This window comes from Seleniivibrio woodruffii (assembly GCF_004339245.1).
Lineage (GTDB): Bacteria > Chrysiogenota > Deferribacteres > Deferribacterales > Geovibrionaceae > Seleniivibrio > Seleniivibrio woodruffii.
This window is the reverse complement of sequence record NZ_SMGG01000004.1, coordinates 633,192-690,474: the sequence shown is the minus strand read 5'-3', so window position 1 is coordinate 690,474 and position 57,283 is coordinate 633,192. Positions and strand designations below refer to the sequence as shown.

The window sequence follows — 57,283 nt, the reverse complement described above, 5'->3', positions numbered from 1 at the left end:
TTCGGCAAACTCATCGGTAATGACCTTTCCATATGTGTCTATGAGTCTGTAAAGATTTTGGAGGGTTGCGTACCACTGTTCAATGTTTTCGGGGTTGGCCAGTCTGGCAAATATGGCGGACAGAAACTCAAGAACAATGTATACGTTGTCTTCAAGCTCCGGAACGTCCTCCTGAAGGGCGAAACCTTCGGCGGCCATCCATTCCCTTATTTTGAAAGTGCTTTCGCCGTAGAGGGTCTTTTTTTCTTCGGTGTAATATGAGATATAGGGAACGACCTTGCTCCCTTTGAAGTCCTGCTTGAAAAGTTTTATGAAATCGCTCTGCATCTCTGTCTGGTCGTAGAGTGAGGGGGCTGTTTCCGTGTAGTCGGTGAAAAAATCGGTGAATATGCTCCAGTTTCCCTCAAGAGTGTCGTAAACCTCGTCGTCGGGATATCTGAAAAGCAGAGAGAGGAACATTGATGCGTTTGCAAGCGCATTGAAGGATTCGGTGTCTATCTCGGCCTCTTTAAGCAGTGCTTTTGCATTGTCAAAACTGCCGGAGGCGATGTTTTCTTTGAAGCTCTTATATTCAAACATACAAATAAACCTTTCCGCAAAATTCTTTATGCAGATAATTCTGTCTGACTAGATTCTATTTCCTTTTTTTATATTTGTAAAGCCGAATATATGTAAATCATGTATAAATGCATACTTTGATATGAAAATATAGAGTTGTTTCTATGTGTGGAAAATCTATATGCTTCTGATGTTTGATTTATCAGAAACAGGCTTAAACAGTGTTATTTAAAATAAAATATGAAGAATAGTCTTCGCATTTATGAAAGAAAATTGTAGAATATTCTGCGGTATTTCATGTTGTGATTTATAAGTTTCTGACATGAAAGAAGTTGTGTTTTGGGCATGCGCATTGCTTAAAACTGAGAAGAAAAATTTCGGAGGAATTCATGCGTAAACTCATTCTGGCACTTTCAGTGCTCATGCTCGCTTTTATTATTGCAGGCTGCGGCAAACAGGGCCGATATGCCGAGCTGAAAGCCCAAAACGGTGTTGTGACCATCCCTGAATCAGAGGTCAGCGATACCAATGCGCACTATTATTATGTGAACGTTGACGGCAAGGACATCAAGTTTTTCCTTGTCAGAGGATCGGACGGTGAGGTCAGGGCGGCTTTTGATGCCTGTGACGTCTGCTATCCCGAAAAGAAAGGATACAATCAGGAAGGCAATGTTATGGTCTGCAACAACTGCGGACAGAAGTTTGCCACCGACAGGATAAACGAGGTTAAAGGCGGCTGCAACCCTTCGCCCCTGAACAGGGTCAGTGACGGCAAGCAGGTTGTTATAAAAATTGACGACATACGCACCGGCAGTATGTACTTCTAGGTGAATGATGAATATTCTTACTTTGCCTTTCAGAAATCTCAGAAGGAAGCTGCTGCGAACGGGAATACTGGTTTCGGTATTCGCTCTGGGCATACTCTCCGTCGTTCTGCTGTATAACGTGTCCACAACCGTAGGGCACTCTCTGGAGCAGAAGATGAACGAGTTCGGAGCGAACATTGTCATCTATCCTAAAACAGAGTCCCTGAAGATAAGCTATGGCGGGTTTTCGCTGGGAAATCTGGCATATCAGGTGAAATATCTGCCCGAAAAGGAGACTGTGGATGCAATCTACAAGATCCCCAACAGGGCTAACATAAGCAGTGTTGCACCGAAACTGCTGGAACTGGTACAGTATAAGGACAAGCACGTTGCCGTTATCGGCGTTCAGTTCACTTTCGAACGCCGCATAAAGAGCTATTGGAGCATCAACGGCAAGGAACCCGCCGAGGCGAACGAAGCCATAATAGGCAGCAAGGCGGCGGAGCATCTTGGGCTTAAGACCGGAGACTCTATACCCGTCGGAACAGGCAAGTTCCTCATCACTGGAATTCTTACCCCCACAGGCACAGAGGACGACAACATTATCTTTGCCGACCTCCATTCGCTCCAGGCGGCTGTTAATAAGCCCAACATGATAAACTACACCGATGTTTCGGCTCTCTGCGCCGGATGTCCCATTGAGGATATCGTTCAGCAGATAGAGCAGAAACTGCCCGACACAGAGATAAACGCCATGCAGAACATCGTTAAACAGCGTATGGCAACAATAGAGACCGTTCAGCACCTTGTGCTGGGGCTTGGCGGGGTTATCCTGCTGACGGCGTGCTTCATGCTTGCCATGTTCATGCTTGCTTCGGTCAACGAGCGCAAGAACGAAATCGGTATACTGCGTGCGCTGGGTTATTCCGGTGCGCAGATATTCCTCATCTTCAGCATCGAATCCCTCATAATTGGGGCGATGGCGGGAGTTCTGGGATATGTGGGCGGATTTTTCGGCAGTGCCGAGCTTCTGAAACTCCTTAAGCTGGGTGAACACATACATATAATATTCAACTGGGTGCACCTGCTCATAACCGTCGGAGCCGTTTCGGTTCTTTCGGCTGCGGCCTCTGCGTTTCCTGCGCTTAAGGCGGCACAGATGCGTCCCACTGATGCTTTCAGCAGAATATAGGTGAAATTATGCTGCATTTAAAAGATATCCGCAAAACCTTTACTGCTGACGGGATCTCCACCGAGGTTCTCAAAGGTGTCAGCGTTGATGTTGCCGAAGGCGAGTTCGTCTGCATAGTGGGCAAGTCAGGCTCCGGAAAGAGCACCCTGATGAACATAATGTCCACACTGCTGGAGCCGGATTCAGGCAGTATCGTGTTTAAAGATCAAGACCTTACCGCCGCATCGTCGGCGCAGATAAACAACACAAGAAAAAATGATTTCTCAGTGATTTTTCAGGCTTATCACCTGTTTCCGTACCTTACGGCGGTGGAGAACGTTCTGCTGCCGTATATGCACGGACTGAAGCCCATCTCCAGAGAAGTGCGTGAGCAGGCGCAGGAAGTGCTTAAGCGTGTGGGGCTTTCCGGCAAAGAGAACAGGCTGCCCGGAAAACTCTCCGGCGGAGAGCAGCAGAGGGTTGCCATTGCCCGTGCGCTGATAAAAAAACCCTCGGTGCTGTTTGCTGACGAACCCACCGGAAGTCTGGACAGCAAAACCGGAATGGATATAATAGAACTGCTGAAAGAGCTGAACAGCGGCGGACTTGCCGTTGTAATGGTGACCCACTCTCCCGAATATGCGAGGGCGGGGCACACTATAATAAGCATGGAGGACGGGCTTGTCAGTGGAATTGAGAAGATTTAAGCCTCAAAAGGACACTCTGATATCGATAGCTGTTATCATCATCTCAACGATGGTGGTGTCCTATTTCCACTACAGTATCCCCTCGCATTTCAGCGTTGTGCATCTGGCACATTATTATGTGTTCTACCTGATAGTTATCTATGCCGCCTTTAAATTCGGTTTTAAAGGCGGCGTTATTGTTGCGGCGCTGATATCGCTGATATACAGCCCCAGTGCCTACTACAATCTGCTTTGTCTCTGCATTGAGCATCATTCGGTTCCTTCAATGGTGGAGGTGTCCATGCTCTATGCGGTGGGCATCGTATCCGGCTATTTCTCAGGTAAACTGAAAGACGAAAAACGGAAGGTTGAGCTGGTTTCCGCAGAAAAGCTCCAGCTTGAAAAACAGATGGCTCACGATGACAGACTGCGTTCTCTTGGACAGCTCAGCGCAGGTATCGCCCACGAGATAAGAAACCCTCTGGCCGCCATCAAGGCCGGAATCGCAATGATAAAGAGCGGAAAGAACGATGCGCAGATAACGGATATTCTGGAATCAGAGATAGAGCGGCTCAACAGCTTTGTGGACAGATTTCTCCAGTATGCCCGTTTCGGGAACAACGATCCCGCTGATATAAACGTGAACGGTCTGCTTACCGAGGTTGCGGAACTTTCTAAACTCTCGGCATCCGGCAGAACAGTCACAATCGACATTGAAAACGAACTGCCGGGGGACAGCACTGTATTCGGCGATAAGAACTCTCTGAAACAGGCGCTTCTGAACCTTGTGCTGAACGGTGTTGACGCTGTGGAAGGCATGTCTGAAGGACGTGTGGTAATATCTGTTAAGAGCGGGGATGGACGCATCGAATTTTCGGTTAAGGATAACGGCAGGGGAGTCGAAGGGGATGTGAACAGGCTTTTCGAACCCTTCTACACAACCAAAGACACAGGAACAGGACTCGGCCTCTCCATTGCGGGCAGGATAGCTCAGGCTCACGGCGGAAATATAACCGTTGTGTCAGGCGAAGAGGGCACGGTGTTTACAATGCATATTCAGGGCGGGCAAAAATGAGCGTTTTGATAATCGAGGATAACGTTTCGCTGGCGACACTCATATCAATGTATCTCTCCGGAGAGGGTATTGAAAACGAGGTTGTGCATAACGGATTCGAGGGGATGGCGAGGCTGAACGAACGTGAATATGACGTTCTGCTGACAGATATCCGCCTGCCCAAGATATCCGGAACTGAGATATTCGAAAAAGCGAAAACCCTTTATCCTGATATGCCTGTGATAATAATGACCGCATTCGGCAACATTCCCGATGCCGTCAAGGCCATGCGTGACGGCGCATACGACTATATCACGAAACCGTTCGAGAACGACGACCTATTAAAAACAATTAAAAAAGCCATAGAGGTCAGCTCTATCCGAAAGGAGAACAGCAGGCTTAAGCAGTATATGAAGGATGTGAACACTCCCAGAATGGCGGGACACAGCCCCGCATATCTGGCGATGATAAAACTGGCGGACACCGTTGCGCCAACAGATGCCCCCGTCCTTATAACGGGGGAGAGCGGAACGGGCAAAGAGCTTACCGCCAGATACATCCACGGCAAAAGCAGAAGAGCCGACAAACAGTTCATAGCGGTGAACTGTGCGGCAATCCCCGAACAGCTCTTCGAGTCCGAACTTTTCGGGCATAAGAAGGGTGCGTTCACCGGAGCCGACAGAGACTTTAAAGGCAGGATTGCCGAGGCCGAGGGCGGTACTCTGTTTCTGGACGAAATAGGGGAGATGCCCATTACTGTTCAGGTGAAACTGCTTCGTTTTCTTCAGGAATCGGAGATTCAGCCTGTGGGAGCCGGGCTTCCAGTAAAGGTCAACACCAGAGTGATAGCCGCCACCAACAAAGACCTGAAATCCATGTCCGAGAAGGGGACTTTTCGTGAGGATCTGTATTACAGGCTTAACGTGTTCCCCGTTGAAGTGCCCCAGCTCTCCAGACGGAGGGAGGACATAGCGGAACTGGTGGAGCTTTTCTCAAAGAAATACGGCTCAAAGGTGACATTTTCCGCCGAGGCACTTTCAAAACTGGAGAATGCTCAGTGGAAGGGCAACATACGGGAGCTTGAGAACACGGTCTACCGTATCTGCATTCTCAAAGGTCAGGGTGTGGTTGCCGGAGAGGATGTGCCAACAGAGGCTTCCGGCGATTTCGCATACAGCATGAACATGGTTCTGCCGGAGGACGGGCTTGACCTTGAAGAGATGGAGAAGACCATCATCGCCCGTGCGCTGATAAAATTCGGCGGCAACAAGAGCCGCACCGCAAAATATCTTAATATCCCCCGCCATGTCCTTCTCTACAGGCTGGAAAAGTACGACATGGAGTAGTGTTTCCCCTTTCTTTTCCTGCGCAAGGTGTTATTCTGTCTGAAAAATATCTGCGAGGGATAAATGGGCTACATAGAAGAATCAATCAACCCTGACGAAAAGATAATCCACATCGGCAGGGTCAGCGTTTTTCCTCTTATTTCATTAATGATGTTCGGTTTCATTCTTATTTTGCTCGCTTCTGCAGGGATCTCCGCATCCGGTATGAGCTTCACTTACAGAAGCATCTATGCTCTTGTTTTTCTTGCCGGACTCTACCCGTTCTTTTACACCTTCATGTATGTCAAAAACACTCAGATAGGCTTTACTGACAAGCGTTTCTTTCTGGTCAGAGGCATATTCAGAAAGAGCGTTATGGAGCTTGATGTTGCCGACGTTGAGCTTATCGTTGCGGGTAAAGGACTGTTCGGGAAATATATTAACTACGGCACTGTGGCTGTTCTTGGTTCAGGCGGCATTCTGGCGGTGGTGAAGGGAGCCGGAAATCCCGACGAACTGGTTTCCAAACTTATGGAGTTTCAGGAATCAGGCTTGAGGTAGCTCCTGTCAATCTATTCGACAGAGTCTCTGAACGAATGAGATTCTTCGTTGCACTCAGAATGACTGTTGAATGAGGTTTAGATTAGAAAATGAGCATAAAAAAAGGGAGCCTTTCGGCTCCCTTTGTGGTTTTTACAGGCTGCTTATGAAAGGAATCGCAAGCAGTGAAACAATATTGATGACTTTGATCATCGGGTTGATGGCAGGGCCTGCAGTGTCTTTGTAGGGGTCGCCCACTGTGTCGCCTGTGATGGCTGCTTTGTGAGCATCGCCGCCTTTGCCGCCGAAGTGTCCGTCTTCGATGTATTTCTTAGCGTTGTCCCATGCGCCGCCGCCGGTGGTCATTGAAACAGCTATGAAAAGACCTGTTACGATAGAACCGACGATCATACCGCCGAGAGCCTTGGGTCCGAAGATGGCAAGGATCAGAAGGGGAGACACGATGGGGATGAGGCCGGGAATGATCATCTCTTTCACAGCCGCTTTTGTAACGATGTCAACGCAAGCCGCATAGTCGGGTTTGCCTGTGCCTTCCATGATACCTTTGATCTCTCTGAACTGGCGTCTTACTTCGTCAACAACAGCACCGCCCGCTTTGCCCACTGCGCTCATGCAGAGTGATGCAAAGTAGTAGGGGATCATGCCGCCGAGGAAAAGACCGACGATCACCATCGGGTCGGCAAGAGTGAACGCACCGATGTCGAAAGGCTGACCGAGCTTCTCAAGGTGAGTCGCAAGTTCCTGAGTGTATGAGGTGAAAAGGATAACAGCCGCAAGTCCCGCAGAACCGATGGCGTAGCCTTTTGTAACCGCTTTTGTTGTGTTGCCCACAGCGTCGAGGGGGTCTGTAACGTCTCTGACGGAGCTTTCCATCTGAGCCATCTCAGCGATACCGCCTGCGTTGTCTGTGATGGGGCCGAAAGCATCCATCGCAACAACGATACCTGTGAGTGAGAGCATTGAAACTGCCGCAACAGCGATACCGTAAACATCGGCGCAAGAGTAGGAAACAATGATACCAAGAGCGATCACGATTGTGATAAGTGCTGTTGAGCTCATTGAGATAGCGAGACCTGCGATGATGTTGGTAGCGTGGCCTGTTGTGGAAGCCTTGGCAAGTTTCTGAACAGGCGAGTAGTTTGTGCCTGTGTAGAACTCTGTGATCCAGAAGATAGCTCCGGTAACAACTATACCGACAACAGCCGCAGTGTATATGCTGAGAGCAGAGCGGTGAACGCCTGCAACTTCAAGGCCGTTGGGGAAGAAGCTGTTTGTGATGAAGAAGAACGCCACAAGAGCTATTACAGCGGAAACGATGAGTCCTTTGTAAAGGGCTCTCATAATGCGCTGCTGTTTGTCCAGCTTAACAAAGAATGTGCTGATGATGGAGGCGATGATTGAAACGCCGCCAAGAGCAAGGGGATATGAAACAGAAGCGGCATCTGCAACTGTGATGGCTCCGATGAGCATCGCAGCGATAAGTGTTACCGCATATGTTTCGAAAAGGTCAGCAGCCATACCTGCGCAGTCGCCCACGTTGTCGCCCACGTTGTCAGCGATAACAGCGGGGTTTCTGGGGTCGTCTTCGGGGATACCTGCTTCAACTTTACCCACAAGGTCGGCACCAACGTCAGCACCTTTGGTGAAGATACCGCCGCCGAGTCTTGCGAAGATAGAGATGAGTGATGCTCCGAGACCGAGACCAACAAGGTGGTTAACGATCTCTCTGAGGCTGCCCTCTGCGTTTGTAAGTTTAAGAACCGCAAAATAGCCCGCAACGCCCAGAAGACCGAGACCAACAACAAGCATGCCTGTCACTGCGCCGCCTCTGAATGCTACGTTCATTGCTTTTGTCATTCCCTCTCTGGCAGCTTCAGCCGTACGCACGTTTGCTCTTACAGAGATGAACATGCCTATGAAGCCTGTGAGACCTGAAAGAATCGCACCAATTGCGAATCCGATGGCTGTGACTGCTCCGAGTGTTACAAGGAGAAGAACAAAGATTACAGCGCCCACGATTGCAATAAGAGTGTACTGTCTTTTCATGTAGGCTGATGCGCCTTCCTGAATTGCAGCTGCGATTTGTGTCATTTTGTCGTTGCCCTGCGGCAGGCTGAGAATCCATTTAGCGGAAACAAGTCCGAAAATGATTGCCGCAACGGCGCAAATGATCGCAAAGATATCTGTCTGAAATGCCGTCACTTAAACCTCCGTGATTAAAAAAATATATACTACGTTGTTTGCAGTTTTGAAAAAATTGTCTCGACAACCGATGCCGCATCGTTTATCGCAGTGTAAATAAGGTTGGGGTGCTTCTCTTCGGCTATAGCACCGTCGGCCACCTTCATGTATGAAGGGGAAACCGCACCGCCAATCATATAAATTCCTTTTCTGGTGGTCTCAAAGTCGGAGTTGAGCAGAACCAGTCTGTCGCCCTCTTTTGCCACCTTGCAGATACCCTCTGTGCAGGATATCGTCTGAATCTGGAGTTTGTCCAGAAGGGTCGCAGACCCCTGAGAACCTATACATGCTATCACATTTTTCATGGGAAAGCTCATCGCATGGTAAAGCTCTATACCGTCGGATTCTTTAAATTCGTTGATACGGATTACCAGCCTGTCTATGCCCTCGTCGTCAACCTCGCCTATTCTGGGGGTTGCGCCGGGCAGAAGACGTATGTTTCCGCCGAGCAGTATCTCTTCGCCCAGTCTCTGGGCGGTCTCTTTGTTAACATCGAAAGTTTCCGAAACATGCGCCCAGTATACAGGCTGGGAGTCGTTGTGCTGTCTTTTGATTTTAAGGATAGATATGACAACGTCGGCGGCTGTGTTCCCTCCGCCTATAACGAGGGTTCTCAGGCCGATATATTTTTTGGGATCGTCCAGCGTTTTGGCAACCATCTTTGCGTCGCCGTAGACCGTAAGCTCTCTGGGGATGCTGTTTCCGAATGACAGGACTACCTTTTTGCCTTTGAATCCGCCTTTTGAGGTTAGAACCTGAAAAAAGCCTCTATGGGTTTCGATGTCCTGAAACTCGGCTTCGGTGATTATTGAAAGATTTTCGTGCTGAACGAAATGCTGAACGTACTGAACATACATTTCCACTGTGACGGGTTTGTCGGGCGGACGCAGTTCGTCCACAAGAAAACCGCCCGCCATCTCCTTGGGTTTGGAGGCGTAAACCTTTTTCCCTTCAGGATATGTGTTAATTATTCCCTGAAAAACAGATTTCCCGCTTTCGACAAGAAGGTAAGACAATCCCTTCTTCTTGCACATATATGCGCAAGCAACTCCGGCAGGCCCTGCACCGACAATAATAACATCGTATAGCATATTCATGGTCGGCGATTTTATATCTGGGGCACTTTTGTGTCAATAGAAATAAAGGGTGGTTGTTTAATTTAAGTATGTACTATTCACAAATCAAATGAGTGACGGTGTGTTTTGCTATACGGGAGAAAACAAAGCCCCGCAGGAGCGGGGCACGGGTTGATATGTTGTCAATCTCTTATGCGTTAACTTTCTCATACAGGGGATAGAGCTGAATCTCCTCCCTGCGGATGCGCATGCGGACTGTGGAGATTATCCTTCCCAGTTCCTTTGCGTATTCAATATTTATTTCTGCTGTGTTCAGCCTGTTCATAAAGTTCAGAATCTCAGTTGTCAGCCCCTGCATCTCCTTTGAGAAGTCGTTGGCTGTGGCCGCCGCCGATGTGTTTCCTGAAAGAGCGGGGTAGAGTTTTGTGTCCTCTTTTCTCAGGTGGTCTGTGAGCAGGAGTTTGCCTTCGAGGAGTTTTTTTCTTCCGGCTTCGGAGCCGAGTCCGAGGTTCTGTGCGTCCTGAAGAATGTTCAGAAGTTTTTCGTGGTCCTTTTTGAGATCATTTATTAAAGCGTTCATGGATACCCTCCGTGTTTTATCTTATGAGGGTAGGATAGGGTTTTGTTTGCTTAATAACTTTGATTCAGGTCAAATAAAAGCGGTTATTTCACTGGTTTATGATATTAATGATACCTGTTTTTACCATGTCAACGCCGAAAGCCCCCATAAAGAACCCGTTTATGCGTATCATGATGGCGAGAACCTTGTCGAAAACTGCTGTGATGTCGTTGTTCAGGTGATATCTGATGCTCGCCAGAACGGCTACTATCACGAATGCCGCAAACGCCACCACAAGGTTTACCCCTATGGCCTCCAGCTTGCCCATTTTGCTGCCCATAAGGATGCAGACCGAAATGGTTCCGACACCGGCCATAAAGGGCATTGCCACCTCAGATGCGATGTCGTCCAGACTGCCCCTTGTGCTTATCAGGGCTTTCTGCCCCTGAACGATGGACATAAGGGATATGCTCAGCAGAACGATTCCGCCGAAGATGCGGAATGAGTTGAAGTCTATCTTGAAGACGGAGCGGAAGATCCACTCACCCGTGATGGTGAAGAACATGTTTATTGCCATAGAAATGAGGGTGGCCATGAAAAGCACCCGCAGAAAGTCCCGCTCAGGGAGTTTCTGCCGCACGGGCGCAAGGTAAACGAAAACTGCAATGGGGTTGATTATTGTCGCCAGAAATATCGCTTCCCTGAAAAAATCGTTCATGCGTGCTTATACCATATGTTCATACTTTCGATCCCGCCGCCTATGTTTGTGTTGTTAAAAAGTGTTCCGGTGAAGGTGTAGCCGCAGCCGGAAAACGTTTTGTTCATGCCGTAGGATACGCTTCTGGCGATTGTGTAGAAACAGCCGATGCCGTCTTTCAGCAGGCTTTTTTCCATCCTGTCGTTCAGTATTCTTGCCAGTCCAAGTCTGCGGTACTGCTCCATGGTGGCGAAGTCGCTCATTTCGGCATAGGTGTTTGAGCTGTCCGCTTCGGCACTGGCGGCGGCTATCAGCCTGCCGCTGGAGAATACTCCGAAATATCTGATATTCTGTGCCATTGTATCCTTCAGATAGTCGATGTTATATATCGGAAACGGATAGGTTTCAAATACTATTTTGTAAAGCTCCGAAAGGGCATAAGCATCGTCCGGAGTCAGCCTGCGTACCTCAAGGTCTGTCGCCGGAATATGCTTCTCAGCTCTTCCCGCCTCCCTCAGCACATCATATATTATCTGACTGTTCTTTACGGCTATTCGTTCGGGCTTAATATATTTTGCCATAAAAGAGACACTGCCGCCCCCTTTCAGCGGAAAGAAAGCTTCACAGCGGTATCTGCTGTCCAGAAACATTTCCGAAAGGGGGTGCTTTACCTTGGCTATTATCTTTGAATAGCCCTTCGTTTCTGCCATTTCCTCAATGCCCGTCAGGTCGTCCAGTGTGAATCCTTTATATATAAAGGTGATGTATGCCCTGTCGCTGAAAACTCCGTGGTGCACCTGTGCGTTGTTGATTTTTTCCGATACGTCAGTCATTTTCCCTCCTTTTTATGCGTTCGTTGTCTGCGGGAACAAGGGCTATCTTGTCGTCATAATCCGCCATCAGCTTCCGGATGCCTACAGGGGGCAGATATTCCCTGCCGTCGGTGTTAAGCTGAAGACTGCAATCCCTGCAGTTCAGGTCGCACTGGACAGGGTGATATCTGTCAGGCTCTTTGTATGAGCAGATCACCCCTTCGTAGTTTCTGAGGATGACCTTGTTAGATGACCATGAGACAACGTAGTTGGGCGAAACGGGAATCTTTCCGCCGCCTCCGGGAGCATCTATCACGTAGGTGGGCACGGCGAACCCGCTGGTGTGTCCCCTGAGTGATTCGATTATTTCGATTCCTTTGCTGACGGGTGTTCTGAAATGTGTAAGACCTTCGGAGAGGTCGCACTGATAGATGTAGTAGGGCCGCACACGGTTTCTCACCAGCTTGTGCATCAGTGTTTTCATTATCTGGGGACAGTCGTTGACCCCGGCCAGAAGAACCGTCTGGTTGCCCATGGGGATACCGGAACGTGTGAGCTTTCTCAGGGCGGTTTCTGCGGATTCGGTTATCTCCCGAGGATGGTTGAAGTGGGTGTTTATCCATAGATTGTCGTATGCGGACAGGATTGAGACGAGTTTATCGGTTATTCTGTAGGGCAGAACCACAGGCATTCGTGTGCCTATGCGAACCACCTCAACGTGGGGTATGGCGGTAACCTCGTCCAGAAGCCATTTCAGTGTGCTGTCGGAAAGCATGAGCGGGTCGCCGCCGGAGAGCAGAACGTCTCTGACCTCGGGATGCTCCCGTATATATTTCAGTCCGGCGTTCAGCGTCTGTTTGGAGGGGATTGTGTCCCTGTCGCCGACCTTACGCTTTCTGGTGCAGTGTCGGCAGTACATTGCGCACATACTGCTTATGTGGAACAGAACCCTGTCGGGGTAGCGGTGGGTTATGGAGTTTACGGGGCTGTCGTGCTCTTCGGATAGCGGGTCGGCCATGTCCCATGCGTCGATGTTAAGCTCTTCTATGGAGCAGAAGGCCTGTTTGAAAACCGGATCATCTTTCAGGTTGGTTCGGTCGATTAGGGATGCATAGTAGGGTGTTATGGCGAGCGGAAATTTTTCGAGAGTTTTTGCCATCAGGTTCTTTTCCGACGGTTCAAATTTTACATCAAGTATGCTCTCGAAATCGTCAATAGTTCGTATTGTGTGGCGAATCTGCCATTTCCAGTCTTTCCAGTCGTTGATATCTGAGTCCGAGTTAAGACTCTCAGCTATATTCTGCTGATGTTTGGTATAAATCATTATCCCTTCCTATTAAACTTTAATTGATATGATATGTAAATTACATATATAAAATATTTATAACATAAATAGTATAAGGTGTCAACAGTAGGGGGGATTTTGCATAAAAACCGATGGCTTATGTTTTCGGTTTGACAACCTGATATGCACATAGGTATGATTTGTTATTAAACTATTTGGGAGGCCAATATGGGAAGCGATAAACCCGGTATCAGCTTAATGACTGTTGAGGCGTATTCTCTGGATTCGGCTTATATTATTCCGAATTCCACTCATGCTTTTGTTGTAGGCAAAAATGACAGAAGCGTTCAGTGGAAAAACTATGGAAGGGGCTGGGAAACCACAGATCCTAAAACTCTTGTAGCAACAGTTAACACCTACAGGGAATGGCTTATGACATATATTCCTCCCGGAACGGAAGGAACCGCAAGCGGGGTTAATTTCGGAGTTAACGGTGTCTGCCACACTTTTGCAAACAGGGAGCTTCTGGTTGCAGACGCATCGGCGGACGTGCGTCAGGCGGTTAAAGATGAATACGCAGTATTTTTCTTCGGTAAATACGGGATAGGGCTCGACCAGCTTAAACAGCTTCTTAATGCAGCTTATAACAACGTGACCGCCAGATATGCAGATAACCTGAACGCATACAATACCGTTATGAGCAGACTTAACAACTACATTGATGATGAACTTCTGGCATGGCGCAAGATTGCCATTGAGGAGGCCGGAATAGATGTTGACGGCATTCTGGCCAAAAGCCCTCAGGCGGGTCTGGCCATTGCAAGGCAAAGACTTCAGAACTATATAAACGCCAGAGAGTCCATATATTCTGATTTTCTCGCAGGACGGCTGGATAAACACGGAGTTCAGCTTAAGATCAAATCCACAATAATTCAGCACACGACTGATTATCTTAACTGGCTAAGCACCATACACTACATAACGGAGGCAGACCGGAATACCTATATCAGCCGGATATCCGCATTTCTCGACAGATACATTCAAAGCGTCCGTGCGATGGCTCTGCATGTCGAAAGCGGAAATATGCTTTAACGGAGGCACAAGATGGATAAATTGTATCTGCCTATAAAAAGGAATCTGCTGAAAACGGCTCCGGTGCTGAGCGAGACAGTCTATCTGAAGGCTTCTTCCGAGCTTGATGATGTGCTTAAGAAGATAAAGGATCTGGAACAGAAATATCTCAGCAACCCCGACAGCGTTTCGCAGGCTGATGCGGCTGCTCTTATCCGGCAGACCTACTCGGTTGCGATAGAGATGTTCGAAGATAAAATACGCTCCGGCTACAGCCTTTTGCCGGAAGAGCAGGCTATACTTGAGCTTTGCAGAAGAGAAGTCGGTCGCCCGCCGGCACTTCAGGGAGTGCTCGGATTGCTCTTCCATTCCATCAGCAGAATACGGGACGTTGTTGATGACCTTAAGGAGTGGTTTGGTATTTCTTCTGCGGATGATATGGCGGGAAGGTATCTGGCTCAGGCCGGAGATACTCTTCTGCCGCAATACAGAAGCCTTATTCAGGGCTGTTTCACGGCTATTCAGGATTTCTTTGCAAGGGTCTTTGAACCCGAACTGCTCAACATTGCGGCGGCGCAGTTGGAGGCTGCCCTCTATTATCAGGTTAAATGTGTGAACATCGATAAACCGACGGCATCCCAGATGCTGACTTTTGCAGATTTTGCCTATTCAGGCATAGATACTTCAAAAAGCGGCGGCTATGTGAATTTGAGTAAAGCGGAATTGCCGACATATCTGCAACCGGTTTATGACGAAGCCAAAGGGCTTATCACAAGCTCAAGGGGGCTGAGAGCATGGCTTGGCAAAAAGGACAACAATATAGTGGTCTCCTTTTCCGGCACAGACAGCCTCGACATGGTATATGCCGATATAGAGCAGCTTTCGGCTCCCAGTCTGCTTTACCTGAAGTCGGCGGGACTGCTTAAAATTATGCTGGACAGCAACCCCGGTAAAAATTTTTATGTTACCGGACATTCACTTGGCGGCGGACTAACTCAGTTTTCACTCACAGCCAACGCATCAGGCAATATCAGCCGTTTATCCGGCTTTGGATATAATCCGGCTGGGCTCTCCGAAATATCCATGATCCACCTGAAAAAGGACAGAATGAACCAGTCGAAGAACAATATAGAAATATTCATGACCGCTTACGATCCGGTCTCCACTTTCGGCGGTAAACTGGGGTGTCTTGTCACCCTGCCGAAATCCACCCATAACGGACACGGAATTAAAGACCTTTACGAATGCATGGCTATTTATCTGAGAACATCTGCGGTTCTGAAAGCATTTGAACAGATTTCTTTGCAGGGGATCGAATACTCAGCGGACGATTTTGTTCCCTATGTTAAAAAAACAGGATTAAAGGATTCAGGTTCAGAAAATTACTGGCCATGTTTCAACCCTGACTACAAATCAGGAATATCAAAATCTTTTGCTGTAACCATTGCGTCAAAATCACTGCTGAACACAATTCAGCAGCCGAATATAACCTCCGATTTCTGTGCGGGGATTTATAACAAATTCAACGGGTGCAGTCACTCTGCCGTAAACAGATTATTTCTTGCCGCTGCCGGACAGGCTCCTGACACGGTGAATTCGTCTGGTGATGCCCACGCCGCAATAATATACGGTAAATTCGGGTTCGGCAAAAAAGAGTTCATAGATATGCTGACTCATGCATATGTAGAAAGTTCATCAGTTTACGATGAATCCAGAAGCACCTATGAAATGGCTCTGGCTGCCGTGCGCAATCCTTTTCCGTACGAGCTTCAGGCCTGGCGGTACATTCTTATAAACGTATTCGGCATAAGTGATCTGGACTCGCTTCTGGCAAAATATCCGCAGGCGCAGAAAGAACTTGAAAGTCTTCTGATAAAATTTGCTTCAGACAAGGAGGATCTGTTTGTTTCTATCCGGCAGAACAGACCACCGACTCAGGACGAAAAGAATCGTCTGGGAGCCGGGCTGGAACAGCTGGCAGTCAGCAGCACCGACCAGCTTTTGGACAGAGCGGTTGCGTATGGGGTGATGTCTGGTGCTCAACGGATTCTGGTGAAACAGTATATTGCAGATTTTTGCGGACTGGTGCGAAAAGGGATCGCAGGTTAGATATATTTAAGCCCCGCTTTCGGGCGGGGCTTGTTGATTATGCGGTCAATCGGAGCTTTGCGAAGAGTCCCTTATTATTTCCTTTGCCTTGTCAATGCCGTCTGTTCCCAGAAACAGCCTGAAATCCGTGAATCCTGAGTTTTTGAACTCCCTGAGAAATTCAACAAAGAACTGAGGTATCTTTTCTGCCTCAAGCTCTCCGGCCTCTTTGCCCAGCTCATCTGCGGAGCCGCCCAGATATATCTTGTAGGCCTCTTTACCCTTGCTCAGTCTTCCGCTGAACCCTATGTCGGATATTACGGTGTGTCCGCATCCGTTGGGGCATCCGGAAATTCCGACGTTTATCCCTTCGACTTCCTTAAGGTCTGCTTCCGCCTTTACGGCATCTATTATGCCTTTGTGAAGAGCTGATGAACGGGTTATGGACAGGCGGCAGAAATCTGCTCCCGCACAGGTTTTAACATCACTTATGAAGCTGTTCAGCTTCGCAAGGTTGCTGATGCTCTCTCCCAGCTCCTTTGCCTCTTTCAAAGCGGAGGCCGGGATGTTTTTCAGCAGAATGTTCTGTGTCTGAGTGAATCTTATCTCTGTTTCAGGATATTTTGAGGCGAAGTCAGCTATCTTTTCGCCTGTTTCCACAGATATGTTCCCGAAAAAGAGGGGAATTTTTACAGTGAACCTGTTTTTCTGCCTCTGACGGGTTACAAACGGGGTGATTTCCGCATCCGCATCCGGTGCGTCACCGACCACTGGAAGTTCTGCGGGAATAATCTTCAGGGAAGAATCGTCTTTCAGTTCTGCAAATTTTTCCTCCGCAAGCCTTTTAAACTCAGCCGCACCCAGTCTCTCTATGAGAAAGCGCAGGCGTGACTGATTTCTGGGCACATCCCGTCCGTATTCATCGAACACCTTGTTGAACACTGTGGCCGCAATCAGAATGTCCTCTGCGGGCAGAAATTCGAATATCTCGTGCCCGATGCGGGAAGATACGCCCAGTCCGCCCCCAGTGTAGACTGAGAATCCGTGAACGCTGTCCTTTATCTTTGCGATGAGACCCAGGTCGGCGATTTTTGCCAGCGCACGGTCGGCAGCGGAGGACGACAGAGCTATCTTGAACTTGCGGGGCAGTGTGGCAAAAAGGGGATTTTCAGGCAGTCTGTTGGAAAGCTCAAGCCCCCATGGGGCGACATCGAAAACATCGTCCGGCGACGTTCCCGAAAGCGGGTCTATGAGTACGTTGCGCACACAGTTTCCCCCTGCGGTCTTCGTCAGCAGGTTCAGTTTTGCCAGTTCCTGCTGAAGAACAGCGAGATCCTCTTCCGCAACCCCGTGGAACTGAACGTTTTGGCGGGTGGTGATATGCAGAAAACCTCCCGCATACTCTTCTGCCAGTGCCAGAAGCGATTTCAGCAGGTCGGGGGTTATCAGTCCGCCTGCAAGTCTTACTCTCTGCATGTATGTTCCTGCCGTTTTCTGTTCATATATTCCAAGCGGCGGGCACAGTTTTTTAAAATCCTCTGAAGTCAGTCCGCCGTCTAAAAATCTTACATGTTCGGCGGCGAATGCCTCAACAGTTTTTTCGTAGCCCTCGGGCAGTCTGTAATATCCCATAAGCTCCTCAGTTAGAAATTTCTTTGCATTCCCAGTGGGGATAGTGCTTTCTGACGTATGCGTTAAGCTCTATCTCCTGCTGGCTGTAGATTCGTTTTGTAAGGGTTTCGGTGGCGATGGATTCAAGGATAATCCCGCCGCCGGCTATGTTGTATTCATCGATTATGACAAATCTGCCGAGTGGTTCGTTGTTCTCGAAAGTGTCGAAAGCAAGGAAGTTTGACGTGCGCAGAACGACAGTGGCCGCTTCATGGCGTTTTATGTCGGTGCGGTTGTCGTTGTTGTCCAGACTTTGGGCATCGATGAGCTTTTCGATCTTTTCAATCACAACCGGAGATTTTGAAGCCGCCAGTTTCAGCTTATACTGTTTTCCTGTCTCAAAAGGCTTGTTGCCAAGCCAGAAAACGTTTGCACGGAACAGGTTTGATGTTTTGAGGTCAGACTGACCCTCTACCACAGCCACCTCACCGGGCTTGACGTATATCTGGGTTTCAAGGGTGAACCCTGCGGCCTCGCCTGCGGAGACGGAATATTTTATCGGTGTGTTGAACGATTCGATACTGCTCACCCGGCTGGACTTGCCTGAGGGGAGGAAAGTCACCTGATCGCCAACGCTCACCGAGCCTGAAACAACAGTGCCCGCAAAGATACGGCGGTCGTCGTTATTGGCCGTAAATTTGTATACGTCCTGCAGTGGCATTGCGAAAGGTTTTTCGTGGAGTGCTTTGTCCTCTTCAAAACCGTCCAGAGCCTCAAGGATTGTTTCGCCAGTGTACCACGGCATTTGTTCGGAGGTGTTTTTCAGGTTGTCGCCCTCTCTGGCGGCAACGGGGATGAAGTGTTTGGGGGTTATTCCAAGCCCCGCCAGATATTCGCTGTAGTCTCTGACTATATTGTCAAAGGTCTCTTTGCTGTAGTTCACCAGATCCATCTTGTTTACGGCGACCACAACCTGACGGATGCCCAGCAGAGAGAGCAGAAGCCCGTGTCTGCGTGAGTTTTCGGCTATTCCTTCCTTGGCATCGATAAGCAGAACCGCCGCCGATGCTCTGGATGCGCCTGTGAGCATGTTTTTCAGGAACTCTATGTGACCGGGAGCATCAATTATTATATATTCCCTCAGGCTGCTCTTAAAAAAGACTCTGGCGGAATCGATTGTGATTCCCTGTTTCTGTTCGTCTTCAAGAGCGTCCAGCAGAAATGCGTATTCGAAGGGGCGTGCGTTCTTTGCGCACATGCTTTTAACCGCTTCCAGCTTGCCTTCGGGCAGGCTGTTGGTGTCCGCCAGAAGGCGGCCGATGAGTGTGCTTTTTCCGTGGTCAACGTGACCTGTTATAACGATGTTCATTCTGTTCATATTACATATACCCGTCTTTTCTCAGTTGTTCCAGCGTACCGCCGCCGTCTTTGTCCTGTTCTCGTCCGGAGCGTTCGGCAATGTTTCTGAATTTGCCGCTTTTAAGCTCGGCTATGATCTCCTGAACGTTTGAAGCCTCCGACTCCACCGGGCTGGTGCAAGGCCAGCATCCCAAAGAGCGGTATCGTTTACCCTGTCCGTTATTGAAGTAGATGGGAATCACGGGGATATTCTCCCGCTCTATGTATTCCCAGATATTCAGCTCTGTCCAGTCCAGAAGAGGGTGGATGCGGACGTGGGTTCCGGGTGCAAACTCGGTTTTATACTGGTTCCAGAGTTCAGGCGGCTGGCTTGCGGTGTCCCATTCGCTCTTTTCGTCCCTTGCGGAGAAAACACGCTCTTTTGAGCGGCTGCCCTCCTCATCGGCACGAACCCCTGCGATCACCCCTGTGAAAGCATCTTTTGATGTGTCGGGCACAAGCTCGCCCGTGTCAAAATCCAGCCTCTGTCTCTCCCATTCGCCGGAGAGGGTATATTTAAGCGCATCGGTTTTAAGTCTCTTACAGCAGCCCAGTCTGTCAACCTTGCCGTCGGGGAAGGTCTCTTTGTTTTCCAGAGCGGCTTTGTTCTGACCAACTATAAGGTTTATGCGGAACTCACGGCAAAGCTCGTTCCGGTATTTTATCATCTCCGGTATCTTATAAGCCGTGTCTATATGTATCAGCGGAAAGGGAACGTGTCCGAAGAACGCCTTTCTGGTGAGCCAGAGCAGGACAGTGCTGTCTTTGCCTATTGACCAGAGCATTGAAAGGCTTTTGAACTCCCTGTATGCCTCCCGCAGGATGTGTACGCTGTTCGCTTCCAGCTTATCCAAATGATTCATTTTTCACCTCAGATTTTCTATTTGTGTTTAACGTGCAGTCCGCATTCCTTCTGCGTGGGGTCTTCCCACCACCATCTGCCCCTGCGGATGTCCTCGCCGGGCTGAACAGGTCTGGTGCAGCAGGCGCATCCGATGCTAGGATATCCCTGCTCATAAAGCGGATTCAGCGGAATTTTTTTGGCTTCGATGTAATCGAACATCTGACTCGTAGTCCATCCCAAAAGAGGGCTTAACTTATAAACCCCGGTTGCCTCATCATATTCTATTGTCTCAAGGTCTGTTCTGGTGGGTGACTGCTGTTTCCGCAGACCCGTCAGCCAAAGGGGAAAGCCTTTCAGATATTTCTGAAGGGGGTTGACCTTGCGTACATGACAGCAATGCTTACGAAGTTCGGCGCTTTCGTAGTAAAGCTGTTCGCCGTGTTCGGCCACCATCCTTTCAACTTCGCCCTCGTCAGGCCTTATGACGTTTATCTTTATTCCGTAGAACTCTTCAATGCTTCTGTTGTATTCTGCGGCCTCTTTGAACAGCTTTCCCGTATCAATTGAAAAAACGTCCGGATTCGGGTCTATCTGCTTCACAAGGTCGAGCAGAAGAACGTCCTCTGCCTGCTGACTGAATGCAACAGTGTATTTTTTGAACCTGCCGAGGAAGAACCGCAGAGCCGCCAGCGAATCCTCAACCCTCCATTCGGCTGAAATATCCTTATATGACATAGTCGATGTCCTCTTCGCCCTTGGTGTAGACCTTCTGGTTTTTGAAGCGCACTTTAACATACTGGTGCAGCTTCAGTTTCAGGTCTCTCCATGTTTCGGCGGTGACCTCGGCATCGATGTATGTCCCGTCCTCTTCCGAGAGCAGCTCAATGTTTGCCACAGAACCTTTCAGCCTCATGAACACCACTTTGGCGAGGATTCCCTCTTTGTTGTCGGCATCCAGAATCTCCACGTCATGGGGGCGGACATAGAGAGATGCGTCCTTTATCTCGGAATCATCGTTTATCTCTGCGGCGTTGCCCAGAACAAGGCTTCCGTTCACCAGACGGGTGTGGAACAGGTTAACGTTTCCGAGGAAGCTGTATACGAAGCTGTTCGCAGGTTTTTCGTAGACCTCTTCGGGGGTTCCGGCCTGTTCAATGCGCCCTTTGTGCATGATTACGATGCGGTCGGCTACCTCAAGAGCCTCCTCCTGATCGTGGGTGACGAATATGCTAGTTATGTGAAGCTCATCGTGCAGCCTTCTCAGCCATTTGCGCAGGTCTTTGCGCACCTTTGCATCCAGTGCACCGAACGGCTCATCCAGAAGCAGAACCTTCGGCTCAACAGCCAGTGCCCTTGCCAGAGCAACCCGCTGTCTCTGTCCGCCTGAAAGCTCCGAAGGGAACCTCTGCGCCAGATTGTCCAGTTGAACAAGGCTCAGAAGCTCCTGAACCTTCTCTCTGATGCGCTCTTTTGACGGGCGTTCCTTTTTGGGCTTGCAGGTAAGTCCGAACGCAATGTTCTCAAATACGGTCATGTGGCGGAAGAGGGCGTAATGCTGAAACACAAAGCCTATGCCCCGTTTGCCCAGAGGCTGTTTTGCCGTGTCCTCGCCGCCGAAGATTATCTGTCCGCCGCTGTAGCTCTCAAGCCCCGCAATTGTGCGAAGCAGAGTGGTTTTGCCGGAACCTGAAGGGCCGAGAAGTGAGATAAGCTCGCCGCTCTCAATATCCAGATTCACGTCTATCAGCGCATGGAGGCTGTTGTAGTGTTTATTCAGCTCCCTTATCTCAATTTTCATGCTTCCCCCCTTGATCTGTTTTCCAGAATGCGTTTTGCTATCAGAGTTATTATGGCTGTGAGAGCCAGAAGTGTTGAAACAGCGAACGCCGCCGTAAATTTATATTCGTTGTAGAGTATTTCAATGTGCAGAGGCATGGTGTTGGTCATCCCTCTGATGTGGCCGGAAACCACCGAAACCGCCCCGAACTCGCCGATGGCTCTGGCGGAGCAGAGCACTATTCCGTAGAACAGACCCAGCTTTATATTGGGAATGGTTATCTTGAGGAAGGTTTTCAGCGTTGACGCTCCCAGAAGTCTTGCCGCTTCCTCCTCTTCGGTTCCCTGTTCCTGCATCAGCGGGATCAGCTCACGGGCAACAAAGGGGAAGGTGACGAAAATTGTCGCAAGGACAATTCCGGGCACCGCAAATACTATCCTTATGTCGTTTGCCTGTAAAAACTTCCCGAAAAGTCCGCTTGTGCCGAACAGCAGGATGAAGATAAGACCCGCAATTACAGGAGAGACCGAAAAGGGCAGATCAATGAGTGCCGTCAGCAGGTTTTTACCTTTGAAGCGGAACTTTGTAACAGCCCAAGCGGCGGCGACACCGAACAGAGTGTTCAGCACAACGGCGCAGAAGGTTGCAAACAGTGTGAGTTTCACTGCGGAGAGTGCGTCCGGATCGGATATGGCTTTAAGGTATACCTCTGTGCCGTCACGAAACGCCGTAACGAAGATGGCCGCCAGCGGCAGAGCCAGAAGCAGGAAAAATGTCAGGAAGACAAAGCCGATAAGGCTGTAGCGCACCCAGCGGGGTTCGCTGAGGCTTCTTTTTCTGATGTTCGCCATTACTGCTCCCTCCTGATGAATTTTTTAAGCACACCAAGAAGAAAAAGGACTGTGAAGGCGGTCAGAAGGGTCATAAGGGCGAGGGCGTTTGCCGCCGCATAGTTGAACTGCTCAAGTTTTGTGATTATCAGCAGGGGCGTTATCTCGGTTTTAAAAGGCATGTTGCCGGAGATAAAGATTACCGAACCGTATTCCCCAAGACCTCTGGCGAATGCCAGCGCAAAGCCCGTTATAAGCGACGGGGCTATTATGGGGAAAATAACTTTTGTCAGCGTCTGGATTCGGGATGCGCCAAGACTGGCCGCCGCCTCCTCCAGTTCGGATTCAAGCTCCTCAAGAGCCGGCTGAACCGTCCGCACAACGAAAGGAAAGGTTATGAAGATCAACGCCAGAGCTATGCCCGTCTGGGTAAAGATCACCTTTATCCCGAACTTGGCCAGAATAGAGCCTATCCATCCGCTTTCTGCGTAAAGTGCGGTTAGTGTTATCCCCGCAACCGCTGTGGGCAGTGCGAAAGGAAGATCCACTGCGGCATTGATTATGGATTTCCCCCAGAACTCATATCTGGTGAGAACCCATGCCATGATGAAGCCGATGATAAGGTTTACAAACGCCGCCGTAAGCGAGGCGAGTATGGTCACCTTATAAGAAAGAAGTGCCCGCCTGTCCAGCACAGTGGCGAGGAAATCGCCCCAGCTCATGGACATTGCGGACAGAAGAACGGTTGACAGCGGTATTATCACTATCAGGCTGAGGTATAGCAGGGTGTAACCCATGGATATACCGAAGCCGCCTATGACATTATACTTGTTCACATTCCCTCCTTGTGTTCAAGTAAAAAAGGGCTTTTGCTTTTCTCCCTCCTTTAATAAAGGAGGGTTGGGGTGGATTTTCATTATTATCTTAATGTAAATCCCCTTAAATCCCCCATTACCAAAGGGGGATTTAAGAGAGGACAATATTTTTTACCATCAATATGGTCACCCGTCATTCTGAGGCTTTTGCCGAAGAATCTCTGATTGAGATCCTTCGCTGCACTCAGGATGACAGTGTGAGATATTCAGTGCTTATTTGCCGTAGATCTGGTCGAAAGTTCCGCCGTCATCAAAATGGGTCTTCTGAGCCTTACGCCATCCGCCGAAAGTTTTGTCCACTGTCACCAGTTTGGTCTTAACGAAGAACTTGCCGTATGCATCCAGAGCTTTCTTGTCTCTGGGGCGATAGTAGTTCTGTGCGGCGATACGCTGGCCATCAACTGTATAGAGGTAGTTAAGGTATGCTGTTGCAACGTCTCTTGTGCCTCTTTTGTCCACAACTTTGTCAACCACTGCAACAGGGGGTTCAGCGAGAATGCTGAGGCTGGGTACGACTATTTCGAATTTATCCTTGCCAAGCTCATTAAGAACAAGGAAAGCTTCGTTCTCCCATGAAAGGAATACATCGCCTATGCCCCGCTCAACGAAGGTCGTTGTTGCGCCCCTTGCGCCGGAGTCAAGCACGGGAACGTTCTTGTACAGAGCTTTCACAAATTCCTGAGGATTCTGCTTGTGTTCCAGAGCGTATGCCCATGCGGCAAGATAATTCCATCTGGCTCCGCCGGAAGTTTTGGGGTTGGGGGTGATAACTGCCACACCGGGTTTGATAAGGTCGTTCCAGTCTTTGATGCCTTTGGGGTTATCCTTTCTTACGAGGAAAACGATTGTTGATGTATAGGGTGAGCTGTTGGATTTAAAACGTTTCTGCCAGTCAGCAGGGAGGAGGTTGCCGTTGTCGTGGATGGCATCGATGTCGTATGCCAGAGCCAGAGTAACAACGTCCACCTCAAGGCCGTCTATAACCGAGCGTGCCTGTTTGCCTGAGCCGCCGTGGGACTGTTTAATGGTGACGTTGTCGCCTGTCTTTGCTTTCCAGTATACGGCGAAAGCTTTGTTGAACTCTTCGTAGAGCTCTCTGGTGGGATCATAGGAAACATTCAGGAGCGTAATGTCCTTTGCCAGAAGCGTGAGAGGCAGTGCGAAGAGCACAGCAATTGTCAGAAAAGGTTTCAGCAGTTTTCTCATATCAAAAACCCTCCGGTTTATTTGGTGAATGAGTTTTAATCTTTTTAAATCTTAATGTCAACTAAAAATATAGATTTTATAGATTTATTATTCGGAATGAATTTTAAGTAAATTTTATGGTTAATTAAGTAGATTATAATATAAGTTGAAGAGGATTGCCTGATGTCGGGGAAGATTTGAAAAAAAGGAAGACCGTTCTTAAATATCTAACTGGTCGTTAAGACATATAACTCAACTGCATAATAGCTGTTACAGGTGTTTCACTTATACATCTATATATATGACCACAGTCAGCACTGAATTTTATAAACTCACCGCTTTTGATCTGGTGAGATTTATCTTTCACAATTACCTCTAAAACTCCCTGGGTAACAAAAATATATTCGAATAGACTCCCATTATGCGGTTCCCCGCTGAAAGTGGTGTTTGGGTCAATTTCAAAATAATATGTCTCGAATGAGTGTTGCGGGCTGAATGGGATGAGGGGATAAATCCTGTAATGTCCTTTTTCAGCCAGAATAGGCTTATTAAATTTAAAAGATTGCACTTCAGTATGGGTATCCTGCTCTGCCATAAGAGCTGTAAATGAAATACGAAGACCGTTCGCCACTTTCCACATGGTAGTAATGGTTGGACTGGATTTGCCCATTTCTATTTGCCGCAGCATGCTTTTGCTGACTCCGGTAAGTTCTGCAAGCTGCTCCAGGCTAAGCCCACGGCTTTCCCTGATATTCTTGAGATTGTAAGAGATAGCGTCAATAGACTGGTTCATATAGCATTCACCTTGACAATATATTGCACTTGGATTAATTTTGCGTTCATATGGGCACTATATTGTACAGTTGTAAGTGTCTTTTTTCAAGGGGTGTTTCGTGACCACACAATCAATGAGATCGGAAATTAATTTGCTGCCCATTTTAGCATTCTGTGCTTTAGGTCTTATCTGGGGTTGTAACTTTATTTATATAAAGATGGCGGCGAATCTCATAACACCAATGCAGATAGTACTATACCGTGTAGTTCTTGGTTTTATCTGTGTTGCGGCATACGCTATTTTCAAAGGATATATTCGTATTTCGCACTTAAAATATTCTATACACTTTGCTGTGATGTCACTGCTTGCAGCTTCGGTCTATTATCTGGCATATGTGAAAGGCATAGTCTTGCTGATGTCTGGTGTAGCAGGTGCATTAAGCGGTTCAGTGCCGCTATTCTCTTTCATACTTGCGGTAATATTTATTCCTGAGGAAAAAATAACTCTCACTAAAATCATAGGAGTATTAACCGGTTTCGCCGGTGTTGTTTTGATTGCAATGCCATCGGGGAGCACTATTCTGGAATCTAATATAAAAGGAGTGCTTTATATAGCATTCGGCTCTCTTTGTCTCGGTGCTTCGTTTGTTTACGCTAAAAAGTTTGTAATGCCTTTAAAGCTTCCCACAGCTGCTCTTACCGCTTATCAGCTCGGTTTCAGTTCATTAACCATGCTGCTGTTCACCGATTACAAAGGAATCGGAGCCGTTTTTAATGATCTCCACACGGCACTTGGGCTTTTTATAGGATTGGGACTGCTGGGAACCAGTCTGGCTTATATAATTTATTACTATCTCGTAAAGGAAGTAGGAACAGTTACGGCATCTTCTGTGACTTATATCCCGCCTGTTGTTGCGTTATTCATCGGCGCAGTTATAGTTGGAGAGCCGATAACAATTACAGATTACATTGCGACCATTATGATATTTATGGGTATTTTTCTGTTGAGGAAGAATAAGTAGCAACGGGAAGTAGGGCGTGGTAATATCAGCGCATCAGAAGTTATATAGAGAGGCGGGCGAATGCTCGCCTTTTTTCTTTTATTGAGTTATGCAGTGACCGGATAGTGACCAAAAGCAGATTTTATTAAATACGTTGATGCGTGGCGTTTGTATCGCTGTATATAAAAAAGGAAGGCCGGCCTCCTGCCGGCACTCACGGTGAGCTCCGTCTCAGTGGCGCGGTTGTTCCGCTACCGCAGATGGTATTATCAAGTTACATGCCAATTTTGATAAACATTATGCCCGCCATGATGATCAGAGTGCCTAACATCTTATAAACAGTCAGTTTTTCCTTGAAAAAAATGATACCCATGACAGCTCCGAACAGTGAGCTGACCTGTCTGAGAGCAGATGCGTAGGAAAGGTTTACCATGTTAAGCCCGTATCGGTAGGAAATAAATGACCCGAATACAACAAGCCCTGCAAAAATAACCCACCATTTATCTTTTTTTACATAATTAAACGTTATTTCGCCACTGCGTATAGAATAAACAAATATGAACATTGTCATAAACAATGACATTGAATAGACGTATAGGATGAAATTGGCTCCAGACACGCCTTTCTTGTCCATCAGTGCGCCGAAGGAATAAAAGAATGCTGCGGCAAGAGCAAACGCAGCGCCTTTTCCAAATTCACCCCACTTACCCTTGGTGCGGTTTAGAACAGCTGTTCCCAAAACTGTTAAAATGATGCCTGAGAGACCCATAACTGTCAGATGTTCTTTAAGAAAAATCACAGCCCAGATCACAATGAAAAACGGCGATGCTGTGGTGAGCGGATAAACCAATGATACATCAGAATATTTGTAGGCGCTGGAAACGAGGATATGGTAGGTTGAGAAAAAAATGGAGGCGATGAAAGCCGTTATCACCACTCCTTTTTCGAAGTACAAATATTCCGGAAATACTATAGGGTATATAGCCGTAAAGAACAGAATATTTGCAAAATGCATGTAAAAATTGAATGCATATTTATTTTCTGCCCTTTTCAGCAGTATATTCCAGAGCGAGTGGGTGAAAGCACTAAAAATTATAAAAAGAAATCCAAGCATTTTTAACCATATGTTTTTTAGTTTGAGTCAACGAACTGCGATATTTGAGATACCGTCTTTTTGTCTCTTTATTTTTTGAATTATGACATTCTTCTGACAGGCTTGTCAAGAATAAATAATTGTCAATAAAGTATAAAATAATGATTAGTATGGTTTTTGATTATAGGATTTTTCTATGTCGTAATGCACACTGTATACAATTTCTATGTTGACATGCGCTATCATTAATGATAAAAATAAACACTGTTTAAATCTGACGACAAAATAAAGTGGAGGCATTTCAATGGGACTTAAAGAAGTACTCAAGCAGAAAATCGATGCTCACCGCCCCAGAACGACCAAACTCCTTAAAGAGTTCGGCAACGTTAAACTCGGCGAATACACAATAGAGCAGTGTATCGGCGGCGGCAGAGGAATTAAATCTCTCGTTACGGATATCTCCTACCTCGACCCTATGGAAGGCATACGTTTCCGTGGACTTACTATTGATGAAGTAATGACAAAACTCCCCAAACCCGATGGCAAAGACTACCCCTATGTCGAAGGTTTCTGGTATTTCCTCCTTACAGGCGATGTTCCCACTAAAGAGCAGGCTCTTGAAGTTGTTGCCGATTTCAAATCCCGCGCTCAGGTTCCCCAGTACGTTTTCGATGTGCTCAGAGCTATGCCCAGAGACGAGCACCCCATGACACTTTTCTCAACTGCAATACTTGTTATGCAGCGTGAGTCTAAATTCTGCAAATTCTACAACGCCGGCTTCAATAAAATGACAGCTTGGGACAGCATGTATGAAGACGCTACCGATATTCTGGCTAAACTGCCTGAAATCGCAGCATATATCTACAGAATGAAATACAAAGGCGATACTCCCATCGCTCCCGACTACAGCCTCGATTTCGGCGGCAACTTCGCTCATATGATGGGCATCAAGCCTCCCTATGACGATGTTGCAAGAATGTACTTCATCCTTCACTCCGACCATGAGTCAGGCAACGTTTCCGCACACACAACTCACCTTGTTGCGTCTGCGCTTTCCGATGCATACCTTTCTCTGTCTGCCGGTCTGAACGGTCTTGCAGGTCCTCTTCACGGTCTTGCTAACCAGGAAGTTCTTTCATGGATTCAGGAAGTTTACAGAAAACTCGGCGGAAAAGTTCCCACTAAGGAAGATCTTGTTAAATTCCTTTGGGACACTCTGAACAGCGGCGCAGTTATCCCCGGATACGGCCACGCAGTTCTCAGAAAAACCGACCCCAGATACACTTCTCAGCGTGAATACTGCCTTAAGTATATGCCCGATGATGAACTGTTCAAAATCGTTTCCATGATCTATGAAGTTGCCCCCGGCATCCTTCAGGAGCATGGAAAAGCCAAAAACCCCTGGCCCAACGTTGACTCTCAGTCCGGCGTTATCCAGTGGTACTACGGCCTTACAGAATATGACTTCTACACAGTTCTGTTCGGCGTCGGCCGTGCATTCGGTGTTCTTGCGAACATCACTTGGGACAGAGCTCTCGGCTACGCTATCGAGCGTCCCAAATCAGTTACTACAGCTATGCTTGAGGAAGTTGCAGGTATTAAATAATCTGCGCTTTCGGGCAAACGATATTAAAAAGGCGAGCTTAACGGCTCGCCTTTTTTTGTTTGGATTTGAGTTGAAAAAGCGGTCCGGTTTTGCTGACTGCTCTGATATGTTCATGAGTTGGAAGACTGCTTCGTCAGCTTATGGCTTCCTCGCAGAGACATACAGTTGTTTCAGCTGATCCGAACCGCCTTTTCTTTTTCCACAGATTTCAAAGGGTCTATCTTGGGGAGACAAGAACGCTTAAGAGATCCTCTGACAGAGTCAGTCCCCCTTTAAAACCTGTGTATCCCCTGTTGATTATAACTCTGTTGGACACTGGAAACGATATGCTCAGATGTCCTGCGCCCAGCTGTTCGGCTGTGGCTCTTTCCAGAGAACTGCCCGCAACGAATGCCGGAGAGAAGGTGTTCGCATATACTCCGTGTCGGTTTTCATCCCATATTTCTTTAAGATGCACAGCCGATTGACTGCCGTCCGTATCGAAAACAACGTGGACGTCGGAAGTTATGCCGTCTGCCAGCAGTTCTTTTATCCTGTCCTGTTCTTCCGGAGTGAGGATATCCGTGCATTGAGCCAGAACAGGAACCCAGCCTACCTCGTTTGCCAGAAATTTTGTTACAGCCACCGAGTAGTTCGAGTCGCCCACCACCAACGCATAACGCTGAAAGTCCAGATCGGTGTAGCAGTCGGTGAGCAGTTCCAGATATTTGTAATATTTTTCTGTCTCGCTCTCTATGTAGCTTTCGGAATCTATCCCCAGAGCGGAGGATACCGCACGCACGAACGATGCCGAAGCCGCTGCGCCTATGGGCAGGGGCAGTGAGGTGTAGGGAGTTTTATGTATTCTTTCAAACTCCGCCGCAGGGTCGATTCCGTACACGCCTGAAACCACAACGTTCAGAGATGCAGACGCCGAATATTCAAGGTCTGCTAGCTTTGAATCCGGCGTAAAGAAAACGTTCGCCTCTATTCCGGCACCCCTGAGCAGGTCTCTTATGCCTTCAAGGTTTCCACGCCAGAAAGGATCTACGAAGGGAACTATGCCGAAGATATTGACCCTGTTGGGTATTTTCTCCTGTGCTGGTTTAACGAAGTCCTTTATCAGGGCTTTCAGAACTATGTCATACCCTTTGTATGAACTGCCTTTGAATCCTCCGGTGAGGGCGGCGGCAATCTCAACCCCGACCTCTTTAAATTCGTTTATGACGGCATTAACATCATCTCCGATTATCTCCGTGACGCACCCCGTAAGTACCAGATAGAGCTTTCCGTCCAGAACTTTAAGAGTGCCTTCTATCTCTTCTTTCAGGCGATCCTCTCCGCCGAAGACCACTTCGTGTTCCTGAACGTTCGTACCAGCAGCCGCCAGAGCCGCACAGTGGCCGCTGACCTGACATCCGCTTCCGCCGTTCTGCCCCCATGCGAAGGATCCGGCACAACCCGAACCGGAGTGGACGATAGATACCGTTTCGGGAAGTGCCGTAGAGGTGAAAAATGCTCCGCCGAGAGCACATGAATATCTTGGACGTTCTATAAAGTGTTCAGCCATCTGAGTTTCCTCCTTTAATGTAGGCAAAGGGGCTTTCGCTGTACCATTCCTGCTTATAGGGAAGTGTGACATGCTTCGACAGGTTTCTGTTGAATGAGGGGTTCTTCAGAAGTCTGTAAAGCCTCTTTGCCAGCTGATAAGCTCCGGCGTAGCCTATGTAGGCGATACCGGAATAATAGATCGGGTGGGTGGGGATTCCTAGTTTCGCCGCTGTGGCGTTTCCGTTAGTGTGACCGAGAAAGAGGTCGGGCTTCAGCTTTTTCAGCAGATTGGCCTCTTCAAACGGCTGAACGTTTGCTATATTGACAACATAGTCGCTTTTGGCGGACCTGTTCAGTTTTTCATATTCGTTGTCGGCAAAGGCATCGTGATGGAACGACCGTATGCCGACCACTTCGAAACCCAATTCTTCAAGAAGCAGTGAGGTTGACAGCGCACGGAACTCTCCCGCACTCACAAACACCCTCTTGCCTTTAAAATATTCTTTGAACTGAGCCAATGCCTTATGCAGAGCTGTCTCTTCTTCCTTTATCACGGTTTCGGCCTCTGCGCCAAGTCCCAGTCTGTCGGCGATATCCTTCAGCCACAATCCGGTGTTTTCAATTCCGATGGGCATGTGGGCGAGGGTGTATGGCACGTCGAAACGCTCTTTCAGATAGTCGAGGAAATAGTCGTCGTGGGTGGGGCATGTGCTTACGGAGAGAGCCGCCTGTGATGCCTTCACAAAGCTCTGGGGATGGGCGTAGACGGGAAAAATATTAGCCTCAAGACCTATCTTTTTCACCAGTCTTTCAAGCTCCAGCTCGTCTATTCGTCCCATTGAGGAGACGTTCATGATATTGATGGTTTTTTCAAGTCTGGGCAGTTTCAGATCCTCACGGATCTTTGAGACATCGCCCAGTTTCCCTGAAAAGAGGGTGCGGCTTATGCCGTGGTATACCGCATCGTAGGCCGTTGCCCATATTTTTGTGCGGAAGCCTTCGCAATGGACAGGCAGGAGCACAGCATCCACCTCCGGCTGAACGTTCTGGATCACGGCGTCGATATCGTCGCCGATTATTCCGGGAACACATGCCGACACAACGGTTATGCAGTAGGGTTTATAGCGTGCGTCTATCTCTTTTATGGCTTCGCTGAGCTTCTCTTCTCCGCCGCTTATCACATCGGTTTCGTTGAGAGCTGTGGATGCCCAGATGACGTCGGTCAGCTTACCTGTTCGGGCGAGGTTGCCGTAGCGTACACTGCCGTTTTGCGAGTGCGTTGCCGTGGAGCATCCCAGCGAGCTGTGCAGGAGAACAACGTTGCCGGGCATGCTGTTCAGCATGCCGAGAGCTGGCAGCAGAAGGCATATTGACCCCTGCTGAAATCCACGCTCGCCGTCCTGCATCAGACAGGCTTTTCCCTTTTTGTTTCCCATGCCGCAAACGGACGAACCATGGGCGATACATGCGTTGAGTCTGTCCTCCCTTTTCGGGGGCTGCTTCAGTTCGTAGTAACTCATTTTGCGCTCCTATATGCTTGCGCCGGTGCTCTGCACCGTACCTTTTTCAAGTTCCAGCAGTTTTTCAGACCAGTCAGATGCCCATTTGCGCAGTTCCTCAACCTCAAGGGGCTGCGGAATCTTCGATTCCTGGTGCTGTGCCACTTTTCCGGCAAGGTTCAGGTATACCTGAGCCTGAGCGGATTCGGGAAAAGCCTCCAGAGTGGTCTGCCCCTGAAGTTCGCTCTGGGTGACGGTGAGCGAGCGGGGGACGTATTCCATTATCTTCGTTCCGGTGCGTTCTGCAAAATCATCGATGATGTCCTTGGAATAGGGCTGGTTCACCGAGTTTGCTATTATTCCGCCCAGAAGAGCACCGTTCTGGTTTGAGTATTTCCGTATTCCTGTGAAGAGGTTGTTTGCGGCGTAAACCGCCATGAAATCCGACGAGGAGACGGTAAAAACATGATCGGCTATGCCTTCCCTGATGGGAACGGCGAATCCGCCGCAAACAACGTCACCCAGAACATCGAAGATAACGTAGTCCAGATCAAGCTCTTCAAAAGCCCTGAGCTGTTTCAGAAGCTCAACGGAAGTGATTATGCCTCTGCCTGCACAGCCGACACCGGGGGCAGGGCCTCCCGCCTCAACGCAATATACGTTGTTGAAGCCTGTGTAGACTATTTCGTGCAGCTTCGGGGTGTTCTTGTTTTTAAGAATCTCAAGGATGGTGGGGATGTACTCGCCGGAGCGCAATGTTACGGTTGAGTCGCTTTTGGGGTCACACCCCACCTGTAAAACTTTGTAGCCCAGCACGGACAGAGCCGCACTCAGATTTGAGGTGGTAGTGGATTTTCCGATACCGCCTTTTCCGTAGATAGCAATTTTTTTGATAGCTTTTGCACTCATGCCTACTCCTGTTAAAACAAAAAAAGGCCGAGAATAGGGGTTCTATTCTCAGCCTCCGGTTTACCGGTCAGTCTGGTTTCATATTCAACTGTAAGGGCGGCGGGTTAAATTCCCGACCAGTCCTGATGTACGCTTTTTGAAATGCGTATCTTTTCGTTTCGGTCAACCTGTATTATGCGTCCGTCCTGAATTATGATGGTCACAGTTCCGAACATTACGGATGATACAAGTTCTTTCACCAGTCTTTCGATATCGCTGTTCCATGCTGTTGGCCGTTGAAGTCGGTTTGCTGTCATAATGAACACCGTTAATATCCACAATCTCTATAGATTTTATATTATAAATTAAAAAGAAATGCAAGCGAAAAAAAAGGCGGAACAAATTTGTTCCGCCCATATGGTTGATGTTGTTATCAGTGGAGTAAGGTTTCCGTCATTCTGAATGTAATGAAGAATCTCTTGTTTGAGACTCTTCGGCCTGCGCCTCAGAGTGACGGCAGATTCTTCTGGTTTGCCGAAAGCCTATTTCAGTGCTGTTTCGATTATAAAGTTCGCAATCTCCTGCGGATTGTTGAGGTCAAGCAGTTTTCTGCCCTGAACCTGAGGGTTGTCTGGCATGTCAGTTGCCACGGCGATGAGGTTTTCATCCTCGGCGCATTGCAGTTTTGTGGAATAGCCGCTTCTGAACACCTCGATCTTTTTTTGCAGTTCCTTTTTGAAGCCTTCTGCTATTATAATGTCGGTGTAGTCGGGAAGCATTGCGGTCAGTTCGTCGATGGATTTTTCTTTATCCACATCACATATCATTGCGAACTTGTCCTTGTTGGAAATCAGAATGGCTCTGGCTCCCGCCTTTTTGTGTCTCCAGGTGTCCTTGCCCTCCTTGTCCATCTGAAAGTCGTGGGCATCGTGCTTAACGGTTGATACGTTGTAGCCTTTTGCCGTCAGCAGCGGAATCACCTTCTCAATTAGAGTGGTTTTGCCGCAGCCGGAAGTCCCCACAAAAGATACTAAAGGTTTCAAAATACTCCTCCGTTGGTGTATATATGTTTTTAGAATCTAGTCTCAAAATAGCGAAATTGCAAGAAAGGTTGTGTAAATGATTAGAAATGCAGCGATTATGGCGGGAGGCCAGAGCAGAAGATTTAACTCTGACAAGACTTTGGAGGTGATCGGCGGGCACAGACTCATCGAGTATCCGGCGATGGAGCTTGGAAAATGGGCTGACAGACTTGTCGTTGTTGCCAAGGACTGCGGAAAATATTCATTTCTGGATCTGCCCTGTGTTCAGGACGAGCAGGAACAGCAGTGTCCGATGATAGGCATTCTGACTGCGCTGAAGCACTTCGGTGAAGAGGTTTTTGTTGTTGCGGCTGATACCCCTCTGGTAAATTCCGCACATGCGGAAAAGCTTCTTGCCGCCTGCAAGGGGCATGATGCGGCTGTGCCTGTTATCTATGGAAAGACGCATCCTCTGTATGCCTGCTATGCTCCTTCCATGATACCAGTTTTCGAGAAGCAGGTAGCCGCAGGAAATTTCCGCCTGATGAACGCATTTGCGCTTTCGGATGTGGTATATTTAGATGAAGGTCAAATATTGGCCTCGGAAAATGAAAAAATATCGTTTATAAATATAAATACCAAGGATGACCTGACAGCGGCTCAGGATTATTTGAAAGGAGAATAGGATGGCTGATAAAAAGTTCAGACTGGTCACCAGAAGCGACTTTGACGGGCTGGTTTGCGCCGTGCTTCTGAAAGACATGGATATTATTGATGAGATAAAATTTGTTCACCCCAAGGATATGCAGGACGGTCTGGTGGAGATAACCGATAACGACATCACCACAAACCTGCCCTACGTTGAGGGTGTGCACCTTGCGTTCGATCACCACCTGAGCGAGACCATCCGTGTGGGCAAAAAAGACAACCATATAATAGAGGCGTCTGCTCCCTCCGCCGCCAGAGTGGTTTATAACTACTACGGCGGAAAGGAGAGATTTCCCAAAATAGGCGACGATATCATGGAGGCAGTTGACAGGGGCGACTCTGCTAACTTCACCCTTGAGCAAGTTCTGAAACCCAAGGGCTGGGATCTGATGAACTTCCTCATGGACGCCAGAACAGGGCTTGGCCGTTTCCGTGATTTCCGCATCTCAAACTATCAGCTTATGATGAAGCTTATAGACCTCTGCAAAGACCACTCCATTGACGATATCATGCAGGATGAGGATGTGAAGGAGAGGGCGGAGCTGTATTTCGAACAGCAGAGACTTTTTGAAGATCAGATAAAAAGATGTGCGAAGGTATACGGAAACCTTGTTGTGCTCGATCTTCGCAACGAGGACACCATCTATGCGGGAAACAGATTCATAATCTATGCTCTGTACCCTGAGCAGAACATATCAATCCATGTTATGTGGGGACTGAAAAAGCAGAATACGGTCTTTGCCACAGGAAAATCCATTTTCAATAAGACCTCGAAAACGAACATCGGCGAACTGATGCTTTCTTACGGCGGCGGCGGACATATGAACGCCGGAACCTGTCAGGTCGATAACGATTTTGCTGAACAAAAGCTTGCCGAGATTGTCAGAAAGATAAACGCTGACGGCTGATAAAACATCAACGTACCGCCGTCAGAGCTTTTGGCGGCGGTTCTTTTTTAATCAACATTTGTTAATTAATAAAAAAGGTTCTTTTTAACCTTTTTTTGTATTGACAAACAGGTTAGCAAACGAACATATTATACTAAGTGAGACTCAGTATCATATTGTTTCAAGGAGGCAGGCATGACCATTAAAGATCCTGTTAGCGGTATATCACATCTTGTCGGAGCTATTTTTTCACTGGCCGCTCTAACGGTTCTGGTTGTGCTCTCGTCGTATTACGCCACAGTGTGGCACATCGTGTCCTTCTCAATCTATGGAGCCAGCATGACCCTGCTTTATCTGGCCAGTGCGGCGTACCATATCTTCAACCTTGGCGAAACGGGAACGAGAAGACTGAAAAAAGTTGACCACGTTATGATTTTCATGATGATAGCGGGAACCTATACGCCCTTCTGTCTGATTCCGCTGAGAGGCGGCTGGGGATGGAGCATTTTCGGCGTTGTGTGGGGAATGGCTGTCCTCGGAATATTCTTTAAACTGTTCTTCATCCACGCTCCCAGAGTGATATCCACAGTGATATACATTATCATGGGCTGGATAAGCGTTGTGGCCATCTATCCCATAGTAAAGAACATACCCACCGGCGGCGTGCTCTGGCTGGTTGCGGGCGGACTGTTCTACACTATCGGCGCAGTGGTCTATGCCCTTAAGCGTCCGAACTTTTCAAAACACTTCGGGTTCCATGAGATATGGCACTTCTTCGTCCTTGCGGGCAGCACATGCCACTTTATGACGATGGTGCTCTACATCCTCTGGATAAACCCCTAAAGGCCTTCAACAGCTATAGCTTTTCCTATTATCGCTTTCGAGCGCAGATGGATTATGCCGTGATATTCGTTTGATGCGAAGCAGTCTTCGTATGCCTTTCTGTCGGGAAACCGGATTATTACGGCTCTTTCCGGCCTCCAGTTCTTGCTGACTGCTATTATGTCCGTTGTTGATGCGAGATATTCTCCGCCGTATGATTCGATGATGGGTCTGGCTCTGGATGTGTACTTCTGATACATGGCTTCGTCGGTAATCTGTTCTGTCTGGATTATGAGATATAAAGACACTTCAAAGATCTCCCCTGAAAAAAATAAATAATAATATTAAACGGAAAAAAGCGGAAGGTGAGAAACCCTCCGCTCCGTCTGACCGGAACGGAAGGTAAAAAACCTTCCGCTTTCAGATGTTAGGTTTAGTATGCAAGGCCGGGAGGAGGGAACTTTCTGCAAAGATCCTTAACCTCTTTGGCGATTTCATCGAGAAGAGCTTCATTCTCGAAATTTTCGATAACTTTGTTCATCCACGCAGCGGTCTTTTTAACCTCTTCCTCGCCGAAACCTCTGGAGGTTACAGCGGCAAGACCCAGTCTGATGCCTGAGGGATCGAAGGGCTTGCGTGTGTCATAGGGCACAGAGTTGTAGTTAAGCACAAGTCCGGCCTTGTCCAGAGCTTTTGCGGCCTGTTTGCCTGTTACGTTCTTGTTTGTAAGGTCGATGAGCAGAAGGTGGTTGTCGGTTCCGCCTGTAACAAGATTGAATCCGTAACCTTTAAGCTCTGTGGCCATTGTTTTTGCGTTTTTGCAGATGTTCTCGGCATAAGCCTTGAACTCAGGCTGCATAGCCTCTTTCAGAGCCACAGCGATTCCTGCTGTTGTGTGGTTGTGGGGACCGCCCTGAAGACCGGGGAAAACGGCCTTGTCGATGGCCGCCGCATGTTTTTCTTTGCAGAGGAGCATGCCGCCTCTGGGGCCTCTGAGGGTTTTGTGGGTTGTGGTGCTGACAACGTCCGCATAGGGAACGGGGTTGGGGTGTGCGCCGCCTGCCACAAGACCTGCGAAGTGAGCCATATCAACAAACAGGATTGCGCCGACTTCGTCAGCTATCTCTCTGAATTTTGCGAAATCCAGCTGACGGGGATATGCGGAGTGACCTGCGATTATCATTTTGGGCTGGTGTTCGATCGCCAGCTTTCTGATTGTGTCGTAGTTCAGCAGACCTGTTTCTTTATCAAGTTCGTAGGAAACGATGTTGAAGTATTTGCCTGTGATGCTGACGGGTGAGCCGTGGGTAAGGTGTCCGCCGTGGGGCAGAGCCATGCCGAGAACTGTTTCGCCGGGTTTGACGAAGGCAAGGTAAACCGCAAGGTTTGCGGGTGAGCCGGAATAGGGCTGAACGTTTGCATGTTCCGCACCGAAAAGCTCTTTCGCACGTTCAATTGCCATCACTTCGATGGGGTCGATGAACTGCTGACCTTCATAGTATCTTTTGCCGGGGTAGCCTTCTGAGTATTTGTTTGTGAGAACTGTGCCTGTGGCGTCCAGAACCGCCTGAGAAACGTAGTTTTCAGATGCGATCATACGGATCTTGTCGATCTGTCTCTCTTCCTCTTTTTTAATGAGATCATAAAGCTGAGGATCGAAATTTTTGAGATTTTCCATTGAAAAAGCCTCCTTAAGTGTCCGAAAACAAAAAAAGCGTCCGGACGGTTCATCATTGTGAACAGCCCAGACGCACGGCTTTAGTAGTTATACTCCCCACTTCCCGGAGGTGATCCTCCTTAATTTGCGTCAGTCATGGGGTTCGCCCTTCTTGTAATAAATTCCTGTCCGCTTGTCAAATGATTTATTTGTAAGGAACGTATACGAGGCCGTTGTTTTTTCCTTCCTTAAGTCCGCCGAGAACGTCGAAAGCGTTAACATAGCCTTTTTCTTTCAGCAGGCCTATGACTTTGCCTGTTCTGTTGCCTGAACGGCAGATGATTCCGAATGTTTCGTTCTTTTTAACCACTTTGTCGATCTGTGCGAAGAAATTGGGGTTAACGTTTCCGTTGTCGTCAAAATATGTGATGGTGTAGGAACCCTGAAGGATGCCTGTGTCTTTCCACTCTTTTTCTGTACGGATGTCGATAATTTTGACTTTAGAAGCCGCCAGAGCGGGTGTAAGGGGCTGATCCTGTGCCGCCAGTGCGCTTGTGTGTGCCGCAAAAAGAATGAGCACTGCCGCCACAACAACGGTAAAGGCTCTCTGAATGTCTCTTCTCATATTTTCTCCTGTGAAATGATTTCGGTCATTATATTCATTGCATCGGAAAATCAAACAGGAAATTTGATGTTTACTGTTTTTTTAGTTCAGTTTTTTGCAAAAATAATATTTAATGAGCCAAACATTATTGAAATGTGCTTATTACTTTTAAGGAGTTGATCATGAAAGCGGCTATTGATGCCTACATGAAAGACTGGACAGAGCGCGAAGAGATTGCGAACGAAATGGTTCCCGTGATTACAAGGCTTTACAAGCAGAAAGGCGTTGTGATCAGACTCTTCGGGCAGTCTCTGGTCAGAAAGAACGCAATACAGATAATGAAAAGCCACAGGTATGCAAGGCTGATCCTTGACCGTGAGCTTTCAGTGAGAGAAACCAAACCCTATCTGGATGTAGTGGCTACTCTGGAAACAAAGCCCGCAACAGTGGACATAGGCAAACTTTACGCAAAATATGAGAAGACCGACAAGTCTGTTTCTCTTGAAAACTTTGTGAAACAGGAACTCGCGGAGATAACAACGTCCGACTTTGAAGAGCCGGAAGCAAAAGACGTTGTGCTTTACGGTTTCGGCCGTATCGGACGTCTTATGGCACGGATCATCATAAGCCGTTCCAGATTCGGCACTGGCCTTCGTCTGCGTGCGGTGGTTATCCGCAAAGGCGAGAAGATGGACATCGCAAAGCGTGCCAGCCTTCTGCGCAGAGACTCCGTCCACGGAGCTTTCGAAGGCAACATCATTGTTGTTGAGGAAGAGGACGCTATCATCGTTAACGGGAACTATGTGAAGTTCATAGCTTCCGAAGGCCCCGACAAGGTCGACTATACCCAGTACGGCATAAACAATGCCCTTGTAATCGACAACACCGGCAAATGGTCAACAGAAGAGGGACTGGGGCTTCACCTTCAGTCAAAAGGCGTTGACAAAGTAATCCTTACCGCTCCCGGCAAAGGAACCCTGCCCAACGTCGTATACGGCATAAACCACAGTGATATCAAATCTACAGATAAGATAATAACAGCGGCAAGCTGCACGACCAACGCAATTGTCCCCGTCCTTAAGATAATTCAGGACAGGTTCGGCATAGTTAACGGCCACGTTGAAACATGCCACTCGTTCACCAACGACCAGAACCTGATAGACAACTATCACAAAAAAGAGAGAAGGGGCAGAAGTGCACCCCTTAACATGGTCATCACAGAGACAGGAGCCGCAAAGGCTGTCGCCAAGGCTCTGCCTGAGCTTAAGGGCAAGCTGACAGGGAACGCAATCCGTGTCCCCACACCCAACGTCTCTCTGGCCATCCTTAACCTTACGCTTGAAAACAAGGCCACTGTGGACGAGATTAACGGTTATATCCGTGATATGTCCCTTAACTCGAACCTCACAGACCAGATAGCCTATGTCAACAGCCCGGAGGTTGTTTCCTCTGACTTCGTAGGTAACAAGTCAACAGGAATCGTTGACGGTCTGGCCACAATAGCCGACGGCAACAGGGCTGTGCTCTATGTTTGGTACGATAACGAATACGGATACAGCCGTCAGGTTAACCGTATCGCTGAATACATGTGCGGATTCAGGTTGAAGACCTATCCCGCATTCTATTAATATTATGAAGCCGGAGTTTTTGACTCCGGCTTTTTTCTGCTTATAACCGTCGCATTTCTGCGTTGTCGGTTCTGAGCAGAAATTTTACCGTTCTTCTCCCTCCTTCGGCAAAGGAGGGTCGGGGTGGATTTTCTTAATATCAAATGTAAATCCCTCCAGACCTCCCTTTGCTAAAGGGAGGCTTAAAATGCTAAGTATTTTTTATGTGCCAATCCACTGTAAATAGGGTTGCACTTTTTAAAAAAAGACATAGAATCCTAGTCAGCATAAAACGAGGTAGAGAGTTAATGAAAAAAGCATACTTGGTTCTTTCCGACGGCACTGTTTTCGAGGGTACGTCATTCGGCGCAGACGGCACCTGCGAAGGTGAGGTTGTTTTCAATACATCCATAACAGGCTATCAGGAGATCCTCACCGACCCGTCATACTATGGGCAGATGGTGGCCATGACATATCCGCTCATCGGCAACTACGGAATCAACAGCGAGGATTTCGAATCCGACAAGGTATGGCTGTCGGCCTTTATAGTTAAGGAATACAGCAACATATACTCAAACTACAGAGCGGACAAAAGCCTCGGCGATTTCCTGAAAGAGCAGAACGTGATAGGCATCGAGGGCATCGACACCAGAATGCTGGTTCGCCACATCCGTGAGCAGGGCTCAATGAACGCCATCATCAGCACGGAGACAGAAGACGTTGAGAAGCTGAAAGCAATGGCCGCTGCCATCAAAAGCATCGAAGGTCAGGACTACGTTCAGCACGTTACATGCAAAAAACCGTACAAATGGACTCAGAAAACATGGACTCTGGAAGAGGGCTACACAGACGTTGTGAACCCCTCAAGACATATAGTTGCAGTTGACTTCGGCATCAAAAAGAACATCCTCAGATACTTTGCTGATATGGGCTGTGAAGTGACAGTCGTCCCCGCAAACACCACATTCGAAGAGATAGACGCTCTTAAACCCGACGGCGTATTTCTTTCGAACGGCCCCGGCGACCCCGAACCTGTTAAATATGCCATCGAGCTTGCGAAAAAGCTCATCGGCAAATACCCTGTATTCGGCATCTGCCTCGGAAACCAGATCCTCGGACTGGCCATGGGCGGAAAGACATATAAACTGAAATTCGGTCACCACGGCGGAAACCAGCCCGTTAAAGACTTCGAGACGGGTAAAGTTGAAATAACTGCTCAGAACCACTGCTTCGCTGTTGACGTTGAAAGCCTCGGCGATCAGGTGGAAGTGACCCACATAAACCTGAACGACAAGACAGTGGAAGGCCTTAAACACAAGGTTCACCCCATGTTCTCCGTTCAGTACCACCCCGAAAACGGCCCCGGCCCGCAGGATGCTACATACCTGTTCGAACGTTTTGTGGAAATGATTGATAAACATAAAAGTGCATAATGTATAAAATTGCTTTTATCGCATTCACGGTTGTGATGTTCCTCGCTACGGCATCGTTCGGTCTCTGGACGGTGAAGTGCGAGGACTTCATCAACAACACCAGAATAACGGCTGAAATATCCATCCCCAAGGGGAACGGATTTAATTTTATGTATGAAAACGTGATTGCGAAGCTCGACACTCCGCCCCTGTTCCGTCAATATCTCATCCGCATGAAAGAGATAGACCTGAACATGAAGTTCGGGTACTACAAGGTTGAGGACACCCCCCTTAAAGATTTTCTGGATATGATAATTCTCGGCAGGCAGTCGGTGATGAAGATAACCTTTCCGGAGGGCTTCAACACCTATGATATGTCAAAGAGGGTGGGGCGTTTCGTTGTTGACGACGGAGAGGAGTTTTTCCGGCTGACCCGTGACCCGCAGTATATTTATGAGCTGACCGGACAGAATCTGGAGAGTCTGGAGGGCTACCTTTACCCCAGTACCTACACTTTCGAACCGCTGACAAAACCGAAAACCGTCATAAAGACGCTCTATTTCTATTTTAAAAAACAGCTTCCTGCGGATATCGAGAGCAGGGCGGCGGCACTTGGAATGTCGGTTAACGACATAATCATTCTGGCATCCATAATTCAGAAGGAGACCTATGATTCATCCGAGGCTCCGCTGATTTCCTCCGTTTACCACAACAGGCTTAAAAAAGGGATGCGCCTTCAGGCCGATCCCACAGTTATATACGGCCTTATGCCGGATTTTGACGGAAACCTGAGAAAGCGTGACCTTCAGGATCCCTCCAACCCCTACAACACCTACCGCAAAGGCGGACTGCCCCCCACACCCATCTGCAACCCAACAAAGATGGCCATTGAGGCGGCTTTGAGCCCCGCAGCCACTGATTATCTGTATTTCGTTGCAGACAAAAACCGCAGACACACCTTCAGCGTCACCTATGACGAACACAGGGAGAAGGTGAACGTTAACCAGAAGCAATAATAAACACTTTCTTTATAGTGACTTGCCCGCTATTATATGTGTATGCGAAACAGTGTAAATATCCGTGTCCACAACAGCAAGTCTCTGGAGATTAAACTGGAATACACCCCGCAGGGGGCTCCGGACGACTCTGATTACAATATCGATCTTTTTCTGTTTTTCCCCGACAACATGGGCATCAACGAGTCCAGCTATGAAAAAAAGCATTTCTATCAGGATTTAACGAGAAACATCCGCCTTAAAACACCCGACTACTATCTGCATAACTACTATAAAAGGCTGAAAAGTTTTGACGAGACATCAAAAATTGCCATGCACTCCCCCGCAAGGGAATACATGTATAAAAAATTTGTGTGCGGCTACAGGGCGATGCTTCGCAACCACACGCAGAACATATGCGACACCAGCACGAAAGAGGAACTGGAGCTCCTGCTGGAACATGTTGAGAAGAACAGGAATATTTTCCGCAAACTTCAGCAGAAGCACGGCGAAATGGAGATGTTCACACTGGGGGACGAGTTTACCAGTGTCGTCACCAACGTTTATCTGGTGAGGCTTTACGACAGGCTGAACACTCCGCTGAAGGATATGATCCTGGATACCATAAAAGAGGAGCTGAGATACCGCAAAGAGCACTATCCGCAGTCCACAGCCGGCGACAACGAGCAGAACGAGAGGCTCATCAACCGCTACGACTGGCTTAAGAACTTTTTTTACAGTGTTCTTCATCTTCAGGCCAAAAGAAAAAAGGCCGACACTGCCACAACCGGACTGCTCTATTCCGCAGCGGCTGGTTTTTCCATGGTCTTTGCCACGGTTGTTGCCTTCTGGGCACAGCAGAGATACGGAAACTTCACCCTGCCGTTCTTCGTTGCCCTTGTGCTCGGCTATATGTTCAAGGACAGGATTAAAGAGGGTTCAAGGGAATATCTGCGCAACAGGTTCGAATCGCTGATATTCGACTTTGAAACACAGATATATGAGAGCAGTAAGAAGCATGCAATGGGCAAAACCTTTGAAAAGACTACCTTTATCCGCACCAAAGACCTGCCGGACTATGCGGCAAACGGGTTCGACCCCTCTGACAGCATAATCCACTTTTCAAAGCGGGTGCGGGTGCACCACAGAAAGATTAAGGAACTGGTGGACAGCGAGATCGACGGCGTAACGGATATTCTGCGGCTGAATGTCCGCAGATTCATCTCGGGGCTTGAAGAACCGCTCACACTGGTGTACTCTGTGTCCGACTCGGACCTTGAGAAGAAATACGTTGAAAAAACCTACGATATGAATGTTATACTGCGTGCCGCAGGAAAAGACGGCGAGGCGGTGTTCAGAGGGATTCTCACTGTTTCGGCACGGGGAATAAAAAGATTCAGGATGATGTAATGAGAGCAGCAGCTATAGATATCGGTTCAAATGCGGTCAGACTTATGATTGCGGACGTTGAAGACGGAAAGATAGTTAATATCGTACATAAAGACCGCCATGTGACAAAATTGGCGGAGGTTCTCAGCACAAAGGGAATCCTGAGCGACGCTTCCATCGAAAAGACAATGAACGCCCTCAGGCTGTTTGCCGAGGCTATGACCCTGCACGGAGCCGAAAGGTTTCATGCGGTGGCGACCAGTGCCGTTCGTGAGGCCAGAAACTCCAATATCCTCATCGAGGCGGCGGGCAGACTGGGCATAAATATTCAGGTGATTGACGGAACTGTTGAGGCGGGGCTGATATTCAGCGGCGTCTGTTCCGCCGTGGATACCACAGGCAGAAAGGCTCTGGTGTTCGACATAGGAGGCGGTTCAACCGAGTTCATCTATGCCGAACCGGGGCAGGAGCACAGAAAGCTGAGTGTACCAATGGGCGTTGTCAAGATGGCCGAACGGTATGATTTCAGCGGAGTGCTGGACATGGAGCAGATGGACAGAATACGCATCCCTCTGTTCGGGGTTCTTAACGAGGTGGTGAACGCCCTTGACTGCAAGCCCGACATGCTGATAGGTTCCGCAGGCACGCCCACAACCCTTGCTGCCATTGAAATGCATATGGAGAACTACGACCAGATAAAGGTCAACGGTTTTGACATAAAGAAACATCAGATTGAAAAGATACTGGAAAAACTCTGCGCAATTACGGCAGAGGAGAGGCTTCTGGTGCCCGGAATGGAAGCGGGCAGACAGGAGGTTCTCATCCCCGGTATACTTATTACCCTTGAGCTGATGAGCATATTGGGAATTGAAGATCTTACGGTGTCCGATTTCGGACTGAGGGAGGGACTCGTTGTCGCTGTCGCAAACGCTTAATTTCCTGCTTACCCCGCTTGCGATGGGGTTGGTGGGCTATGGTACGAACTGGCTGGCAATCAAAATGCTTTTCCGTCCCCACAGGGCATCTGTCCTGTCTTTCGGATGGCAGGGCGTTATCCCTAAAAACAGGGCAAAACTGGCGAGGGAGATCGGCCATCTGGTAGGCGACAAACTTCTGCGGAAGGACGACATCCGTGAGGCTTTCTTTAACCGTTCCGTTCAGGAGCGGATGGAGAGGGCTGTCGAGCACGAGATGATAGCCTTTCTGGAGAAGGACTACGGCACTCTGGCGGACATAATCGCCAAAACAGGCTATCAGCCCGAAACCGTTATCTCCGCTGCGCTGAGAACTCTCAACGCCGGCGGCATGCTGGACAGGATGTTCGATGCGGCGGCCGACGATATTTTACGTTCAGTCTACGGCTATAAGCTGAGCGGATTGCAGGACTATAAGGATGGCCTGAAAACCGCAATAGACAGCTTCCTTTCATCACAGAAACTTCAGGAGGAGACCGGAAACGCAGTCTCCGCCTATATCAATAATTTCGTGCTTTCCGGTAAATCTCTGGCGGATATAGTTCCGCAGACCATGACCGACAGGATTCCTGCATTTTCAAAATTCGTCACAGACAAGATTCTGGATTCACTGGAAACAGCCTTCGATGACCCCGAAGTGCGTGAGAAGACCGCAGTAAAGCTCATTGAAATGAAGAATAACCACTTCTCCGAGGGGACGGTTGACCAGATGAAGCTGGGCTTTCTCAATATGTTCCTGAACGAGGAGACCATCAGGGATCTGGTGGATAAATATCTTCCGAAGCTGATAAGTTCTGTCAAACAGAGCAACGATGTCAGAGGCCGTATAGAATACGCACTGACAGGTTATGTGAGCGAGATAGTCCGCAAACCGCTGTACAAACATGCGGACAGCATAGGGCTTGACACCGTGTTCAGCCTGAAAAGCTCTCTGGTGACAGCCATTCAGCGGGCGATAGGTTCAGAGGATATCTCTGAAAAGATATGCACGAAGCTTATGGACTACGTCCGGGCGAACCCTGACAAAACTCTTGGCGAGATAATCGAAGCGGCGGGACTGACAGAAACCATTGAAGGGAAGATACGCCTTATGGTGCGCCCGTCAGGCGATAAGCTGACAGGTATGATATGCGGATTTTGCGAAAAGGTCGAGGTCAACAACGTATACCGATATATCCCCAAAAAGATGTTCGGCCGTATAAAGTCGATGTTCATTAAACAGATAAACGGTATTGTCGAAAAAAATCTGGACAGGATAGTGGACTCTGTGAACCTGCCGAAGATAACCGAGAACCGCATCAACTCACTGAACCTTTACGAGGTTGAGACGCTGCTCTTTTCATTTATGAGCGACAGTTTCAAGTGGATAAATATTCTGGGATTTGTGCTGGGCTTTCTGTTCGGGCTTGCCCAGATGCTCTTTATTTACAGCATCTCCTGAGGATTCGGCTGGCTTCTCAGCTCCACGATGAATCTTGTTCCTTCGTTGAGCGACTCAAAGAACAGCCTGCCGCGCATGTTCTGCTCAATGATTATCTTTGACATGTACAGACCGACTCCCGTTCCCTTTCCCTCCTCCTTGGTGGTGAAATAGGGTTCGAAGATCCTGTCGGCAACGTCTTTGGGTATCCCGCATCCGTTGTCGGTGACCGATATGGTCGCCTGTCCGTCACGCTCCCGCACGCTGACCTCAATAACCCCCTTAACAGACGGGTCGGCATCCATCCTGTCCATGACAGCGTCTCTGGCGTTCTGAACAAGGTTCAGAAGCACCTGCTTATACTCGTTGGGGAAACCACGGACATAAATGTGTGCGCCTATCTCGGCTTCGAGAGACTCTATATCGGTGTAGGTATATTTGACTCCGTTGAACTCTATCACAAGGTCTATTCCGTTCCTCGTGAGCTGAACGCCCAGAAGGGAGGTTGAGTTCGCAGTCTCCCTGCAAACCTCGAATATAACCTCGTCCTTGTCCGGCTTGAAGAAGTTTTTAAAATCGTCGATTGTCTTGGACATGAAGTTAATCTGCTTCATGGACTGCTGAACCAGATCCTGAACGTATGCCTCGTCCAGCTCACCGTGCTTGAACGAGTCTTCAAAGTCCTGAACAAAAATAGCTATGGTGTTCAGCGGCTGACGCCACTGGTGGGCTATTGCGCTCATCATCTGGCCCATGGCGGCCATTTTCGACTGCTGCATCATCAGTCTTTCGTTCTGACGACGCTTCTGAACCTCCTGATCGACCTTTTTCTCAAGGTATTCCTGCCTGCGGTTGAGCAGTTCGCTTGCCTTTTTGCGTGAGGTCACGTCCATGATAACAAGCTGAATGAAGGTGCGTCCGCCCGTCTCAAGCCTGCTTGCGGATATCTCTGCGTTGAAAACATCGCCCCATGATTTCACAAAATCCAGCTCAAACGACCACTTTTTGGTTTTATTCATCTTGTTCAGAATCTCTTCGACTCTGGGGATATGTTCTTTTACCACAAGCATTTCCAGATACATCTGCAAAAGCTCATCTCGGTCGTAGCCGAACTGCGCCACCATCTCGCCGTTAACGTCGCTCAGTGCACCGTCCTCGGTTATTATTGCAATGGGGTTGTATGAAGTGCTGAACAGGGTGCTGTATTTCTCCTCGTTCTCCTTCAGCCGCTCCTCCATGCTTATCCGTTCCTCTATCTCCTGCTGAAGCTCTATGTTCTTTTTGGTTATCTCACGGGTCTTGCGGTTTACCTCCGCACGGAGGATGAGCACAACGGAGATTATGAACAGAATAGGGATGAGCAGAACAGCGAAAACCACTCTTGTGTCTGCCATGAAACCGGAGCGGGTGGCAAATGCGAGCCATTTTTCATAGCTCTCCTGATAGACTGAACCTTCGGAGTGCTTCATGTCGAACAGGTTTCTGTCCAGTGTACTTATTATCTGGGCACGCATCGGGGTGAACTTGGATATTCCGAACCGAACCTCTATGGGGTTTACCAGAATTGGGGTGCGCTGAAGGTTGTATTTTTCGCCGTTTGCCATGGTATAAAAACGGTTGGAGAGGCATCCGTCGGCCTTTCCGTCCTTCACAGCCTGCATCGCATCTTCGTAGTCATCGAACATCAGATATTCAATGTCTATTCCGAATTTCTTTGCCAGCTGCTTTATTCCGTTTTCACTTGTGAAATAGATGTCGTCTTTCAGAACGGCAATGGTTTTGCCTTCCAGATCAAGAATGGATTCCAGCTTAACGCCTTTTCTGGCGGATATCTGTCCCCAGTTGCTTGTGAGCGATTCGTTGTTGAATAGAATATGCTCTGTCCTGTCCAGATTGAACCCCACGGGAACAACCATGTCCACTTCGCCCTTTTTCAGCTTGTCGTAAACGTTTGCCCAGGTGTCAAAGTCATATTTGAGGTTCCAGCCCTCTTTTTTAGCTATTTCTGTGAGTATGTCGTAGCAGAAACCTTCGATTTTTCCTTTATCATTTTTGAATATCAGGGGGTGGTTTTGATAAATACCGACACGAATATCAAGAGCGTATGCAGAGGTCAGGGAAGTTAGAAAAACTAGAACAAGAGCTATTAGGGTTTTACGCAATCGTGTCTCCAGTTCGAAAGATACAGGATTTTATCAAATAAAAGTTTATTTCTCAAGCAAATAGGTGAAGGGTTTGTAAAAATTTTTGTTTATATTGACAAAAAAACGGGGTTGCCATAGTATGTTGACTCGTTTTTGGACAGTTAAATAATGCCGGAGTGGTGGAACTGGTAGACGCGCTGGACTCAAAATCCGGAATCAGCAATGGTGTGCGGGTTCGATTCCCGCCTCCGGCATATGAAAAGGCTCATCCCTTTTGGGGTGAGCCTTTTTATTTATCGTAAATTAAGGTTGATCTACAACCCGTGTCTCTGCTAGTGTAGTCATCCTTGGTAGACTCAAACTATTATTTTATCATATTCTTTTTCAACAACCGATTCTTTATAATATAGTCTTTTCCTGTGTTAGTAAGTTGATATGATGAATTAATTTTATCCAACATATTCAATGCTATCAGTTTTTCTAAGATGTCTTTACTTTCATTTGTATTGTTATTGTATGCTTTATTTATGAAGCTAAGTATTTCATTTTCATTGATCTCCTTTTCCATAGCTATACGAACCAATATTGGATCATAAGCCGGAGGAGTGACATTATTAATAGTCTTATTCTTAATCGCTTCGTTCAATTGGTTAACCTGACTCGAGTTAATTGCTTTATTCGTAGTTATTATTGCTGTTTTGCTTGTATTATCCTTTGGGGGATTACTACTAAAATATATTGTTTTGGTTTTTTCATTTTCTAGATTGTTTTGCATGGTTTTGTTTTTTCTTTTTTCATTTTCTAGTTCTTGCTTTAAAGCAGATATTGTAGCATTTAATCTTTCGGATTCTATTTTTGATTTATCCTGAATAGAAGACATTTCAATAAGAATTTTTCGCGATTCTTCTGTAGTTAATAAACGATTTCCCTCAATTTCATTTTTTAATTTATTAATTTTCATTTGTTGAGTTTTGGTATAAGCATAAATTTTTCTAGCAGGCCATGGGTAGATAAAGATGTACAAAATTGCTGTTAATAATGGTAAAACAAACCATTGACTCAATAATCCTAAAAAAGAAGCGCATATTGCCTTGTCCATCATGTCATACTTTTCTTGCAAACCATCTCCAAAAACTATGGCCATAACAAATCTGTGATTCCAAAGTACCCATGACGTGATGAATGCCCCAAAAAGCGGGCTGGTTGTTCTATCGTAAAGGTATGCTTTAATTGATTTAATTGTGTCTTCTAACATATGAACCTGCAAATTTAAAATTAATTAATTATACAGTTTTTATCCATAATGCAAAGATGATTTCTTAAGTGTTTGATTTTTTTTTGATTAGTTTGAGAGTTAATGTAAATCCACCCCAACCCTCCTTTATTAAAGGAGGGAGAAGAGTAGGGCGACCTCTTGCGAAGCCGCCCCTCATAGAAATCTACTTCTTAAACAGATTAGTTATATTGTCCAGAGACATGGGGAAAACTATCGTGTTGGTTTTGTCGTTTGCTATCTGGTTAAGGGTTTGCAGGTAGCGGATCTGGATTGTCAGCGGGTTCTGAGCCATAATCTCGCTGGCCTCGTGCAGTTTCTGTGCGGACTGCATCTCGCCGTCGGCGTTGATTATCTTCGCTCTTCTTTCTCTTTCCGCCTCTGCCTGTTTTGCCATCGCCCTCTGCATTTCCGTGGGCAGGTCGACGTGTTTCATCTCAACGGCGGAGATTTTAACACCCCAGGGATCGGTCTGGCTGTCCAGAACATCCTGCAGGTCGTGGTTTATCTTCTCTCTGTTGGAGAGCATTTCGTCAAGCTCGAACTGACCGAGAATACTTCTCAGCGTGGTCTGGGCGAGCTGGCTTGTGGCGTAGTAGAAATCCTCGACCTCAAGCACTGCCTTGCTCGGCTCCATAACACGGAAATAAACAACCGCATTAACTTTGACCGAAACGTTGTCCTTTGTGATGACATCCTGCGGGGGGACATCCATAACGAATGTACGCAGGTTCACCTTAACCATCTTTTCCAGAACGGGAACCAGGATGATGAGTCCGGGTCCTCTGACGCCTGTGTAGCGTCCCAGACGGAAGATAACTCCGCGCTCGTACTCCCTGAGAATTTTGACTGAATTGATCAGAAGCATCACAATCAGCACCAGAAGCACTAAAGGAAGCTGAAACATATTGACCTCCAAGTACAATTTGTTTATTATTCTAAACTCAAAAAGCCTTTTAAGGCAAATCATTTTCTTATCAGGTGGAACATGACCGCCAAAAGCATGACCGGCTACGGTAAAATTATAACAGGAAACGAGCTCTGCGATATCAAAGTGGAGATGAAGTCTGTCAACAGCAGATATTTCGACTGCAACGTAAGGATGCCCAGACTCTTCAACTTTATGGAGATGTCGCTGAAAAACGTCCTTAAGGATATTCTTGTGCGTGGAAAGGTTGATGTCAATATTGACCTGAAACTCAAAAAACAGCAATACAGGCCTGTGCTTCGTCAGGACGCTGTGGAGAGCTATCTCAACGTGCTGACAGAGCTGAAGGAAAAATTCGGCGTGCATGGAAAGATAAGCCTTGAACACCTGCTCAACTTTAACGATATTTTAGAGACGGAAGAGACCGACGACCTCGGCCAGAGGCTTTCGGAATTCGTTATCGAATGCATAAAAAAATGCGCCGCAGAACTGGACGAAATGCGCACTCTGGAAGGCAAAAACCTTGCGGACGACATCAAATCCCGTCTGGACACCATCTCCGGAATAGCCGCCGACATAGACAAGAATCGTGAGGGTGTCTATGAATACTGGCGTGAGAAATTCGCAAAACGCATGGCAGATTTCGGCGTGGATGCGGAAGAGAAGATAGTTCAGGAAGCGGCTGTCATGGCGGAAAAAGCGGACATCTCAGAAGAGATAACCCGTATCGCCTCACACGGCGAGCAGTTCCGCAGAATCATCGACACAGAGCACGAAAACGGCAAGAAGCTGGACTTCATGTGTCAGGAGCTCAACCGTGAGTTCAACACCATCGGTTCAAAGAGCGGAAAGACAGCAATCATAAATAATGTTGTTCAGGCGAAAAGCGAGATTGAAAAAATCCGTGAACAGGTGCAGAATCTGGTATGAAACAGCGTAAAGGAAAACTTTTTGTGGTCAGCGCACCCAGCGGTGCGGGAAAAACCACTCTTTGCAGCCGTCTGCTGGGAAACTTCGGCACAGTAGGCTATTCCGTGTCATTCACCACCCGCAAGCCCAGACACGACGAAACCGACACAGAGGATTATTACTTTATCTCCGTTGAGGAGTTTGAGGCGATGATTGAGCGTGGGGAGTTTCTGGAGTGGGCGAAGGTGCACAACAACTATTACGGAACAAGCCGCAAAACTGTTGAGGACATTCTGGCCACAGGCAAAGACGTTCTGCTGGACATCGACCCCAAAGGCGCAAGACAGCTTAAAAACTCTCTGGACTACGGAATTTACATCTTCATAACTGCGCCCAGCATGGAAGACCTGAAAACAAGGCTCATAAACCGCCGCACAGAGAGCGAAGAGATAATGAATATCCGCCTGACCAATGCCCTGGAAGAGGTTCAGCATATTCATGAATACGACTATCTGATAGTCAACAAAGAGATAAACAGGGCATACAACGATCTGGAAGCAATATACATCGCCGAGCATCTGCGTGCGGCCGATGTTGAGAAAATAGAAGATATTATGGATCTGAACTGAAACGGAGGAAAATAAATTGCCTTTACTTGACATTGAACAAATCATTTCCAAGCCCACTCTGAGAAGCCGCTTCAAGCTGGTGCACGTTGCCGGACTCCGCGCACGCGAGCTGAACACTCCCAAAGAGGACACGCTCAGCAGAAAGTCTGACGAGTACAGCAAGAACACCACAAACGCCCTGAACGAGCTTATCACAGGCAAGATAGATTTTGACGAGCAAGATGTCTAAAAAGATCCTTCTGGGAGTAACGGGCGGGATCGCCTGTTACAAATCCGTTCATCTTTGCAGACTGATGGTTAAAGCGGGGTGTGATGTAAGAGTCATCATGACCCCCGCAGCATGCAGTTTCGTTACCCCGCTGACATTTCAGGCTATCACGGGAAACCGTGTTTATACCAATGAGTTTGAGGCGGGTGTCGAACCGGAGATGATCGAACACGTTCATCTTGCGGGCTGGGCGGATGATTTTATCATCGCCCCCGCCACAGCGAACATCATCGCCAAAATAGCACACGGAATAGCAGACGATCTGCTCACCTCCACAGTGCTCCCCTATAAAAAACCTATCCGCATTGCACCGTCCATGAACTTGGACATGTATGCGAACCCTGTCACACAGAAAAATCTTTCTCTGCTGGCCTCTCTGGGGCATGACCTCATCGATCCTAACACGGGCGAGATGGCGTGCAGAACAGAGGGCAAAGGCCGCATGGCCGAGCCGGAGGAGATTTTCGACTACGTTTTCTGTGCAGAAAAGCCCCTTGCAGGGCTTAAGGTGCTTGTGACAGCGGGCGCAACTTCCGAACCCATCGACCCTGTCCGGTTCATCAGCAACCGCTCAAGCGGAAAAATGGGCGTGGCTGCGGCCAGAAAGGCGCAGAGCCTCGGCGCAGAGGTAACTCTGGTTGCGGGTTCTGTCAGCGTAAACCTTGACGGGCTTAATGTCGTTAAGGTTCAGACAGCCCTTGAGATGCTTGAAGCCGTTAAAAAAGAGATTGAAAGTACCGATATTCTGGTGATGGCGGCGGCGGTTGCCGACTTCCGCATTGCAGAATATTCGGACACCAAGATAAAAAAGACCGATGAGAATGAAATGACCATCAGACTGGTCAAAAATCCCGATATCCTCAAAGAGATAGCTCCGCTGAAAAAGGCAGGGCAGGTTTTTGCGGGGTTTGCTGCAGAATCTGACAATCTGGCGGCCAATGCCCGGAAGAAGCTCAATGAGAAGAATCTGGACATGATAGCCGCAAACGACATCTCAAGGTCTGACATAGGTTTCGGAACAGACGAGAACGAGCTCACCGTGTTTTTCAGAGACAGAGAGGCGGTGAACACCGGAAAAGTGCCAAAAGAGAAGGCGGCGGAGACCATCCTGCTGCTTGCCAAAGAGGTACACGGGAAGAAGAATGGCTCTGTTTGATAAAAATCCCATCAAAGAGGTTTACGGTATCTCTGAAATAATCGCCGAAGGCTGTGAGGCTGTCAGCGATCCTTTCGAGGCTCTGCGTGCGGAAACCATGGCATGCACGAAATGCCCTCTGCACTCCACCCGTAAAAACGTTGTTTTCGGTGTCGGCAACACACAGGCCGAGCTGATGTTCGTGGGTGAAGGCCCCGGAGCGGACGAGGATGAGAAGGGCGAGCCCTTTGTCGGACGTGCCGGACAGCTCCTAACAAAAATGATAGAGGCAATGGGGCTTTCCAGAGAGAAGGTCTACATCGCCAACATAGTTAAATGCAGACCGCCTGAAAACAGAAACCCTTTCGAAAACGAGTCTATGACCTGTATTCCGTTCCTTTACCGACAGATCGAATATATCAAACCGAAAATCATCATCTGTCTCGGCAGTGTCGCCGCACAGAATCTGCTCAGAACAAATGTGGGAATTACCAAACTCAGAGGCCAGTTTGTCGACCTGAACGGAATAAAGGTGATGCCGACATACCATCCAGCCTACCTTTTGCGCAATCCTAATATGAAAAAGCCCTGTTGGGAAGATCTTCAGATTGTAATGAAAGAGATGGGATTAAAGTAACTTTTATTTGTTACTTATCGAATCTATGGCATAATCAATAAAAAGCGCATGGAGGGTTTCATGTTTAAAGTAGTTAGGTATACAGCAATGATGTCAGGCCTTTTGGTCTTAACCGCCTGTACGGGCGGAGGGCCTAAGGTAGACCCTATGTCTTACCAGATATCACCTGCGGACGCAGAGAGGATCGAGATTCCCAATGTCTGCAGAGCATCCTATAAAATCGAAATGCCCAGAGTGGCAGTTGTCGAATTTGCCAACAACACAACATACGGCGAAATGACGGCTACAAACACAAACATCGATACCAAGGGCACAAGAAAATCAGTTTCGGCAGGAGCTGTCGGAGTTGTGGCGGCACCCGGAGCAGCGGGAATAGGCTATGTGGGGGCTAACCGTACTGATGTTCAGGTTAACACCCAGATAGACACCTTCCAGCGTCAGTTTTCATCAAAAGTGGGTGAGTATGCCCAGTCGGCTGTGGAAAACACAATTTCCAAAATGGGCGGCACACAGATGTTTGACCGCAAAAAACTGGACAAAATACTCTCCGAACAGAAATTTCAGATGACAATGGCCGACCCCGCCACAGCAGTTAAGCTGGGCAAAATGGCCGGAGTTCAGTACATCATCACCGGTTCGGTGGACAACATCGCAACCAAATACATTGAAAAAATAGACAACAACAATAACGTGGGCGGCGGCCTCGGTGCGGCGCTTTCAATCGGAACGGCTCTGGCAAACACCCAGACAGGCTGGAACGTCAACGTTGAAATGACCGTTCAGCTGCTCGATGTTGAGAGCGGACAGATAATAATCTCCCAGAAAGCCACCGGAAGAGAAGTTGCGGGCACAGCCAGAAACTTTAACCCCGAAATGGCGCTCACAGCCGCAAAAAAGGCACTTGGTGAGGCTGTGGACGATATTCGCCCTCTGTTTTCCGAAAAGTTCGCACAGAAAGGCTATATTCAGCAGCTGAGAGGCAATAAAAAGGTAGCTCTGGTTAACATCGGCTCCGAAAAAGGCATCCAGTCTGGCCAGAAGCTCGAAGTTTTCGATTTCCTTGAAATAGTTGACCCCATGACAAACGCATCCTCATGCAACATGTCCGTTATCCCTGTTGACATAACTGTGTCTGATCAGGTTCAGCCCGGACAAAGCTGGGTGCTTATAGACGGCAAGCCCGAAGTTACCGCCAGACTTAAAGTCGGCAGTATCATCCAGCGCAAAAAGCTGGAAGGGCAGAGTGTGTTTAAGAAAATGTTCTGACATCGACGGGCGGGGCAACCCGCCCTTTTGTTATTTTAACCCAATACGGAGAACCATATGAAAAAACTGATACTCTGTTTAATGGCAATGATATTTGCCGTGACCGCTTTTGCAAACCCCGTAACAGTTACGGGTGTGGGCGAGGCGGATATAATGAACGGCGACAAGTCGTCGGCAAAGCTTCAGGCGACTGCCCGCGCGAAATGGGCTGCAATGGAGGCCGCATCCGGCGTCCGTGTAAAGTCTGAAACAATAGTACAGAACGCAGTGCTTGTTGACGAAGCGATCAAGAACGAAGTGACAGGGGTTATCCTGAGCTACAAAGTCACAGGCGAGGAAGAGGACGGACAGCTTTACCGTGTTATGATAAGTGCGGTTATCGCCCCCGAAAAGGCTAAACAGGCCATGGGAGCAATCGCAATGAACACTTCCGTTGCGGTGATGATTCCCGTTGTGTTCCCCGACAAAACTGTTCAGGAGACCAACGTGCTCACCGAAACCGTTATCAACGAGCTGACTGCCAACCAGCTTGAGGTTGTGGACATTTTCGATGCGGACGGAACAAAGGTTTCCGAACTGGACAAGGCTATGAAGACCAACAACTACATGGCTATGCGTGCGGTGGCATCAAAATATCTGTCAGGAACAATTCTGATAGGAAAGGTTGACACTGTCGCCACTGCCAAAGAGGGTTCCGACATAGGCTACGGCGTGTCTCTGCCCTTTAATGTTGTAACAGGCAGGCTCTCATACAGACTGCTTATGCAGCAGGGTTCGGGAACAAAAGTTCTGGCCAGCGATTTCCTTTCGGCCAGAGGAATGGGAGCGACCCTTGAGGATGCAACCCATCAGATGATGGAAAACATGACAAAAGAGGTGTCCACAAAGCTTGTGAGCACAGTTCTTGAGAAGATAAAGGGAGCGAACAACAGAACGGTTAGCGTTCAGCTTGTGGGTAAATCCACAATCGAAGACCTGATGGATCTGAAACAGCTGTTAAGCTACACGGCGTGGGTTCTGGATGTAAAAGACAACGGCGAGGATACGCTGAAGGTCAAGTATCCTGAAAAAGCTCTGTATCTGGCAACGTCCATCAGCAGCAGACCCAACTATAAGATAATGCGTCTGAACGACTACCTGATTCAGGTGCAGAAACTCTACTGACAAACAACAGGCGGCCATTGTGCCGCCTTTCTTTTTTGCACAAATAGAATTGATGCTTAAGCGATTCTGTGTAACTATTGTATAACTAAATAATCAGGATAAACTTTTATGGCGTTTCTGAAAGGTCTTTTGAAAAACTACAGGCTTATCATATTGATAGTCTCGCTTGCGGTAGGCTGCTGGGGAATGTATAAGAAGCCCGCATTTATTGAAAGGTTCGCTCTTGGCTTCGAGGACATTAAATTTCCCGTGCGCAGCAGTCTCGGCATGGCTCCGGAGCCAGACAAGCGTCTGGTGATCGTCACTGTCGACGAACCGAGCGTAAACAAGCTGGGGCGCTGGGTCTGGCCCAGGGACGTCATAGCCAAGATGTTCAGCAACCTGAGTCAGGCCGATATTGTGGGGCTGGATATAGTTTTTTCCGAGCCTTCGGATGAGAAGAGCGATGAACTGCTTGCGGATTCCATAATAAACAGCGGAAACATTATCCTCGGCTTCTTTTTCAGAGGAGAAGCTACCGAGGAGACCACAG

The 57,283-nt window shown here is 48.0% G+C and carries 55 protein-coding genes, 1 tRNA gene and 1 riboswitch (2 of these 57 only partly in view); of the genes, 28 read left to right on the top strand and 28 right to left on the bottom strand.

The features are described 5' to 3' along the window. Positions 1–579, bottom strand: the 5' portion of a protein-coding gene (locus C8D98_RS09445) for a TorD/DmsD family molecular chaperone (RefSeq protein ID WP_132873881.1). The gene continues 114 nt to the left of window position 1, outside the view; only the first 579 of its 693 coding nucleotides appear in the window; its start codon is at positions 577–579; the stop codon falls past the left edge of the window. A 368-nt stretch (positions 580–947) separates the two neighbouring features. Between C8D98_RS09445 and C8D98_RS09440 the strand changes: the two genes are divergently transcribed. From C8D98_RS09440 to C8D98_RS09415, 6 genes are all read left to right on the top strand, one after another. After that, the gene (locus C8D98_RS09440) at positions 948–1,385 is read left to right on the top strand and encodes a DUF2318 domain-containing protein (RefSeq protein WP_132873880.1); all 438 of its coding nucleotides are present in this window, start codon (positions 948–950) and stop codon (positions 1,383–1,385) included. 7 nt (positions 1,386–1,392) lie between these two features. Beyond that, the gene (locus tag C8D98_RS09435; RefSeq protein WP_132873946.1) at positions 1,393–2,556 is read left to right on the top strand and encodes an ABC transporter permease; all 1,164 of its coding nucleotides are present in this window, start codon (positions 1,393–1,395) and stop codon (positions 2,554–2,556) included. Positions 2,557–2,564: 8 nt separating this feature from the next. Further along, positions 2,565–3,242, top strand: a complete 678-nt coding sequence (locus C8D98_RS09430; protein WP_132873879.1) for an ABC transporter ATP-binding protein — start codon at positions 2,565–2,567, stop codon at positions 3,240–3,242. Next, positions 3,223–4,296, top strand: a complete 1,074-nt coding sequence (locus C8D98_RS09425; protein WP_165871264.1) for a sensor histidine kinase — start codon at positions 3,223–3,225, stop codon at positions 4,294–4,296. Before C8D98_RS09430 ends, C8D98_RS09425 begins: the two co-directional genes overlap by 20 nt. Then, positions 4,293–5,621, top strand: a complete 1,329-nt coding sequence (locus C8D98_RS09420; protein ID WP_132873877.1) for a sigma-54-dependent transcriptional regulator — start codon at positions 4,293–4,295, stop codon at positions 5,619–5,621. The genes C8D98_RS09425 and C8D98_RS09420 overlap by 4 nt, the downstream gene beginning before the upstream one ends. A 63-nt stretch (positions 5,622–5,684) precedes the next feature. Further along, positions 5,685–6,161: a PH domain-containing protein gene (locus C8D98_RS09415; protein WP_132873876.1), complete on the top strand. Its 477-nt coding sequence runs from the start codon at positions 5,685–5,687 to the stop codon at positions 6,159–6,161. Between the two features lie 132 nt (positions 6,162–6,293). On the opposite strand, the gene C8D98_RS09410 is transcribed toward C8D98_RS09415, so the two are convergent. The 6 genes from C8D98_RS09410 to kamA form a co-directional block, all read right to left on the bottom strand. Next, on the bottom strand, positions 6,294–8,363 hold the full coding sequence (locus C8D98_RS09410; protein ID WP_165871263.1) for a sodium-translocating pyrophosphatase: 2,070 nt from the start codon (positions 8,361–8,363) through the stop codon (positions 6,294–6,296). Between the two features lie 29 nt (positions 8,364–8,392). Then, entirely contained in the window at positions 8,393–9,499 is a 1,107-nt protein-coding gene (locus tag C8D98_RS09405) for an NAD(P)-binding domain-containing protein (protein ID WP_132873875.1), read from the bottom strand. Positions 9,500–9,668: 169 nt separating this feature from the next. Beyond that, positions 9,669–10,058: a hemerythrin domain-containing protein gene (locus C8D98_RS09400; protein ID WP_132873874.1), complete on the bottom strand. Its 390-nt coding sequence runs from the start codon at positions 10,056–10,058 to the stop codon at positions 9,669–9,671. 88 nt (positions 10,059–10,146) lie between these two features. Further along, on the bottom strand, positions 10,147–10,755 hold the full coding sequence (locus C8D98_RS09395) for a MarC family protein (RefSeq protein WP_132873873.1): 609 nt from the start codon (positions 10,753–10,755) through the stop codon (positions 10,147–10,149). Continuing rightward, complete coding sequence (gene ablB / locus C8D98_RS09390) at positions 10,752–11,567, bottom strand: putative beta-lysine N-acetyltransferase (protein WP_132873872.1); 816 nt, start codon at positions 11,565–11,567, stop codon at positions 10,752–10,754. Before ablB ends, C8D98_RS09395 begins: the two co-directional genes overlap by 4 nt. After that, positions 11,560–12,873, bottom strand: coding sequence for a lysine 2,3-aminomutase (kamA, locus tag C8D98_RS09385; protein ID WP_132873871.1), 1,314 nt, complete (start codon positions 12,871–12,873; stop codon positions 11,560–11,562). Before kamA ends, ablB begins: the two co-directional genes overlap by 8 nt. Before the next feature lie 186 nt (positions 12,874–13,059). On the opposite strand from kamA, the gene C8D98_RS09380 reads away from it, so the two are divergent. Both C8D98_RS09380 and C8D98_RS09375 read left to right on the top strand, forming a co-directional pair. Beyond that, entirely contained in the window at positions 13,060–13,923 is an 864-nt protein-coding gene (locus C8D98_RS09380) for a hypothetical protein (RefSeq protein ID WP_132873870.1), read from the top strand. A 12-nt stretch (positions 13,924–13,935) separates the two neighbouring features. Further along, positions 13,936–16,011, top strand: coding sequence for a Tle-like phospholipase domain-containing protein (locus C8D98_RS09375; RefSeq protein ID WP_132873869.1), 2,076 nt, complete (start codon positions 13,936–13,938; stop codon positions 16,009–16,011). Positions 16,012–16,056: 45 nt separating this feature from the next. On the opposite strand, the gene C8D98_RS09370 is transcribed toward C8D98_RS09375, so the two are convergent. The 9 genes from C8D98_RS09370 to C8D98_RS09330 all read right to left on the bottom strand — a co-directional run bounded on the left by C8D98_RS09370 (position 16,057) and on the right by C8D98_RS09330 (position 25,303). Further along, a complete protein-coding gene (locus C8D98_RS09370; protein ID WP_132873868.1) occupies positions 16,057–17,622 on the bottom strand; it encodes a nitrite/sulfite reductase in 1,566 nt (521 codons plus the stop codon). Between the two features lie 7 nt (positions 17,623–17,629). Continuing rightward, entirely contained in the window at positions 17,630–18,979 is a 1,350-nt protein-coding gene (locus C8D98_RS09365; RefSeq protein ID WP_132873867.1) for a sulfate adenylyltransferase subunit 1, read from the bottom strand. Position 18,980: 1 nt separating this feature from the next. After that, positions 18,981–19,862 carry a sulfate adenylyltransferase subunit CysD gene (gene cysD, locus C8D98_RS09360; RefSeq protein ID WP_132873866.1) on the bottom strand — a complete coding sequence of 294 codons (882 nt, stop codon included), beginning with the start codon at positions 19,860–19,862 and terminating at the stop codon, positions 18,981–18,983. Positions 19,863–19,879: 17 nt separating this feature from the next. Continuing rightward, positions 19,880–20,578 carry a phosphoadenylyl-sulfate reductase gene (locus C8D98_RS09355; RefSeq protein WP_165871262.1) on the bottom strand — a complete coding sequence of 233 codons (699 nt, stop codon included), beginning with the start codon at positions 20,576–20,578 and terminating at the stop codon, positions 19,880–19,882. Then, entirely contained in the window at positions 20,568–21,641 is a 1,074-nt protein-coding gene (locus C8D98_RS09350) for a sulfate/molybdate ABC transporter ATP-binding protein (protein WP_132873864.1), read from the bottom strand. The genes C8D98_RS09355 and C8D98_RS09350 overlap by 11 nt, the downstream gene beginning before the upstream one ends. Further along, on the bottom strand, positions 21,638–22,471 hold the full coding sequence (gene cysW / locus C8D98_RS09345; RefSeq protein ID WP_132873863.1) for a sulfate ABC transporter permease subunit CysW: 834 nt from the start codon (positions 22,469–22,471) through the stop codon (positions 21,638–21,640). Before cysW ends, C8D98_RS09350 begins: the two co-directional genes overlap by 4 nt. Continuing rightward, entirely contained in the window at positions 22,471–23,286 is an 816-nt protein-coding gene (gene cysT / locus C8D98_RS09340; protein ID WP_207891256.1) for a sulfate ABC transporter permease subunit CysT, read from the bottom strand. The genes cysW and cysT overlap by 1 nt, the downstream gene beginning before the upstream one ends. A gap of 252 nt (positions 23,287–23,538) precedes the next feature. Continuing rightward, the gene (locus tag C8D98_RS09335; protein WP_132873862.1) at positions 23,539–24,531 is read right to left on the bottom strand and encodes a sulfate ABC transporter substrate-binding protein; all 993 of its coding nucleotides are present in this window, start codon (positions 24,529–24,531) and stop codon (positions 23,539–23,541) included. Between the two features lie 217 nt (positions 24,532–24,748). Further along, the gene (locus tag C8D98_RS09330) at positions 24,749–25,303 is read right to left on the bottom strand and encodes a helix-turn-helix domain-containing protein (RefSeq protein ID WP_132873861.1); all 555 of its coding nucleotides are present in this window, start codon (positions 25,301–25,303) and stop codon (positions 24,749–24,751) included. Between the two features lie 100 nt (positions 25,304–25,403). Between C8D98_RS09330 and C8D98_RS09325 the strand changes: the two genes are divergently transcribed. After that, entirely contained in the window at positions 25,404–26,306 is a 903-nt protein-coding gene (locus tag C8D98_RS09325) for a DMT family transporter (RefSeq protein ID WP_207891255.1), read from the top strand. A gap of 253 nt (positions 26,307–26,559) precedes the next feature. Here the strand turns inward: C8D98_RS09325 and C8D98_RS13995 are convergent, their stop codons facing one another. Further along, the gene (locus tag C8D98_RS13995) at positions 26,560–27,399 is read right to left on the bottom strand and encodes a DMT family transporter (RefSeq protein WP_132873860.1); all 840 of its coding nucleotides are present in this window, start codon (positions 27,397–27,399) and stop codon (positions 26,560–26,562) included. A gap of 283 nt (positions 27,400–27,682) precedes the next feature. Between C8D98_RS13995 and C8D98_RS09315 the strand changes: the two genes are divergently transcribed. Continuing rightward, positions 27,683–28,984 carry a citrate (Si)-synthase gene (locus tag C8D98_RS09315; RefSeq protein ID WP_132873859.1) on the top strand — a complete coding sequence of 434 codons (1,302 nt, stop codon included), beginning with the start codon at positions 27,683–27,685 and terminating at the stop codon, positions 28,982–28,984. Between the two features lie 217 nt (positions 28,985–29,201). Here C8D98_RS09315 and C8D98_RS09310 read toward each other — a convergent pair whose 3' ends face one another. From C8D98_RS09310 to mobB, 5 genes are all read right to left on the bottom strand, one after another. Further along, entirely contained in the window at positions 29,202–30,533 is a 1,332-nt protein-coding gene (locus C8D98_RS09310; protein WP_132873858.1) for a nitrogenase component 1, read from the bottom strand. Further along, positions 30,526–32,034, bottom strand: coding sequence for a nitrogenase component 1 (locus C8D98_RS09305; RefSeq protein WP_132873857.1), 1,509 nt, complete (start codon positions 32,032–32,034; stop codon positions 30,526–30,528). Before C8D98_RS09305 ends, C8D98_RS09310 begins: the two co-directional genes overlap by 8 nt. Positions 32,035–32,043: 9 nt before the next feature. Continuing rightward, positions 32,044–32,922 carry a nucleotide-binding protein gene (locus C8D98_RS09300; protein WP_132873856.1) on the bottom strand — a complete coding sequence of 293 codons (879 nt, stop codon included), beginning with the start codon at positions 32,920–32,922 and terminating at the stop codon, positions 32,044–32,046. A gap of 104 nt (positions 32,923–33,026) precedes the next feature. Then, on the bottom strand, positions 33,027–33,218 hold the full coding sequence (locus C8D98_RS09295) for a YezD family protein (RefSeq protein WP_132873855.1): 192 nt from the start codon (positions 33,216–33,218) through the stop codon (positions 33,027–33,029). A gap of 225 nt (positions 33,219–33,443) precedes the next feature. Beyond that, the gene (gene mobB / locus C8D98_RS09290; protein ID WP_165871261.1) at positions 33,444–33,944 is read right to left on the bottom strand and encodes a molybdopterin-guanine dinucleotide biosynthesis protein B; all 501 of its coding nucleotides are present in this window, start codon (positions 33,942–33,944) and stop codon (positions 33,444–33,446) included. Positions 33,945–34,020: 76 nt separating this feature from the next. Between mobB and mobA the strand changes: the two genes are divergently transcribed. The 3 genes from mobA (at position 34,021) to trhA (ending at position 36,361) form a co-directional block, all read left to right on the top strand. Next, entirely contained in the window at positions 34,021–34,608 is a 588-nt protein-coding gene (gene mobA / locus C8D98_RS09285; RefSeq protein ID WP_132873853.1) for a molybdenum cofactor guanylyltransferase, read from the top strand. Position 34,609: 1 nt separating this feature from the next. Then, positions 34,610–35,539: a DHH family phosphoesterase gene (locus C8D98_RS09280; protein WP_132873852.1), complete on the top strand. Its 930-nt coding sequence runs from the start codon at positions 34,610–34,612 to the stop codon at positions 35,537–35,539. Between the two features lie 174 nt (positions 35,540–35,713). Continuing rightward, positions 35,714–36,361 (top strand): PAQR family membrane homeostasis protein TrhA, encoded by a 648-nt coding sequence (trhA, locus tag C8D98_RS09275; RefSeq protein ID WP_132873851.1) that lies wholly within the window; start codon positions 35,714–35,716, stop codon positions 36,359–36,361. Here the strand turns inward: trhA and C8D98_RS09270 are convergent. From C8D98_RS09270 to C8D98_RS09260, 3 genes are all read right to left on the bottom strand, one after another. Beyond that, positions 36,358–36,648, bottom strand: coding sequence for a DUF1330 domain-containing protein (locus tag C8D98_RS09270; protein ID WP_132873850.1), 291 nt, complete (start codon positions 36,646–36,648; stop codon positions 36,358–36,360). The two genes, trhA and C8D98_RS09270, sit on opposite strands and share 4 nt — an antisense overlap. A 125-nt stretch (positions 36,649–36,773) precedes the next feature. Beyond that, on the bottom strand, positions 36,774–38,018 hold the full coding sequence (locus tag C8D98_RS09265) for a serine hydroxymethyltransferase (RefSeq protein ID WP_132873849.1): 1,245 nt from the start codon (positions 38,016–38,018) through the stop codon (positions 36,774–36,776). Positions 38,019–38,075: 57 nt separating this feature from the next. Continuing rightward, a riboswitch (ZMP/ZTP riboswitch) is annotated at positions 38,076–38,165 on the bottom strand. Between the two features lie 37 nt (positions 38,166–38,202). Then, entirely contained in the window at positions 38,203–38,622 is a 420-nt protein-coding gene (locus C8D98_RS09260) for a rhodanese-like domain-containing protein (RefSeq protein WP_132873848.1), read from the bottom strand. A 161-nt stretch (positions 38,623–38,783) separates the two neighbouring features. Here C8D98_RS09260 and C8D98_RS09255 point away from each other — a divergent pair, with 161 nt between their 5' ends. From C8D98_RS09255 to C8D98_RS09230, 6 genes are all read left to right on the top strand, one after another. After that, positions 38,784–40,229: a glyceraldehyde-3-phosphate dehydrogenase gene (locus tag C8D98_RS09255; protein ID WP_132873847.1), complete on the top strand. Its 1,446-nt coding sequence runs from the start codon at positions 38,784–38,786 to the stop codon at positions 40,227–40,229. Positions 40,230–40,516: 287 nt separating this feature from the next. Then, positions 40,517–41,641, top strand: a complete 1,125-nt coding sequence (carA, locus tag C8D98_RS09250) for a glutamine-hydrolyzing carbamoyl-phosphate synthase small subunit (RefSeq protein ID WP_132873846.1) — start codon at positions 40,517–40,519, stop codon at positions 41,639–41,641. Then, positions 41,641–42,636 (top strand): endolytic transglycosylase MltG, encoded by a 996-nt coding sequence (gene mltG / locus C8D98_RS09245; protein WP_132873845.1) that lies wholly within the window; start codon positions 41,641–41,643, stop codon positions 42,634–42,636. The genes carA and mltG overlap by 1 nt, the downstream gene beginning before the upstream one ends. 42 nt (positions 42,637–42,678) lie before the next feature. Then, positions 42,679–44,025, top strand: coding sequence for a hypothetical protein (locus C8D98_RS09240; protein WP_132873844.1), 1,347 nt, complete (start codon positions 42,679–42,681; stop codon positions 44,023–44,025). Then, positions 44,025–44,939 (top strand): Ppx/GppA phosphatase family protein, encoded by a 915-nt coding sequence (locus C8D98_RS09235; RefSeq protein ID WP_132873843.1) that lies wholly within the window; start codon positions 44,025–44,027, stop codon positions 44,937–44,939. The genes C8D98_RS09240 and C8D98_RS09235 overlap by 1 nt, the downstream gene beginning before the upstream one ends. Then, a complete protein-coding gene (locus tag C8D98_RS09230; RefSeq protein ID WP_132873842.1) occupies positions 44,917–46,419 on the top strand; it encodes a DUF445 family protein in 1,503 nt (500 codons plus the stop codon). The genes C8D98_RS09235 and C8D98_RS09230 overlap by 23 nt, the downstream gene beginning before the upstream one ends. On the opposite strand, the gene C8D98_RS09225 is transcribed toward C8D98_RS09230, so the two are convergent. Continuing rightward, positions 46,404–48,560, bottom strand: coding sequence for an ATP-binding protein (locus C8D98_RS09225; protein WP_132873841.1), 2,157 nt, complete (start codon positions 48,558–48,560; stop codon positions 46,404–46,406). The genes C8D98_RS09230 and C8D98_RS09225 overlap by 16 nt on opposite strands. Positions 48,561–48,712: 152 nt before the next feature. Between C8D98_RS09225 and C8D98_RS09220 the strand changes: the two genes are divergently transcribed. Beyond that, positions 48,713–48,796, top strand: a tRNA-Leu gene (locus C8D98_RS09220). A gap of 110 nt (positions 48,797–48,906) precedes the next feature. On the opposite strand, the gene C8D98_RS09215 is transcribed toward C8D98_RS09220, so the two are convergent. Together C8D98_RS09215 and C8D98_RS09210 are read right to left on the bottom strand one after the other, a co-directional pair. Further along, entirely contained in the window at positions 48,907–49,797 is an 891-nt protein-coding gene (locus tag C8D98_RS09215) for a hypothetical protein (protein WP_132873840.1), read from the bottom strand. Positions 49,798–49,981: 184 nt separating this feature from the next. After that, the gene (locus C8D98_RS09210) at positions 49,982–50,722 is read right to left on the bottom strand and encodes a slipin family protein (protein ID WP_132873839.1); all 741 of its coding nucleotides are present in this window, start codon (positions 50,720–50,722) and stop codon (positions 49,982–49,984) included. Positions 50,723–50,803: 81 nt separating this feature from the next. Here C8D98_RS09210 and C8D98_RS09205 point away from each other — a divergent pair, with 81 nt between their 5' ends. From C8D98_RS09205 to C8D98_RS09170, 8 genes are all read left to right on the top strand, one after another. Continuing rightward, a complete protein-coding gene (locus tag C8D98_RS09205) occupies positions 50,804–51,673 on the top strand; it encodes a YicC/YloC family endoribonuclease (RefSeq protein ID WP_132873838.1) in 870 nt (289 codons plus the stop codon). After that, positions 51,670–52,281 (top strand): guanylate kinase, encoded by a 612-nt coding sequence (gmk, locus tag C8D98_RS09200; RefSeq protein ID WP_132873837.1) that lies wholly within the window; start codon positions 51,670–51,672, stop codon positions 52,279–52,281. The genes C8D98_RS09205 and gmk overlap by 4 nt, the downstream gene beginning before the upstream one ends. Positions 52,282–52,297: 16 nt before the next feature. Continuing rightward, on the top strand, positions 52,298–52,510 hold the full coding sequence (gene rpoZ, locus C8D98_RS09195; RefSeq protein WP_132873836.1) for a DNA-directed RNA polymerase subunit omega: 213 nt from the start codon (positions 52,298–52,300) through the stop codon (positions 52,508–52,510). Continuing rightward, positions 52,503–53,705 (top strand): bifunctional phosphopantothenoylcysteine decarboxylase/phosphopantothenate--cysteine ligase CoaBC, encoded by a 1,203-nt coding sequence (gene coaBC, locus C8D98_RS09190; RefSeq protein WP_132873835.1) that lies wholly within the window; start codon positions 52,503–52,505, stop codon positions 53,703–53,705. Before rpoZ ends, coaBC begins: the two co-directional genes overlap by 8 nt. After that, positions 53,692–54,321, top strand: a complete 630-nt coding sequence (locus C8D98_RS09185; protein ID WP_132873834.1) for a uracil-DNA glycosylase — start codon at positions 53,692–53,694, stop codon at positions 54,319–54,321. The genes coaBC and C8D98_RS09185 overlap by 14 nt, the downstream gene beginning before the upstream one ends. A 147-nt stretch (positions 54,322–54,468) precedes the next feature. Further along, positions 54,469–55,587, top strand: coding sequence for a CsgG/HfaB family protein (locus C8D98_RS09180; RefSeq protein ID WP_243640950.1), 1,119 nt, complete (start codon positions 54,469–54,471; stop codon positions 55,585–55,587). Positions 55,588–55,644: 57 nt separating this feature from the next. Beyond that, positions 55,645–56,751 carry a hypothetical protein gene (locus C8D98_RS09175; protein WP_132873832.1) on the top strand — a complete coding sequence of 369 codons (1,107 nt, stop codon included), beginning with the start codon at positions 55,645–55,647 and terminating at the stop codon, positions 56,749–56,751. Between the two features lie 108 nt (positions 56,752–56,859). Continuing rightward, positions 56,860–57,283 carry the beginning of a CHASE2 domain-containing protein gene (locus C8D98_RS09170; protein ID WP_132873831.1) on the top strand. The gene runs 1,661 nt beyond the window's last position, so only the first 424 of its 2,085 coding nucleotides appear in the window; the start codon lies at positions 56,860–56,862; the stop codon falls past the right edge of the window.

Bases quoted from the DNA above. Each gene is read 5' to 3' on its own strand.
- C8D98_RS09440 (WP_132873880.1), top strand. From the start codon at position 948: ATGCGTAAACTCATTCTGGCACTTTCAGTGCTCATGCTCGCTTTTATT.
- C8D98_RS09435 (WP_132873946.1), top strand. From the start codon at position 1,393: ATGAATATTCTTACTTTGCCTTTCAGAAATCTCAGAAGGAAGCTGCTG.
- C8D98_RS09430 (WP_132873879.1), top strand. From the start codon at position 2,565: ATGCTGCATTTAAAAGATATCCGCAAAACCTTTACTGCTGACGGGATC.
- C8D98_RS09420 (WP_132873877.1), top strand. From the start codon at position 4,293: ATGAGCGTTTTGATAATCGAGGATAACGTTTCGCTGGCGACACTCATA.
- C8D98_RS09415 (WP_132873876.1), top strand. From the start codon at position 5,685: ATGGGCTACATAGAAGAATCAATCAACCCTGACGAAAAGATAATCCAC.
- C8D98_RS09405 (WP_132873875.1), bottom strand. From the start codon at position 9,499: ATGAATATGCTATACGATGTTATTATTGTCGGTGCAGGGCCTGCCGGA.
- C8D98_RS09400 (WP_132873874.1), bottom strand. From the start codon at position 10,058: ATGAACGCTTTAATAAATGATCTCAAAAAGGACCACGAAAAACTTCTG.
- C8D98_RS09395 (WP_132873873.1), bottom strand. From the start codon at position 10,755: ATGAACGATTTTTTCAGGGAAGCGATATTTCTGGCGACAATAATCAAC.
- ablB (WP_132873872.1), bottom strand. From the start codon at position 11,567: ATGACTGACGTATCGGAAAAAATCAACAACGCACAGGTGCACCACGGA.
- C8D98_RS09380 (WP_132873870.1), top strand. From the start codon at position 13,060: ATGGGAAGCGATAAACCCGGTATCAGCTTAATGACTGTTGAGGCGTAT.
- C8D98_RS09375 (WP_132873869.1), top strand. From the start codon at position 13,936: ATGGATAAATTGTATCTGCCTATAAAAAGGAATCTGCTGAAAACGGCT.
- C8D98_RS09370 (WP_132873868.1), bottom strand. From the start codon at position 17,622: ATGGGATATTACAGACTGCCCGAGGGCTACGAAAAAACTGTTGAGGCA.
- C8D98_RS09365 (WP_132873867.1), bottom strand. From the start codon at position 18,979: ATGAACAGAATGAACATCGTTATAACAGGTCACGTTGACCACGGAAAA.
- cysD (WP_132873866.1), bottom strand. From the start codon at position 19,862: ATGAATCATTTGGATAAGCTGGAAGCGAACAGCGTACACATCCTGCGG.
- C8D98_RS09355 (WP_165871262.1), bottom strand. From the start codon at position 20,578: ATGTCATATAAGGATATTTCAGCCGAATGGAGGGTTGAGGATTCGCTG.
- C8D98_RS09350 (WP_132873864.1), bottom strand. From the start codon at position 21,641: ATGAAAATTGAGATAAGGGAGCTGAATAAACACTACAACAGCCTCCAT.
- cysW (WP_132873863.1), bottom strand. From the start codon at position 22,471: ATGGCGAACATCAGAAAAAGAAGCCTCAGCGAACCCCGCTGGGTGCGC.
- C8D98_RS09335 (WP_132873862.1), bottom strand. From the start codon at position 24,531: ATGAGAAAACTGCTGAAACCTTTTCTGACAATTGCTGTGCTCTTCGCA.
- C8D98_RS09330 (WP_132873861.1), bottom strand. From the start codon at position 25,303: ATGAACCAGTCTATTGACGCTATCTCTTACAATCTCAAGAATATCAGG.
- C8D98_RS13995 (WP_132873860.1), bottom strand. From the start codon at position 27,399: ATGCTTGGATTTCTTTTTATAATTTTTAGTGCTTTCACCCACTCGCTC.
- C8D98_RS09315 (WP_132873859.1), top strand. From the start codon at position 27,683: ATGGGACTTAAAGAAGTACTCAAGCAGAAAATCGATGCTCACCGCCCC.
- C8D98_RS09310 (WP_132873858.1), bottom strand. From the start codon at position 30,533: ATGGCTGAACACTTTATAGAACGTCCAAGATATTCATGTGCTCTCGGC.
- C8D98_RS09305 (WP_132873857.1), bottom strand. From the start codon at position 32,034: ATGAGTTACTACGAACTGAAGCAGCCCCCGAAAAGGGAGGACAGACTC.
- C8D98_RS09300 (WP_132873856.1), bottom strand. From the start codon at position 32,922: ATGAGTGCAAAAGCTATCAAAAAAATTGCTATCTACGGAAAAGGCGGT.
- C8D98_RS09295 (WP_132873855.1), bottom strand. From the start codon at position 33,218: ATGACAGCAAACCGACTTCAACGGCCAACAGCATGGAACAGCGATATC.
- mobA (WP_132873853.1), top strand. From the start codon at position 34,021: ATGATTAGAAATGCAGCGATTATGGCGGGAGGCCAGAGCAGAAGATTT.
- C8D98_RS09280 (WP_132873852.1), top strand. From the start codon at position 34,610: ATGGCTGATAAAAAGTTCAGACTGGTCACCAGAAGCGACTTTGACGGG.
- trhA (WP_132873851.1), top strand. From the start codon at position 35,714: ATGACCATTAAAGATCCTGTTAGCGGTATATCACATCTTGTCGGAGCT.
- C8D98_RS09265 (WP_132873849.1), bottom strand. From the start codon at position 38,018: ATGGAAAATCTCAAAAATTTCGATCCTCAGCTTTATGATCTCATTAAA.
- C8D98_RS09260 (WP_132873848.1), bottom strand. From the start codon at position 38,622: ATGAGAAGAGACATTCAGAGAGCCTTTACCGTTGTTGTGGCGGCAGTG.
- C8D98_RS09255 (WP_132873847.1), top strand. From the start codon at position 38,784: ATGAAAGCGGCTATTGATGCCTACATGAAAGACTGGACAGAGCGCGAA.
- carA (WP_132873846.1), top strand. From the start codon at position 40,517: ATGAAAAAAGCATACTTGGTTCTTTCCGACGGCACTGTTTTCGAGGGT.
- mltG (WP_132873845.1), top strand. From the start codon at position 41,641: ATGTATAAAATTGCTTTTATCGCATTCACGGTTGTGATGTTCCTCGCT.
- C8D98_RS09240 (WP_132873844.1), top strand. From the start codon at position 42,679: ATGCGAAACAGTGTAAATATCCGTGTCCACAACAGCAAGTCTCTGGAG.
- C8D98_RS09235 (WP_132873843.1), top strand. From the start codon at position 44,025: ATGAGAGCAGCAGCTATAGATATCGGTTCAAATGCGGTCAGACTTATG.
- C8D98_RS09215 (WP_132873840.1), bottom strand. From the start codon at position 49,797: ATGTTAGAAGACACAATTAAATCAATTAAAGCATACCTTTACGATAGA.
- C8D98_RS09210 (WP_132873839.1), bottom strand. From the start codon at position 50,722: ATGTTTCAGCTTCCTTTAGTGCTTCTGGTGCTGATTGTGATGCTTCTG.
- C8D98_RS09205 (WP_132873838.1), top strand. From the start codon at position 50,804: ATGACCGCCAAAAGCATGACCGGCTACGGTAAAATTATAACAGGAAAC.
- gmk (WP_132873837.1), top strand. From the start codon at position 51,670: ATGAAACAGCGTAAAGGAAAACTTTTTGTGGTCAGCGCACCCAGCGGT.
- coaBC (WP_132873835.1), top strand. From the start codon at position 52,503: ATGTCTAAAAAGATCCTTCTGGGAGTAACGGGCGGGATCGCCTGTTAC.
- C8D98_RS09185 (WP_132873834.1), top strand. From the start codon at position 53,692: ATGGCTCTGTTTGATAAAAATCCCATCAAAGAGGTTTACGGTATCTCT.
- C8D98_RS09180 (WP_243640950.1), top strand. From the start codon at position 54,469: ATGTCTTACCAGATATCACCTGCGGACGCAGAGAGGATCGAGATTCCC.
- C8D98_RS09175 (WP_132873832.1), top strand. From the start codon at position 55,645: ATGAAAAAACTGATACTCTGTTTAATGGCAATGATATTTGCCGTGACC.